At 41.4% G+C, this 57,671-nt stretch carries 44 protein-coding genes (2 of these 44 cut by a window edge); 25 read left to right on the top strand and 19 right to left on the bottom strand.

The genetic code is table 11. From position 1 onward, the window contains the following. The 8 genes from AAG747_RS04660 to AAG747_RS04625 form a co-directional block, all read left to right on the top strand. A protein-coding gene (locus tag AAG747_RS04660; protein ID WP_346819971.1) for a SusC/RagA family TonB-linked outer membrane protein crosses the window boundary here: on the top strand, positions 1–2,684 show its 3' portion. Its footprint begins 796 nt before the window's first position; only the last 2,684 of its 3,480 coding nucleotides appear in the window; the start codon falls outside the window, past its left edge; the stop codon is at positions 2,682–2,684. 13 nt (positions 2,685–2,697) lie between these two features. Next, complete coding sequence (locus AAG747_RS04655; protein ID WP_346819970.1) at positions 2,698–4,170, top strand: RagB/SusD family nutrient uptake outer membrane protein; 1,473 nt, start codon at positions 2,698–2,700, stop codon at positions 4,168–4,170. Between the two features lie 107 nt (positions 4,171–4,277). Beyond that, entirely contained in the window at positions 4,278–6,656 is a 2,379-nt protein-coding gene (locus AAG747_RS04650) for a hypothetical protein (RefSeq protein WP_346819969.1), read from the top strand. Positions 6,657–6,842: 186 nt separating this feature from the next. After that, a complete protein-coding gene (locus tag AAG747_RS04645) occupies positions 6,843–9,056 on the top strand; it encodes an alpha-N-acetylglucosaminidase (RefSeq protein ID WP_346819968.1) in 2,214 nt (737 codons plus the stop codon). Between the two features lie 115 nt (positions 9,057–9,171). Then, a complete protein-coding gene (locus AAG747_RS04640; protein ID WP_346819967.1) occupies positions 9,172–9,882 on the top strand; it encodes a 3-keto-disaccharide hydrolase in 711 nt (236 codons plus the stop codon). 187 nt (positions 9,883–10,069) lie between these two features. Continuing rightward, positions 10,070–11,509: an arylsulfatase gene (locus AAG747_RS04635; RefSeq protein WP_346819966.1), complete on the top strand. Its 1,440-nt coding sequence runs from the start codon at positions 10,070–10,072 to the stop codon at positions 11,507–11,509. Positions 11,510–11,851: 342 nt separating this feature from the next. Continuing rightward, positions 11,852–12,550 carry a DUF4377 domain-containing protein gene (locus AAG747_RS04630; protein ID WP_346819965.1) on the top strand — a complete coding sequence of 233 codons (699 nt, stop codon included), beginning with the start codon at positions 11,852–11,854 and terminating at the stop codon, positions 12,548–12,550. 58 nt (positions 12,551–12,608) lie between these two features. Beyond that, positions 12,609–13,046, top strand: coding sequence for an META domain-containing protein (locus AAG747_RS04625; protein WP_346819964.1), 438 nt, complete (start codon positions 12,609–12,611; stop codon positions 13,044–13,046). A gap of 47 nt (positions 13,047–13,093) precedes the next feature. Here the strand turns inward: AAG747_RS04625 and AAG747_RS04620 are convergent, their stop codons facing one another. The 8 genes from AAG747_RS04620 to tamL all read right to left on the bottom strand — a co-directional run bounded on the left by AAG747_RS04620 (position 13,094) and on the right by tamL (position 23,422). Next, on the bottom strand, positions 13,094–14,230 hold the full coding sequence (locus AAG747_RS04620; RefSeq protein ID WP_346819963.1) for a vWA domain-containing protein: 1,137 nt from the start codon (positions 14,228–14,230) through the stop codon (positions 13,094–13,096). 2 nt (positions 14,231–14,232) lie between these two features. Next, positions 14,233–15,144 carry an AAA family ATPase gene (locus AAG747_RS04615; protein ID WP_346819962.1) on the bottom strand — a complete coding sequence of 304 codons (912 nt, stop codon included), beginning with the start codon at positions 15,142–15,144 and terminating at the stop codon, positions 14,233–14,235. Positions 15,145–15,259: 115 nt separating this feature from the next. Further along, positions 15,260–16,120: an FAD binding domain-containing protein gene (locus AAG747_RS04610; RefSeq protein ID WP_346819961.1), complete on the bottom strand. Its 861-nt coding sequence runs from the start codon at positions 16,118–16,120 to the stop codon at positions 15,260–15,262. Positions 16,121–16,134: 14 nt separating this feature from the next. Next, positions 16,135–18,513 carry a xanthine dehydrogenase family protein molybdopterin-binding subunit gene (locus tag AAG747_RS04605; protein ID WP_346819960.1) on the bottom strand — a complete coding sequence of 793 codons (2,379 nt, stop codon included), beginning with the start codon at positions 18,511–18,513 and terminating at the stop codon, positions 16,135–16,137. A gap of 5 nt (positions 18,514–18,518) precedes the next feature. After that, positions 18,519–18,989 carry a (2Fe-2S)-binding protein gene (locus AAG747_RS04600; protein ID WP_430300548.1) on the bottom strand — a complete coding sequence of 157 codons (471 nt, stop codon included), beginning with the start codon at positions 18,987–18,989 and terminating at the stop codon, positions 18,519–18,521. Between the two features lie 189 nt (positions 18,990–19,178). Beyond that, a complete protein-coding gene (locus AAG747_RS04595) occupies positions 19,179–19,631 on the bottom strand; it encodes an SRPBCC family protein (RefSeq protein WP_346819959.1) in 453 nt (150 codons plus the stop codon). A gap of 338 nt (positions 19,632–19,969) precedes the next feature. Then, positions 19,970–20,647 carry a haloacid dehalogenase type II gene (locus tag AAG747_RS04590; RefSeq protein ID WP_346819958.1) on the bottom strand — a complete coding sequence of 226 codons (678 nt, stop codon included), beginning with the start codon at positions 20,645–20,647 and terminating at the stop codon, positions 19,970–19,972. A gap of 276 nt (positions 20,648–20,923) precedes the next feature. Next, positions 20,924–23,422 carry a translocation and assembly module lipoprotein TamL gene (gene tamL / locus AAG747_RS04585; protein WP_488168880.1) on the bottom strand — a complete coding sequence of 833 codons (2,499 nt, stop codon included), beginning with the start codon at positions 23,420–23,422 and terminating at the stop codon, positions 20,924–20,926. Between the two features lie 71 nt (positions 23,423–23,493). On the opposite strand from tamL, the gene AAG747_RS04580 reads away from it, so the two are divergent. Continuing rightward, positions 23,494–24,240, top strand: a complete 747-nt coding sequence (locus AAG747_RS04580; RefSeq protein WP_346819956.1) for a TrmH family RNA methyltransferase — start codon at positions 23,494–23,496, stop codon at positions 24,238–24,240. Positions 24,241–24,255: 15 nt separating this feature from the next. Beyond that, complete coding sequence (locus AAG747_RS04575) at positions 24,256–24,915, top strand: SprT-like domain-containing protein (RefSeq protein ID WP_346819955.1); 660 nt, start codon at positions 24,256–24,258, stop codon at positions 24,913–24,915. Here AAG747_RS04575 and AAG747_RS04570 read toward each other — a convergent pair. Next, positions 24,912–26,216: a tetratricopeptide repeat protein gene (locus AAG747_RS04570; protein WP_346819954.1), complete on the bottom strand. Its 1,305-nt coding sequence runs from the start codon at positions 26,214–26,216 to the stop codon at positions 24,912–24,914. The genes AAG747_RS04575 and AAG747_RS04570 overlap by 4 nt on opposite strands. A 346-nt stretch (positions 26,217–26,562) precedes the next feature. Between AAG747_RS04570 and AAG747_RS04565 the strand changes: the two genes are divergently transcribed. Further along, on the top strand, positions 26,563–27,321 hold the full coding sequence (locus tag AAG747_RS04565; protein WP_346819953.1) for a hypothetical protein: 759 nt from the start codon (positions 26,563–26,565) through the stop codon (positions 27,319–27,321). Here AAG747_RS04565 and AAG747_RS04560 read toward each other — a convergent pair. Both AAG747_RS04560 and AAG747_RS04555 read right to left on the bottom strand, forming a co-directional pair. Continuing rightward, positions 27,318–27,989: a rhomboid family intramembrane serine protease gene (locus AAG747_RS04560; protein ID WP_346819952.1), complete on the bottom strand. Its 672-nt coding sequence runs from the start codon at positions 27,987–27,989 to the stop codon at positions 27,318–27,320. The genes AAG747_RS04565 and AAG747_RS04560 overlap by 4 nt on opposite strands. A gap of 34 nt (positions 27,990–28,023) precedes the next feature. Beyond that, the gene (locus tag AAG747_RS04555; protein WP_346819951.1) at positions 28,024–28,368 is read right to left on the bottom strand and encodes a P-II family nitrogen regulator; all 345 of its coding nucleotides are present in this window, start codon (positions 28,366–28,368) and stop codon (positions 28,024–28,026) included. 205 nt (positions 28,369–28,573) lie between these two features. On the opposite strand from AAG747_RS04555, the gene AAG747_RS04550 reads away from it, so the two are divergent. Both AAG747_RS04550 and AAG747_RS04545 read left to right on the top strand, forming a co-directional pair. Beyond that, entirely contained in the window at positions 28,574–29,188 is a 615-nt protein-coding gene (locus AAG747_RS04550) for a TIGR04282 family arsenosugar biosynthesis glycosyltransferase (protein ID WP_346819950.1), read from the top strand. 463 nt (positions 29,189–29,651) lie between these two features. Then, a complete protein-coding gene (locus AAG747_RS04545) occupies positions 29,652–31,019 on the top strand; it encodes a tetratricopeptide repeat protein (RefSeq protein ID WP_346819949.1) in 1,368 nt (455 codons plus the stop codon). 79 nt (positions 31,020–31,098) lie between these two features. Here AAG747_RS04545 and AAG747_RS04540 read toward each other — a convergent pair whose 3' ends face one another. Next, on the bottom strand, positions 31,099–32,088 hold the full coding sequence (locus AAG747_RS04540) for a helix-turn-helix transcriptional regulator (protein ID WP_346819948.1): 990 nt from the start codon (positions 32,086–32,088) through the stop codon (positions 31,099–31,101). 116 nt (positions 32,089–32,204) lie between these two features. On the opposite strand from AAG747_RS04540, the gene AAG747_RS04535 reads away from it, so the two are divergent. From AAG747_RS04535 to AAG747_RS04510, 6 genes are all read left to right on the top strand, one after another. Further along, positions 32,205–32,660, top strand: a complete 456-nt coding sequence (locus tag AAG747_RS04535) for a hypothetical protein (RefSeq protein WP_346819947.1) — start codon at positions 32,205–32,207, stop codon at positions 32,658–32,660. Then, positions 32,650–34,416, top strand: a complete 1,767-nt coding sequence (locus AAG747_RS04530) for an ABC transporter ATP-binding protein (RefSeq protein WP_346819946.1) — start codon at positions 32,650–32,652, stop codon at positions 34,414–34,416. The genes AAG747_RS04535 and AAG747_RS04530 overlap by 11 nt, the downstream gene beginning before the upstream one ends. A 77-nt stretch (positions 34,417–34,493) precedes the next feature. Next, positions 34,494–36,242 (top strand): ABC transporter ATP-binding protein, encoded by a 1,749-nt coding sequence (locus AAG747_RS04525; RefSeq protein ID WP_346819945.1) that lies wholly within the window; start codon positions 34,494–34,496, stop codon positions 36,240–36,242. Between the two features lie 108 nt (positions 36,243–36,350). Continuing rightward, the gene (locus tag AAG747_RS04520) at positions 36,351–37,040 is read left to right on the top strand and encodes a class I SAM-dependent methyltransferase (RefSeq protein ID WP_346819944.1); all 690 of its coding nucleotides are present in this window, start codon (positions 36,351–36,353) and stop codon (positions 37,038–37,040) included. Positions 37,041–37,122: 82 nt separating this feature from the next. Beyond that, the gene (locus AAG747_RS04515) at positions 37,123–38,058 is read left to right on the top strand and encodes a cation diffusion facilitator family transporter (protein WP_346819943.1); all 936 of its coding nucleotides are present in this window, start codon (positions 37,123–37,125) and stop codon (positions 38,056–38,058) included. A 341-nt stretch (positions 38,059–38,399) separates the two neighbouring features. Further along, a complete protein-coding gene (locus tag AAG747_RS04510) occupies positions 38,400–39,557 on the top strand; it encodes a C1 family peptidase (protein ID WP_346819942.1) in 1,158 nt (385 codons plus the stop codon). A 63-nt stretch (positions 39,558–39,620) separates the two neighbouring features. On the opposite strand, the gene AAG747_RS04505 is transcribed toward AAG747_RS04510, so the two are convergent. Continuing rightward, positions 39,621–40,394 (bottom strand): Mut7-C RNAse domain-containing protein, encoded by a 774-nt coding sequence (locus AAG747_RS04505; protein ID WP_346819941.1) that lies wholly within the window; start codon positions 40,392–40,394, stop codon positions 39,621–39,623. A 196-nt stretch (positions 40,395–40,590) separates the two neighbouring features. Between AAG747_RS04505 and AAG747_RS04500 the strand changes: the two genes are divergently transcribed. The 6 genes from AAG747_RS04500 to AAG747_RS04475 all read left to right on the top strand — a co-directional run bounded on the left by AAG747_RS04500 (position 40,591) and on the right by AAG747_RS04475 (position 48,966). After that, entirely contained in the window at positions 40,591–40,896 is a 306-nt protein-coding gene (locus AAG747_RS04500; protein ID WP_346819940.1) for a DUF3817 domain-containing protein, read from the top strand. 214 nt (positions 40,897–41,110) lie between these two features. Next, positions 41,111–42,241 carry a redoxin domain-containing protein gene (locus AAG747_RS04495; protein ID WP_346819939.1) on the top strand — a complete coding sequence of 377 codons (1,131 nt, stop codon included), beginning with the start codon at positions 41,111–41,113 and terminating at the stop codon, positions 42,239–42,241. Positions 42,242–42,487: 246 nt separating this feature from the next. Continuing rightward, a complete protein-coding gene (gene glgP, locus AAG747_RS04490) occupies positions 42,488–44,149 on the top strand; it encodes an alpha-glucan family phosphorylase (RefSeq protein ID WP_346819938.1) in 1,662 nt (553 codons plus the stop codon). A 225-nt stretch (positions 44,150–44,374) separates the two neighbouring features. Further along, a complete protein-coding gene (locus AAG747_RS04485) occupies positions 44,375–46,642 on the top strand; it encodes an FUSC family protein (protein WP_346819937.1) in 2,268 nt (755 codons plus the stop codon). A 674-nt stretch (positions 46,643–47,316) separates the two neighbouring features. Continuing rightward, a complete protein-coding gene (locus tag AAG747_RS04480; RefSeq protein WP_346819936.1) occupies positions 47,317–47,823 on the top strand; it encodes a GbsR/MarR family transcriptional regulator in 507 nt (168 codons plus the stop codon). A gap of 234 nt (positions 47,824–48,057) precedes the next feature. Beyond that, positions 48,058–48,966 (top strand): TIGR01777 family oxidoreductase, encoded by a 909-nt coding sequence (locus tag AAG747_RS04475; RefSeq protein WP_346819935.1) that lies wholly within the window; start codon positions 48,058–48,060, stop codon positions 48,964–48,966. Between the two features lie 233 nt (positions 48,967–49,199). Here AAG747_RS04475 and AAG747_RS04470 read toward each other — a convergent pair whose 3' ends face one another. From AAG747_RS04470 to AAG747_RS04445, 6 genes are all read right to left on the bottom strand, one after another. Further along, entirely contained in the window at positions 49,200–50,864 is a 1,665-nt protein-coding gene (locus tag AAG747_RS04470; protein ID WP_346819934.1) for a sulfatase-like hydrolase/transferase, read from the bottom strand. A gap of 276 nt (positions 50,865–51,140) precedes the next feature. Beyond that, positions 51,141–52,154, bottom strand: a complete 1,014-nt coding sequence (locus tag AAG747_RS04465) for an alpha/beta fold hydrolase (protein WP_346819933.1) — start codon at positions 52,152–52,154, stop codon at positions 51,141–51,143. A gap of 75 nt (positions 52,155–52,229) precedes the next feature. Next, complete coding sequence (locus AAG747_RS04460) at positions 52,230–53,000, bottom strand: helix-turn-helix domain-containing protein (RefSeq protein WP_346819932.1); 771 nt, start codon at positions 52,998–53,000, stop codon at positions 52,230–52,232. Between the two features lie 105 nt (positions 53,001–53,105). Next, on the bottom strand, positions 53,106–55,586 hold the full coding sequence (locus AAG747_RS04455; protein ID WP_346819931.1) for a TonB-dependent receptor: 2,481 nt from the start codon (positions 55,584–55,586) through the stop codon (positions 53,106–53,108). Positions 55,587–55,808: 222 nt separating this feature from the next. After that, on the bottom strand, positions 55,809–57,245 hold the full coding sequence (locus tag AAG747_RS04450; protein WP_346819930.1) for a tetratricopeptide repeat protein: 1,437 nt from the start codon (positions 57,243–57,245) through the stop codon (positions 55,809–55,811). Positions 57,246–57,329: 84 nt separating this feature from the next. Continuing rightward, positions 57,330–57,671 carry the 3' portion of an alpha/beta fold hydrolase gene (locus AAG747_RS04445; RefSeq protein ID WP_346819929.1) on the bottom strand. The gene runs 606 nt beyond the window's last position, so the window shows 342 of its 948 coding nt (coding positions 607–948); its start codon lies beyond the right edge, outside the window; its stop codon occupies positions 57,330–57,332.

Raw genomic sequence — 57,671 nt, 5'->3', positions numbered from 1 at the left:
GGCTGCAAATCGTACAAAACAGTGCCCAACCTGGTGGAGGATTGGATATTTTGATCCGGGGTGCGGGCTCTGTCAATGCCAGCAATGCTCCGCTTGTCGTTGTAGATGGGTTTCCCGTATCCAATTTTGAAGAGCCTGGCAGTGGCAACCGATACAGTGGAGGGACAAAAAGCTTTTTGAGCATGATCAACCCCCAAGATATTGAGTCGATTGAAGTCTTGAAAGACGCCAGTTCAACGGCAATTTACGGAGCCAGAGCGGCAAACGGTGTGATATTGATTACCACCAAAAGAGGGAAAGAAGGGAAAGTGTCCGTTCAGTACAACGGATCTTATTCCGTGCAGAAATTCAGCGAACGTTGGGACATGCTCTCTGCCGGAGAGTATATGGAAGAAACTAACCGTTATCTGAAAGAAGATTGGCTTAAGCAAAATACCATTGCTCCTTATGGGAGCACTGATCCGGGGACAGCGCCTGCTTTTGTGCCCCGGTTTTCCGAGCAAGAAATAACAGAAGCCGGTAAAGGAACCGATTGGATCGGGGAAATCTTACGCCCGGGAAGTATTCAACAGCATAACTTGACGGTTTCAGGAGGAAATAAAAATACGAAATATCTGATTTCCGGAAACTATTTCGACCAAAAGGGTATCGTAGAGAATAATAATTTCAAACGCTTTACCGGAAGGATTAACCTCGATCAAAACATTGGAAAGTACTTAACGGTCGGGGTCTCGGCTACAGGAAGTAAAATTACCAATGATAATGTACCCTTAGGTACCGGGCAGTTTGAGAATTCCTCCATTATTCGTTCGGCTTTACAGTTTAACCCGACCATTGCCATCAAGGACGAAGAGGGCCATTACCTCTTGGACCCCAACCAATCGTATTTGCCTAACCCCGTTTCATTGTTGGATATTACAGACGTGAGCGAAATGGAAAAGTGGTTTGTGAATTCTTATGTGGAGGTAAAACCTTTTGAAGGTTTGAGGGTGAAAATGAACCTGGGAATGGATCGCAACCTGGCAATACGCAATACCTATTTGCCTAAGTCGACCTTGTATGGTGAGCGGGAAGGAGGAAGAGCGTCTATTTCCCAAAAAAGTAAAACAGACTATTTGTTTGACCTGGTAGCCACCTATTCCAAAACGTTGAACGAAAACCACGATCTTACCGTAATGGCGGGGTATTCGTATCAAGAGTTTAATTTTAGTGGTTTTTCTGCCAACAACCGAAAATTCTTATTGGATGCTTTTCTATGGCATGATCTGGGTGGCGGGCAAGCCGAAAAGCCGGGAGTGGGTTCTGAAGGTGGTAAAGATATGATTGCCTCGTATTTCGGAAGAGTAAACTATACGTTTAAAGACCGGTATTTATTAACGGCTACTTTACGGACTGACGGAGCTTCAATTTTTTCCAAAAATAACAAATGGGGCTTATTTCCTTCCGTTGCCCTTGGTTGGCGAGTGATCAATGAACCGTTTATGGCTTCTACCAAAAATTGGCTTTCGAATTTGAAATTGCGCTTAAGTTATGGGCAGACTGGTAATTCCAATTTTGTATACAATGCCAACTCTGCCTTTGCTACCGGAGCTAACTTTCCGTTCGGAAATACAGAGTCTACAGGAGTGTATACAAGTCGCTTGGAAAACCCGGATTTGAAATGGGAAACCACTTCGGAAGTTAACCTGGGGCTGGATTTTGGTTTCTATGACGACCGGATCACGGGTTCGATTGATGTGTTTAATAAAGTTATTTCTGATTTGCTAGTCAAAAAACCTTTGTTATCCTACCACGAAGTAAATTGGATTCCGTCCAATGCCGGATCAACGCAAAGTAAGGGGGTGGAAGTGACATTGAATTCCCGTAACATTGATAACGGTACCTTCAAATGGTCGACTACGGTGAATTTTGCGGCTTACAAGGACAAATGGAAAGATAGAGATGCCCATTGGAAACCTTCTATTTACGAAGGTAAAAATGACCCGATCCGTCCGATTTATAAATACGTCTCTGATGGCTTGGTGAAAGAGGGAGAAGACGTGCCGCATATGCCGGGAGCTATTCCGGGAACAATCAAACTAAAAGACCTGAATGGCTTTTTGAGAGATGAAGAAGGAAACCCGGTGGTGGATGAAAACGGTCGCTTTTTGTATTCGGGTCAGCCTGATGGGCGTCTTGATCAAGCGGATGTCGTACTTTTAAGTTCAGAAGATCCAGGCTTTTACGTAGGATTCGATAATCACTTTACATTCAAAAATTTTGACCTGGGTTTGAGTTTCTACGGAATGTTTGACCGCTACAAAATTAATGATACCCGAAGTTTTTATGCTACGGAGTCATTTCGCCTAAAGGACGGATCAAACATGATGGATTTGGTAAAAGACCGTTGGACTCATGACAATACTCAAACGGATATACCTTCCAGTTTTCAGGCAAATTCCAGTTACAGTGCCGGAGATTACTTTTATGAAAAAGCCTGGTTTATCCGCCTTCGAAATATCACATTAGGTTACACTTTACCCAATACCTTATTTAAAGGCGCGGTATCCAATGCCCGGATTTATGTAGATGCCCAAAATGTATGGCTTAACTCGCCTTATTCCGGTTTGGACCCGGAAACCGATAGCATGGCGGGTTACCCCAACCAGCGGACTTTAACCTTTGGAGTAAACTTAACCTTCTAAACCAGAAAATGAGATGAAAAAAATTCAAAAAATAATCATATATCTTGTCATTAGTTTTTTTGCTTTTAGCTGCCACAACGGCTTGGAACCGGAAGTCTATAATGAAATTTCTCCCTCAACCTTTTATAAGGCTGAAGAGGATGTAACGGCCGCTGTCACTGCTATGTACTCACCGTTTAGTGCCACTGGCTGGGGAGCCATTTTTTCCACTACTCAGGGAGGATATCCGGTATTTACGGAAATGGCCACCGATGTGATGGATTGCCAATGGGGAGATGGAGGCTCCTGGTCAACCATTGATGAATTCCGTTGGTTACCTACTACTAATTCCGTTACCAGTTTTTACAATCGCTATAATCATATCAGTGCCATTACGCTTACCCTCAATCGTATGGAGCCGGTAGAGATGAATGAAGAATTGAAAAAACGCTATGTGGCTGAGTTGAAAGCCGCTAGAGGATGGTTGGCTTTTATGATATATGATTTGTACGGACCTTTTACCGTAGCCCCGCTGGAAGTATTGCAAAACCCACAAGAGGAAGTCATCATAGAGCGGCCCACTAAAGAGTGGATGGTGAGTTATATCGAAACAGATTTGAAAGATGCAGTGAGTGAACTTCCATTATCTTATGAAGAACAAGATTGGGGACGCTTTACCAAAGGTACTGTGTTAATGGTGATGTTAAAATTGTATATGCATGAGAAAAAATGGAGCGAAGCAGTGGGAGTAGCCGAACAACTGACTGCTATGGGATATGAGTTAATGGACGACTATGCATCCGTATTTACCCTGGAAAATGTTCGAAATAAGGAAATCATCTATGCAGTGCCTTGTAATGAAAACTGGGGGCAAATGTGGCATGCACATGTATTGCCTTATAATTTCCCTACCAACAATACCAATATTCAAAAATGGTCGGGGTACCGGATGCCTTGGAGCTTTTATGATACCTTCGAAGACGAGGATGCTCGCCTGGAGGTAATCATCAGCGAATATGAGGGAACAGACGGAGGCCATTTTGACCGGGATAATCCGGGTGCGCATTTTGTAAAAGGGGCCATCCCGATGAAATATGGTGAAGACCCTGCACAAGTTGGTGCAAACAGTGCGATTGATTGGATTGTATTCAGGTATGCAGATGTTTTGTTGTCGTTAGCCGAAGCAAAAGCCCATGTAGCAGGAGCGCCTGATCAGGAATGTATTGACCTGGTAAACCAGGTGAGAGTGCGAGCCCAATTGGATCCGGTAGCATTAGCTGATTATGCATCTTTGGAAGCGTTCAATGATTTGGTGTTGTTGGAACGGGGACATGAATTATTTAATGAAGGCTATCGCAGACAAGACCTGATTCGTCACGGAAAATTTCTTGAAAAAGCCCAGGGAGTTCCCGGAGCGTTGCCGGAAAGCTATAAAGTATTGTTTCCTGTACCTCAAGGCATCATCAATGAAGGACAAGGAAAAGTGATTCAGAACGAAGGCTATTAGTGAAAAGAGATATAGCCACTTTAATGAATTGAAATATAACAGTTTCCCCTATGGGATATTTGCCCCTAAAAGGCAAGTATCCCTTTTTTAAAAAAAAGACAATTGTAATGATGAGATACCTATTTTTATTCCTGTTTTTGTGTTTGATCACGAGTGATTTAAGAGCGCAAGGTAAAACCTATTGGTTAAAAGGCGAAGAGTATCAGCTTACTATAAATGCAAAAGGCCAGATTGTATCCTTTGATACAAAAGGTGAAACCGGTAAAAAGACAATTCCATTCCAATCTGGTGAGTTTGCAGGGCCTTCCTGGTTTGCCAGTTTGGAAAAGGAGGATACAAGTTTTGTACAAGTACGTCACACTTCAGGATTAAAATTTCAAGGAAGTGAAGGAGGTTTGTTATTCTCCATTGAGTTTCAAGACCTTCATCATACCCCGGCAGTGGTCGCTACCGTAAAAAATACCGGATATACACCCGTCCAACCGCAAACTTTGGGCTTGAGAATGGGCTTGAATACGTATATGGAAAAATATCCGGATTGGAACCATAAGTTTTTTCCTAATACATTACGTTGCGAAAAAACGCATTTTTGGGGCTATGCCATGGCACCTGATGGCCGGGTATTAAACATTGCTTCTCCCGATCCCATCGCTGCCTGGAGCAATGAATTCACTATGTCATGGGGAGAGCCGGGGTATCAATGGCATGGACACAGGATTACTTCTTTAAACCTAAACTTAATCAATGCGTTGCCATTGCCCGACAGGCATCCGCAAAACTTGTATCAATTGAAGCCGGGTGAAGAAAAAAGCTGGGTCATTTATTTAAAGCCGGTTCGGGAATTGGAACAAGTTCCTGAAACCTTGGCAACGTTGACTTCAGCCCCCTTTTTACAAATAGACAGGACCACCATTGCCCAAGGCGAGCAGGCGAAAGTAAAGGTTATTTCCGGTGCCGCTTGTAAGTTAAGAGTTGTAAGCCCTTCGGGTAAGTCAACAGAAGCCGCTTTGTCTGCAAACGATAGCTGGACATTTGAAGGGAAGGATGAACCGGGGGTGTACCGGTTGACGGCAATTTCCGAAAACGGTAAGCAATCCGAAGCGATGATTTCTGTTAGGAATCCTTGGCATTGGTATTTGAACCAGGCCCGTAAAGCTGCTATTAAATATCCGGCCAGGGCGACTACCCATTGCGAAACCTGGTATGGATTATATACCTTGTATTTGGCTCAAAAATACGATCCCGATCAAGCGTTCTTGACAAAGACCGAAGTGCGCTTTCAAAATATCTTTCCGCAATTGTACGATGAGCAGAAATTGGAGCCTATCAAAATTGCCCACAGAATTCAGAATACGACTACGATGATCGGTGTATTGGTGGACCGTTACCAAGCCACGGGAGATTTTGAAAGTCTTCGAAAGGCATCCGGGTTAGCTGATTGGGTGTTGAACCATGCACAGGCGGAAGACGGCTCTTACCGCGCGGGGAACACGCATTACACCAGTGTGATTTATCCCGCCAAAAGCATTATGGAGCTATTTGAAGTAGAAAAAGAACTTGGTAAAAAAGACCGGAAATGGAAAAAAGCCTATCAAAGGCACTATACATCGGTAAAAGCGGCCATGGATGAGTTGGTGGCTAGTGGGGATAATATCGATACGGAAGGCCAGCTTACCTATGAAGATGGGATGATTTCATGCTCGGCCTTACAACTGGCAAAGTTTGCGCTTTTACAACAAAAAGAAGCGGAAAAGCAACGCTATGCTCAAGCGGCTCTGAAACTCTTGAAAGGGCATCGAAGTTTGACACAATTGCTGATTCCCGACAGTCGTCAGCGCAATGCTACTTTGCGATTCTGGGAATCACAATACGATGTATATATTCAACCCAATATGTTTAATTCTCCTCACGGCTGGACTTCCTGGAGGACGTATGCCACATATTACGCGTATTTGTTGACAGGAGATGAAGATTGGCTGATTCAGACATTTAATGCCTTGGGAAGTTCTGTGCAGGTCATTGATTTTCAAAGCGGAGATTTGCGATGGGCCTTTGTTCCTAACCCTTATGTTCCTGTGATTCAAACAGCCGAACCTATTCATGAAGCCAATCTCGATGTCTATAACCCAGGACATTATCACCCTCTCAAAAGAAAGCACCATAGTTACGTTTTGGGTGAGCAGTATGTAGACATGATTTCGGATTGGATTAAAGGAAACAGTCAGGACAACGATGTTCATGAGCACTTTAAATGTATGGAAGAGACCGTATTGACAAATGCCTTTGTCGTTGAACGGGCCAATGGCGAATTGGTCGGGTACAATTGTAAAGTCCGAGAGGTAGAAGGTAAGCTTCAAATCCATTTCACAGAGGGTTTAGTCCGACAAATCCATTTTAATCTGGCATCTGAAAAAAACGTGGAAATCCTTCATCAAAAGGAAAAGAAAACGATCAAAGTGAATGGAGCAAAATGGGTGAGTTTATAAAAAAAATAAACACTGACTCTCGGAATTTCTTATCAAATAAATTTCAATTTTCTAGTAAAAAAACAGTTAAAGTTTGAAATTCCTTTAAATGCTTTAAACTATTAATAATGAGTATTTTATGTTTGACTTGTTTAAGTGAGTACTTCAAAGTATTTATTGGCTGATTTTTTAATGAATTACGAACCAATGAAATTAAAAATTGAGATATTCTTTTTCGCTTTCTGTTTTTTAGTGTTTGGATGTAAAACCACTACCACTACAGAAGTGAAACATAATCATTCTTCAGGGTTGGCAGTGTCCCGGCTTGCCGAGCGCTTACTCCCGGAGCATGTAAGCCAATTGGTCTTTGAAGAAATAGTCCTCTTGGAAAGTGGCCAGGATGTTTTTGAGTTGGAAACTATTAATGGCAAGCTTCATATCCGTGGGAATAATCCGGTGAGCAGGGCCACAGGCTTGAATTGGTATTTGAAGTATTATACCCATTCTCATATAGCCTGGGGAGCGTCTCAATTGGATTTACCGGAAAAGTTGCCGGAAGTAAAGACCAAAGTCCGGAAGGTTACCCGGCAGGTGAAACGCTATTACCTGAACTACTGTACGTATTCGTATTCCATGGCTTGGTGGGACTGGGAACGTTGGGAAAAAGAGATCGATTGGATGGCTTTACATGGGATCAATATGCCCCTGTTAGTACTGGGGGAAGAAGCTGTTTGGCAAAACACCTTGCAGCGTTTAGGCTATGCAGACTCTGAAATTAAAGAGTTTATTTCCGGGCCTGCCTTTTTTGCCTGGTGGCATATGAATAACCTGGAAGCTTGGGGAGGACCTTTGCCGGATAATTGGATCAAAAAGCAGGTAGTACTGCGCAACAAGATTCAGCAGCGAATGGAAGATTACGGAATGACTCCGGTATTTCAGGGTTTTTACGGAATGGTACCTAACTCCCTGAAAGCAAAACGACCCGAAGCTAATATTCACGATCCGGGTTTATGGTGTGGTTTCCGCAGGCCTGCTTTCTTAATGCCTTCTGATTCTTTATTTGATGAGATGGCCAGTATCTATTATGAAGAACAAAATAAACTCTTTGGTAAAGCAGCTTATTACGGTGGAGACCCTTTTCACGAAGGAGGAAATACCGAAGGGGTAGACTTGGCAGCGGCCGGAAAAACAGTGATGGCTGCCATGAAAAAGGCCAATCCGGAAGCTGCTTGGGTATTACAAGCCTGGCATGCCAATCCGCGTCAACAAATGATCGAAGGGCTACCCCAAGGGGATGTGACGGTGTTGGATTTGAATACGGAAGACCGTCCGTTATGGGGAGAGCCGAATTTCAAACAATACAGGGAAAACGGCTTTGGAAAGCACGAATGGATTTGGTGCATGTTACACAACTTTGGCGGAAATGTAGGCATGTATGGAAGAATGGAACGGGTAGTGGAGGGCTTTTTTACCGCTAAAAACCATCCGAACGGACAGCAATTGGTGGGAATAGGGGCAACGCCCGAAGGGATAGAAAATAACCCGGTGATGTATGAATTGCTGTTTGAACTGCCCTGGCACGATAAAAAACTTGTATTAGAAGACTGGATAACAGAGTATGCGATGTATCGCTATGGCAAAAAAAGTGAATCTTTGGAAAATGCCTGGATGGTCTTAAAAAACACCGTTTATAACAATGCTCAACCTCAACAAGGAACTTCCGAGTCGGTATTATGTGCGCGTCCGGCACTCCAGATCGACCATGTATCCGGTTGGGGTAGCACCCGATTGTATTACCAACCGGATACATTGATTCAGGCTTGGACAGAATTTCTGACAGTAACGGATGAATTTAAAGAAGTAGATACCTACCGGTATGACTTGGTAGACCTTACCCGCCAGGTATTGGCCAACCGGGCTAATGTACTACACAAACAAATTGTGGCTGCCTATAAAGAGAAAAACAAGAAAAAATTTCAAAAATTAAAGAATGCTTTCTTAACCCTCTTATTGGATCAGGACCGCTTACTTTCTACACGGGAAGAGTTTATGTTAGGTCCTTGGATTGCCGCAGCCCGGGCAAAAGGAGATAAACCCGTAGAAAAAGATTTGTATGAATGGAATGCCCGTGTCCAAATTACTACCTGGGGCCCAAGGGAAGCTGCCGATGGCGGGAGTCTGCATGAGTACTCTCACCGCGAATGGTCAGGACTGTTAAAAGACTTTTACTACCCGAGATGGAAAATGTTTTTTGATAACCTGGAAAATCATTTGAATGGAAAGCCTTTGAAAAATCTCGATTTTTATGCTTGGGAAGAAGCATGGACGAAACAGAAGAACCCTTTCTCTCTTCAGACCCAAGGTGATGAGATTGAGGTAGTGAAGGCATTGTATAAGAAGTATGGAGGATTGAAGAATTGATGGAATGAAGGAAGAATGAAAGGTTTTGTGTTTTTTTATTGCTGTAAATTACTTTATATTAGATAGTTAATTAATTCTTATCAAGTAATACTATCCAAAAGAATCGCTAAAGAAAATGAAAAAAGTAACCTACTTTATTATCGCTGTTTTTGCTTTGATTTCCTGTTCTTCCCCTTCTCAAACACAAAGTTTATTCAATGGTAAGGATCTCAACGGATGGCATACAGATGTGCCTGAAATGGATAAAAATCCCAAACAGAAAAGCCCTTTTATCGTGCGCGATAGTATGTTGGTGAGTCTGGGCACACCCGCGGGGCATCTGATTACCGATGCGGCATACAAAAACTACAGGCTTCAGGTAGAATACCGGTTTGCCGGAGAGCCCGGTAATTGTGGGGTATTGGTACATGCTTCTATTCCAAGGTCGCTGTATGAGATGTTTCCACAATCCCTGGAGGTACAAATGATGCATGAAAATGCCGGGGATTTTTGGTGTATTGTAGAAGATATCAAGGTGCCAAACATGGAAGAAAGGCGCGGCCCAAAAGAAGAGTGGGGGATTACAGAAGGAAAAAAAAGAAGAATTCTTAATTTGACAGACGGTTCGGAGAAACCCGTAGGAGAATGGAATACGATGGTGATCGAATGCTTTGACGATAAGGTAAAAGTGTGGGTGAATGGCGATTTTGTGAATGAAGGCACAGATTGCACTGCGAATAAAGGACAAATTGCTATTCAAGCGGAAGGTTCTGAAGTAGAATTTCGCAAAATTGAACTCTTACCGATTTCTATGTTATCCAGCGGTAGTACCTTGACATTGGATTGATTTCTCTTTTTGATAAAAAACCAAACATAAGCCCTCTAAGTGAATGGATACCTTGGGGGGCTTTTGCTATGCAAAGTGCTTATTTTCTCAATTGTGTAGTAAGTTTGTCAAGCTGCTCTTAAAGCAACTTATCGCAATGCTAAAATTATTTTGGAGCAGTATATTATTAACTTTAAAACTGAAAAGTATGAAGAAAAACCTAAGTATTCATGTATTAACCCTATTATTTGTTTGGAGTTGGCTGGCATTCGCTTGTACGAAACCGGAAAAGCAAAAGGAGGTCGCCAAAGAACAATCGCCTAATATTATCTTCATTTTAGCCGATGACATGGGAGTTGGTGATTTGGGGTGCTATGGACAAAAGCACATCCAAACCCCACATATAGATCAAATGGCTAAAGAAGGAATGCGGTTTACACAGTTTTATGCCGGTAGTACGGTTTGTGCCCCTTCCCGCTCAAGTTTGATGACCGGCTTGCATACCGGACATGCTCATGTGAGAGGAAATGGTGAATATCCTTTGCCTGAAAAGGAAACGACTTTCCCGCAGTTATTGCAACAACAAGGCTACGAAACGGCCATGTATGGAAAATGGGGACTCGGGCTGCCGGGGACTACGGGAGTACCACAGAAAAAAGGATGGAACCATTTTATGGGGCATTTGCATCATGTGGATGCTCATTTTCAACGACCGGATTCTATGTGGAAGTTGAATGGAGAGCAATTGGAAAAATTTGCCACACCTGAAGACAGTTACGGCAATGAGTTATTTACTCAGGAAGGATTGAACTTTATTAAGCGCCAAAGTAAAGACAAGCCCTTCTTCCTTTATCTTTCGTACACCGTTCCGCATGCGGAATTGGTGGTGCCGGAAAAATACATGAAAATGTATTTGAATGAAAATAATGAGAGTAAGTTTGAACAGGAAAAAGCCTGGCCGGAAGGACGCCATTACGGCCCACAGCCTTATCCGAAAGCGGCTTATGCCGCGATGGTGAGCAGCCTGGATGATTATGTAGGGCAAGTAATCGCTCAACTAAAGGCTCAGGGCCTGGACGAAAATACCATGGTGATTTTTTCCAGTGACAACGGCACTCACGTAGAAGGTGGCCGTACTCGTGAGGATGTAGCCTTTTTTGAAAGCAGTGCCGCTTATAAGGGTGTGAAACGCGATATGTACGAAGGAGGAATCCACGAACCTTTTGTGGTGCGTTGGCCGGGAAAAATCAAAGCAGGGGTGGAAAGTAATCATATTGCTGCTTTTTGGGATATCATGCCGACATTCGTTGAATTGGCAGGCGGTGCCACACCGGACAGCATCGATGGAATATCCTTTGTGCCAACCTTGTTGAATGAAGGAGCCCAGGAAGAACATGAATATTTGTACTGGGAGTTTCACGAGCAAGGTGGAAAACAAGCCGTTCGAAAAGGTAATTGGAAAGCCATACGTTTGAGTGTTCATAAAAATCCTGATAATCCGTTGGAGCTTTACGATTTATCGAAAGATGAGGCTGAGCAGAACAATGTGGCCGAAGCTCATCCTGAAATTGTAAAGGAAATGGAAGCGATCATGAAAGACGCACGTACTGAAAACGAGATTTTCAATTTCACAAAAAAGAAAAGCTAAATGAGGGGATGTTCAATGTAGAGGATTGAAACGCTTTAGCCTCCACAAACACAGGGTTTGTGGAGGCTTTTTATTGATGATAGACTCATATTCTTTTAAAAAAAGTACCGTTTTTATGTCTTTGATCTACAAAGGATTAAGGGTTTTTTAGTAAATTCCGGAGAATTAATTTGCCGGGTATTCAAACCATCTTCCAGGACCGGTTGTCTAGGTAGGTGTTGCAAATTCATCCTTGAAATCAAAAGTAAAAGGCCAGGTAGCGAATTTAATTCAACTATCCGGCTATGTCTTTTTACAAAGAAGTAATTCAGTAAACCAATTAACTTAAACTAAATTTCATTTATGCGAAAAGTATTATGGATGGCTCTTTTTTTAATGGGAGTCATGGCTTGTCAAAGTGAACAAGCAAATGAGGAAAACAATCCCTCATCTGAGGGAGAAACCATTACGTTTTGGGTTTTTCCTTTTCAAACCCAGTGTATAGGGGTAGGGCCGCAAACCTGTTATGAAGTAGGTTATGGGGAGGAACGGCCTGAAAACTGGGAGCTTTTTTACGATTCGATTGAAGGGTTTGAATTTAAAGAAGGGGTGATGTACAAACTGAAAGTCATGAAAACCCCTGTGGAAAACCCACCGGCAGACGCTTCTTCTTTCCGCTATAAGTTGGTGAAAGTCGTAAAAGAATGGGATGGAATCATTGATCCTAAAGCCAACCGGGCGTTTGAAGCTGCCCGTTTGAAAGGGGTTCATTTGAGAGCTGTGGGAAATGAGCCTTTCTGGAATTTGGAAGTTGTGAAAGATAAGCATCTCCGTTTTGACAAATTAGGTGAAGAAGCCATGGTGTCAGTTCCTTATGCGGAACCTGTAAAGGAAGAAAACACCGAAACATATACCATTGAAACCGAAAAGACAAAGTTGACTGCAGTGATAGAGCATACTCCTTGTGAGGATAATATGTCAGGTGAAACGTTTGAACTCTCCGTCACCCTGACGATCAATGGTGAGACTTATAAAGGCTGTGGTAGCATCTTGAACAAATAAGAACAGGATTTTTTGAACGATAACCAGAGTAATTCGGGTTGTGTAAAACCAATTTAACATGAAAAATTTAATGATTGTTTTTGCTATCGCCATGCTTTCGGCGTGTAGTGCACAGAAAAAGAATATGAGTAGCCAACAAAATTCGGAGCCTCCTTACCAATTGCACGATATCTGGGCATTAAAAGAGCTGCAGGGAAAGGCGGTCAGTCCGGATGATTATAAAATGAAAGGCGTTCCTGTATTGGAAATTTATGTAAAGGAAAAGCGCTATTCAGGGCATACAGGCTGTAACCAACTGAACGGGCAGTTGGAAGAATTAACCGCTGAAAAAATAAAGTTTGGAGCAGGAGCCATGACGCGTATGGCTTGCCAGGGAGTGGATGAAGGAACCTATGTGAAAACGCTGGAGTCAGTGGATAGCTTTCAACGCAAAGGCTTGGACTTGGAATTTTTGAGCGAAGGCAAAGTGGTCATGATTTTTAAGAAAATAGATTAAGCAATTCAAACCTTGACAGGTTACAGCCTTAGGGGAGTGAGTCCGTGCTATTTTAAGTATTGACTTAAGCCTCTAAGGCTGTTTATATTATGACAGGGTGCAAAGACATCTATATAAGGCAAAGCTGTTTGCATTCCTTTCACTGACGGTTGATAGTTAGGGTTGCCTGCCAGAGGGTTGAGCCAGATGACTTTATGCGCTTTTTTATGAATGAATTGCATACTCTTTTGCAATAAGGCTGTTTCTCCGGTATCCCAACCATCGCTTAAAATAATGACCACGGTTTTATAGCCTGTTAAAGATTGGGGGTGTTGGGAAATAAAAGTATGAAGAGAACTTCCGATTTGAGTACCACCGTTCCAATCCAACTTCTTCTTTTGTAAAGCATTGAGTACTTCGGCAAATACTTCCTTTTGTAAAATAGAGCTAATCGGGTGTAGTTGTGTGCCGAATACAAATGCTTCCAAGGGCCGGTAAAGGAGCTGAAAAGTGTACATGAACTGTAAAAAAAGCCGGGCATACAATTCCATTGATTTGCTGACGTCACAGAGTAACACAAGCTTTCGAGGTACTTTGATTCTCTCTTTATATACCAGTTCCCAGTATTCTCCACCTTTGCTTAAACTCCTCCGGATGGTTTTGGAATAATCGAGGGTTTTATTGCCACGGCTAGTTTTACTATGCAATAATTTACGGGCCAGTGAGCGGGCAGCACTTTGGAGAATTGGGTACAATTCGATTAAATCCTCCTCCGTAAAGCTGCTAAAGTCCCTTTGCCCGATGGCCGGGTTGGCACTGTATGTAGCAGTTTGAATTTCCTCTTCGGCTGGCGAACTTTTGAGCCATTCTTTTATGGAAAGAATCTTATTTTGCGCTTGGTTTACCGGGGTGGGGTGGGCTTGCTCTTTTATTTTAGCATTGGCAGATGCTTCTACTTCTTTCCAATACTTTGCATAAAGTTCATCAAAAACACCAAGATGAGCTTTGGATTTAATTAGGATGCTCTTTACACATAGTTTGAACATTTCCGGGTGTTGGATAGGAGAGATGCTCAAAGCTTGTAATACCTCGGCAATTTCGGCAGGTCCGGTTTTTATTTGTGCATGCTTGCGCAAATAGCGGCTCAAGCCTACCATATGAGCGCTCAATTCTGTTTTCCGGTCAATAAGTGGCAGGTTGGACATATTTATCCGTTTGATGATTCCAGTTTGCTTTTCACTCCCACTGCTTCAAACAGTTCCGATAAGGAAGTTTGCGTTTGCCGGATGTCTTTCCAATCTTTTAATAATATTCCCAGTGTATTCTCAATCAGTGTTTTATCCAGGTGTTGAATATGCAGGGAAGCCAGGGCCTTTGCCCAGTCCAAGGTTTCGGCAATGCCAGGCGTTTTATCCAGTTTCTCTTTCCGGAGTGCTTGCATAAAATGACATATTTGCCAGGCCAATAAGCGGTCGATACCAGGAACTTTGTTTTTGACAATCGAGAGTTCTTTGTCAAAATCCGGGTAATCAATCCACATATACAAACAGCGCCTTCTCAGGGCTTCGGACAACTCCCGGACCCGGTTACTAGTGATGACAACCTGGGGAATTCGGGTTGCCTGTATGGTGCCGATTTCCGGTATGGAAATTTGCCAGTCAGACAAGACCTCCAGCAAAAAGCTTTCAAATTCTTCTTCGGCTCTGTCGATTTCATCAATCAACAATACCGGAACAGTTTCTTGGCTAATTGCTTGAAGCAAAGGTCTTTTTAAGAGAAACTTATCACTAAAAATCGTTTTTTCTTTTTCTTCAATGGTTTTGCCGCTGTGTTCTTCCAGTTTCAGATGAATCAATTGCCGTTGATAATTCCATTCGTACAAAGCATGATGTGCGTCCAAGCCTTCATAACATTGTAACCGGATGAGTTCGGTATTAAGAGCCTTGGCCATTACCTTGGCGATTTCGGTTTTGCCTACACCCGCCGGTCCTTCGATCAGTATGGGTTTGTCCAAGCGGATGGCCAAAAATACGGACATCACAATAGGATCATCCGCAATATATCCTTGGGCTTCCAGCATTTCTTTGATTTGTTTGAACCCTTCTTGTTTATCTATCATGTGAATGGGTAGTTATGACGAATGCTTTAAAAGGTGGTAATCTTACGTTTTCCCTTCTTATAAAAATACAAAAAGCGGGTGAAACCACCCGCTTTGTTGCATATTTAACGTTGATTTAGAATTTAGTGAGTACATCGTTGATGGCCCGTTTGGCAAAGAGCCTTGCCAAATGTTTACGGTAAGGAGCTTTGGCAAAATGATCTTCCAATATATCCTGTCCTTCTGCTGCTTTTTCGGCTGCTTGGGAAACGGCGTCTTCCGTAGGTTTTTTGCCTTTTAACATATTTTCCACTTGACTGTCGCGGAAGGCATAGTCGGCTACGGAAGTAAAGGCTACGCGTACATCATCGCAGTTGTCATTGGGTTTTGTAATCATCACGGCACAGCCTACAATGGCATAGCGGGAAGCAGGTTGGGCAAATTTCAAATAAGTAGCGTGCGAATGAGGTGCTTGAAAAGGAATACGAATTTCCCGAAGAATTTCATCGTCTTGTATATCCGTCATAAAGATTCCTGTGAAAAAATTAGTTGCAGGGATACTTCTTGTGCCCGATGGGCCTTGTACGACTATTTCCGCTTCGGATATTAAAATTGTGGCCGGGTAATCTGCGGCCGGGTCAGCATGAGCCAGGCTTCCGCCAATGGTTCCTTTATTTCTCACCTGAAGGTCTCCGATCAAAGCGGCAGTCTGGGCCAACACGGGGACCTTTTGTTGAACAAGTTGTGACGAAGCTATTTGATGGTGTGTAGTACAAGCACCGATGACAAGGGAATTGCCTTCGGCACGGATGAAGTTAAGGTCCGAAATTTTGCTGATATCTATGATTTTTTCAGGAGAAGAAAGTCGTAACTTCATAGAAGGGATCAAGCTATGGCCACCGGCCAACAGTTTGGCATCAAAGCCATATTCTTGTAATAGCTTAATGGCTTCATCTAATGTGGAAGGTTTATAATATTCAAAAGTTTCCGGAATCATGGTTGTAAAAGTTTTTAGTGTTCGGATTGGGCCTGTTGGATGGCCGTCCATACATTTTCAGGAGTTAGAGGCATTTGTAAGTCTTTGACACCCAGTGAAGATAGGGCATCCACAACGGCATTTACTACTGCGGGGGTAGAACCAATGGTACCGGCTTCGCCTGCGCCCTTAACGCCTAAGGGGTTATGAGGGCATGGTGTTACTTTACGATCCACTTCAAAACTTGGCAAGTCATCCGCCCGGGGCATGGTATAATCCATATAGGAACCGTTGGTCAATTGTCCGTTTTCATCATAACTTGCCACTTCAAATAAAGCTTGTCCTACGCCTTGGGCAATGCCCCCGTGAATTTGACCGTCAACAATCATGGGGTTGATAACGTTGCCCACATCGTCACAGGCAATAAACCGTTTTAATTGTACTTGTCCGGTGTCAGTATCTACTTCCACCACGGCAATATGGGCACCATATGGATAAGTGAAATTGGCCGGATCGTAGAAACTTGAAAAATCCATACCGGGCTCCAAGCCTGCCGGGTAGTCGTGGGGGACATAAGCCGTAAGGGCCATATCGGCAAAGCTCAGGGACTTGTCAGTGCCTTTTACTGTCCATTTACCATCTTCAAAGGCAATGTCTTCTTCAGAAGCTTCCAGTTTGTGTGCAGCGATCTTAGAACCTTTTTCAATGATTTTGTCAATACTTTTCATAATGGCTGATCCTCCTACAGCCAAACTTCTGGAACCATACGTCCCCATACCAAAAGCTACTGCTTCCGAATCACCATGAACTATTTCTACATCTTCCAGATTGATTCCGAGTTTATCAGCCACCACTTGGGCAAAGGTCGTTTCATGTCCTTGGCCGTGAGAATGAGAACCCACATAAACGCTCACTTTTCCTGTGGGCTGTACTCTCACTTGGGCGGATTCGTATAGTCCGGCTCTGGCACCTAATGCCCCGACTACGGCCGAAGGTGCGATACCGCAAGCTTCGATATAAGTAGAAAAGCCGATTCCTACATAGCGTCCTTGAGAAAGGGCGTGTTGTTGTTCTTTGCGAAGCGATGGGTAATCGATCATTTCCAAAGCTCTTTCCAATACTGCGTGGTAATTTCCACTGTCGTATTGTAAAGCTACTTGAGTTTGATAGCCGGGTTGTTGTAGGCCGTCAAAAGGAGGGATAAAATTTTTCAACCTCAGTTCGGTTGGGTCCATGTTTAATTCCCGGGCAGCGGTATCCATTAGCCTTTCCAGTAAATAAGTAGCCTCCGGTCTGCCCGCTCCACGGTAAGCATCTACCGGAGTGGTGTTGGTAAATACTCCTGTGACATCTACATAAATTGCCGGAGTAGTATACAAGCCTTGTAACAAAGTACCGTGTAGGTAAGTGGGCACACAAGGGGCAAATGTTGAAAGGTAGGCACCTAGATTTGCATAAGTATATACTCTCAGTCCGACTACGTTTCCTTCTTTGTCAAAACCCATTTCGGCTTTGGTAATATGATCCCGGCCTTGGCCATCCGTCAGAAAGCTCTCACTTCTTTCAGCAGTCCATTTTACAGGTCGTTTGACTTGTTTGGCACACCAAGTGACCAATGCCTCTTCCGTATAATGAAAGATTTTGCTGCCAAATCCTCCGCCTACATCCGGTGAAATGACATGCACTTTGTGCTCCGGAATACCCAAAACAAATGCTGACATCAGTAAGCGAATAAGATGGGGGTTTTGCGAGCTGGTATAGAGAGTATATTTGTCGTAGGCCTCTTCGTATTGTCCGATAGCACTACGAGGTTCGATGGCATTCGGGATGACTCGCTGGTTGATGATGTTTAAAGTGGTAATATGCTGCGCTTGAGCCATGGCCTTGTCCGTTTTATCCTTGTCGCCTAATCCCCAATCAAAAGCCATGTTTTTGGGGGCCTCTTCATGTACTTGAGGGGCATTCTCTTTTACGGCTAGGGAAGCGTCTACGACTGCCTCCAATACATCATAGTCTACCTCAACCAATTCTGCCGCATCTTTCGCAATCACATAACTTTCGGCAATGACTACTGCCACGGCATCGCCCATGTACCGTACCTTATCCGCCACCAAAAGTGGGTGAGGTGGCTCTTTCATGGTATCCCCGTTTTTGAAGTCGACTTGCCAACCACAAGGGACTCCGTTAATGCCGGCTGCTTGAATATCTTTTCCGGTAAATACTGTTACCACTCCATTTATGGCTTCGGCCTCTTTCGTATTTACTTTTTTTATCCGGGCATGAGCATAAGGGCTTCGGACAATATACGCATATGTCATTTCCGGCAACACGATATCATCAGTGTAGCGTCCTTTCCCGGTAATAAACCGTTTGTCTTCGACTCGTTTAACAGACTTTCCTATAAGTTTTGACATGGGCTTTAAGATTTTTGTTTGTTGGCAGCGTATTGAATGGATTTAACGATATTGTGGTATCCGGTGCATCGGCAATAATTCCCTTCCAGGCCATGCCGGATTTCGTCTTCGGAGGGATGAGGGTTTTGATGAAGGAGTTCAACCGCAGTCATAATCATACCGGGTGTACAAAAGCCGCATTGCAACCCATGCTCTTCTTGAAAGCCTTCTTGTAAAGGATGTAACTCCCCGTTTTTTGCCAAGCCTTCAATGGTCGTGACTTCACAACCATCCGCCTGAACGGCTAAAAGTGTACAGGACTTGACTGCTTTGCCATCTACCAGGATGGTACAAGCCCCACAGCTGGAGGTATCACATCCGATATGGGTACCTGTCAGCCTCAATACCTCTCTGAGGTAATGTACCAGAAGCATACGGGGTTCTACTTCATGGCTATAGGTTTTCCCATTTACGGTTAATTTGATTGGAATTACCATGTGAGTTTGTGTTTAAGTATATCGATGAATAAAAATATTCAAAGGGAGTATTGTGTAGTGGTTGGAGTTAGTCAGCGAGGATTATTGGTGAATCAACTAAATTGCTCATGTTCTTTGAACCGGATAAGCATCTAAAGTATAGTTGGTTGTACAGATGGGGATAATGAATTGATTCAGAAGAAAAATTGCTTATGAAGCCGGGTTATTCTCAAGTTCTTTTTCCAAGGATTTAAAAAATTGATTGACCAGAGTCTTGGCAACACCGCTCATCACCCGTTGTCCCACACGTGCCATTGTGCCACTAAGTTGTGCGTCTCCGGTAAAGTTTACTTCGGTTTCGGTTTCGGTAAGGCTTTGTAATGCAATGGTCCCTTCTGCATGCACATTTCCTATTTTACTATTTTGCTGAATAACCAATGTAAACTGTTGCGGAGCCTGTTTGTCTTTTACCTGCATGGTGCCTTTAAACGATCCTTTGACTGGGCCGATGCCGATTTGCAACAAGGCATCGTATTGGTCGGGAGAAGTAGCCTCCAATGACTTTACACCGGGCGTTACTTTTGCCAAAATAGCGGGGTCTTGCAGCAAGTCCCAGATAAGTTGTAAAGGAGCTGAGAGAGTATGTGTGCCGTCGAGATGCATATGGAACGTTATTTATAGGATTAGGATCTGATTTCTTAATGAAGTGAATTAACCTTTTTCTTTTTGCTAAAAAATGTTTCAAAACCGCCTCCTCTGTGTTGCTTTTTTCAACAATAGCTTTGGCTATTCTCTTCAAAAAATGCCTTGATGAGCCGGTTTTGATTCCATTTTCGGTCAAAAACTATAAGTTCAAACCACTTCAATAAATTATACATTTTAAGGCAAGAAGTCAACTTTATAAAGAACTGGTTTTCACCAAATAATTTAACAATAATTTTAGTATTTGTAAAATTATTTATACGAGTTTCTGCTAAAAATAGAAGTTATAAAAAAGCTTATCAGTGTTTTTGCAGGAGTTCGTTTAATGATTTGATACAAGAGTCCGCATCATAGTCCAATACCTCTTTATAAGTGTTGGAAGAGCGTTGCAACCAAATGGTTTTCAAACCATAAGAAGCCGCTCCACTGATGTCCCAGGTGTTGGCTGAAATGAAAGCAACATGTTCCGGTTCGAATCCTGACTGGGTTCGGATGAGTTCATAGACCTCAGGGGTAGGCTTGTATTTTTGTACGGCATCTACGCTGAGAGCGTATTCAATATGATCTTGTAATTTGTTGCGGGTAACCGCCTTGTCCAACATTTCTTGATTGGCATTGGATAAAATTCCTAACTCAAAGTTTTCGGATAATTTTTGAAGTGTTTTTTTTACATCAGGATAGACATTCAGAATAAAATAATGTTCCATCAAATCATCCAGTAAATTCAAGGAGAGGGGTACTTTTTGTTGGTTACATGCATACAAAAGAGCCTCTTCCGTAATTTCATAAAAAGGTTTGTACCGGTTCATTAAAGTTCTTAACCAAGTGTATTCCAGTTGTTTGTGTCTCCATATTTGATGAATAGCTTCAGCTTTGTCTCCAAAGTGAAATTCCAAACGTTGGCTGATGGAGTTGATATTAAACAAGGTGCCATAAGCATCAAAAAAGACGGCACTGATCCCTGGTAGATGTTTCATGGTTGTTTTGCAGAGTTGATAAAAGAGTAGAAGGTAAGCTTGAAAGGGGAAGACGCAATGGTTTGATCGTTTCAACGAAGGTACCCCTTACATTGAAGATAAAAATTTTTACAATGAATTGAAAGAGAAATCTTGTTCGGAGCCCTTGAATACCAAAGCTTATCCAGAATAAAAGAGCGTCAAGATCCCAATGTTTTTTTGAACATTGGGCAAGATATTTACTTTTCTGAGTTTTGTTGGCTTTAGAGTTTCAAACTTGTGTGGGAAATTAAGGTGTTAGAACGGGTAGCCGATACCAATGTTAAAAATCGCCTGGCCACTACCCAAAGGTTTTTCAAATAAGTTACCTAAAACAAAGCGTTTGTGTAAGGGCTGTGCCGGATCGTAGGCTTTGATACCGAGGTCAAACCTTACTAACACAAAGCTAAAGTTCAAACGCACACCAGCCCCTACACCAATGGCTAACTCTCGCCAAAAGTCCTTGTATTCAAATTCTGCTCCGGGCCTGGAAGGGTCTTCTTGAGAGGTCCATACATTGGTTGCATCGACAAATAAGGCCCCTTCCACCACACTGAACAAGTGTTTGCGTAACTCTGCATTTAATTCCAGGATGATTTCTCCGGGTTGTTCGAACCGGTCGTCTATCAGGCCATCATTGGTACGAGGAGCATAGGTGCCCGGCCCGACTCTTCGAGGGCGCCAGGCCCTGTTACTGTTACTTCCGCCTGAGAAAAAGTATTTTTCATAGGGGAGAGAGGTGGTAAATTTGCCATAGGGTTTGGCAAACCCGATGTTAATCCGGGTTGCCAGCTGGCTTTTCAGCCCTGTGCGTACATTCTTCCGGAAATCAATATTGGTTTTGTAAAAGCGGTATACCCGGAGTCCGAATAAACGCCCTTCTGTTTTAACTTCATTCCCATAAAGGTTGACTAATGTACCACCGCTTTCCGCATAAAATCGTATAAATGTAGAACTCTCAAAAGAATTTTTACCAAAGTCATCCGAGGCCTTGATCACCGTTAAATTAATACTGGAGACAAAGGAAGAGTCGAAGCTGTTTTTGAGGTTATTACCCTGAGCAAATAAGGTGTCCAAAGTCTGCCGGAAGTCATTGCTTAAGCGTTGGGTGTTTATAATACTGAGATCGAGGGGTTTGATATTGAATAATAAGTTGTTTTTGTTTTGCCATTGATAACTACCCTGAAGCTGAGAGTTGACCCGGGCATACTCTGGCCGGTCAATGAAGGAATATCCGACCGAAACTCGGGTGCGGGTATTGAACATGGAAAGCTTTCGCTGAATGATTTTACTATAAGGAAGTAGAAGCCTTGGGAAAGAAAGTCCTAAGTTAAAGCCATACTCTTTACTGGTATAATTGATCTTTTCGTTGGTCAGAGCGGTTTGGGCTTCGATAGCCATACGGGCATTAAAGTCCAGGATTTCCGCTCCTTTAAATATATTCCGGTCTTTGAACGATAAACTCACAAATGGGCCGGGTAAGGATTGGCTTACATTCAGCCCGGCTTCGATAGAATATTCGAATTTTTTCTGATCGTTTGTAAAGATATGTGCTTTGAGTGATCCCTTACTTTGTTTTTCATAATTGATATTGACAAATTTAAAAACATCTAACCCGGCCAGACTGCGTTGGGTTTCTTCCGCATCCGAAAGCTTATATAATGATTTGGGCCGGATATAGATATTGTTGTCGAGGACTTTTTGGGAATATTTATTTTTGAAAACCTTGTATGTGATACCATGATACTCTTTAGCGGAAGTAGAGCGTGATTTTCTAACATCTACACCACTTTCGAAGATCACCGTATCCACCGTGTACTGCAGGTGTTTTGAAGCTTCCGAGGGGTTTTTAATCATTACGTTGATATGAGCGGCCGCTGTCCGGTTAGTCGTATCTACCTGATAAAAAATATAAGACTTGGTTAAGTCGAAATATCCGTGGTTTTTCAAATACCGGCTGATCCGTTCCCTTTCTTTTCCAAGGTTTTCTTCGTTGTAAATATCCCCTACATTCAACAATTTGCTTCTGGAAGACTTTTGTTTCATCAAATGATATAGTGTGGAATCGTTGATGGAATAAGAAATGGAGTCGATACGGTACGGTTCTCTTTCCTTGATAAGATAGGTATGGGAGATCAACTTCTTCAAGGTATCGGCTTTTACGGCTACAGTTCCTCTGAAAAAGCCCCGCTTCTTCAAGTATTTCTCCATCTGGCTAACGCTTTGCCGGGTCGAAAAGTCATTTGCGATGCTGGGAGGCTCTCCAACGGTACGCATCAGCCAGTTTCCTTCTCGTTTGTAGGCAGCGAGTTTTTCCGTATATTGGTTGAGCTTTGATTTTTGCTTACGGATTTTCTTTAAGACTTTGAGGGAGTCTTTTCTGTGTAACTTCCGATGAACATTGTATTGTGCTTCTTGCTGGAGCACCTGTAGGTTTTGATATAATTTATCGACTTTTTCTTCTTCTTTCCGAATTCTTTTTTCAAATTTAGCAACTCGCTGATCAAAAGTTTTTTCATACTTTTTCTTCCCCAAAAAGTAGAAGTACAGATAAGGCGTAAAAGGAATTAAGGGGAACTTTCGATTGGGTTTTTGCCGGTAGAACTGTTCTAATTCATCGCTGGCGATATGTTTATTTCCTTTGATCTTTTGATTATACAAAAGATACTCCTCTTCATGGAGCTGCTTGAGGGGGATGCATGAAGAGGCCAGGCATGAAAGTAAGAAGGTGAAAATGATTAGACGGCAAATGCTCAAATTGGTATATATTTATAATTTTGTTAATCTGTACAATTGAATCATCTACAAAACTAATACAAAATACAGAAGTGAATAAGAGGTGGCAAAAATTAATCCGGTCATTACATAATAAGAAATTCCGAAAAAAAGAAAATCTTTTCTTAGTAGAAGGGGCTAAAAATATTTTAGAACTGATAAAATCAGACCTGGAAATTGAAGGCTTGTTTTATACCGAAGAGTTTCAAGAGGAACAGCATACAGTGCTAGAACAGCTCTCTTGTGAACAAGAGGTGGCTAGTGATGATGTATTGAAAAAAGTAGGGACATTTCAAAGTAATAATAGTGGTATTGCGGTGGTTAAAACACCTGAAAACGCACCTTTAAACTTAGACAACCAGGTGGTGATTGCCTTGGATGATGTACGGGATCCCGGTAATTTGGGGACCATTATCCGTATTGCCGATTGGTATGGCGTCAAGCAAGTGCTTTGCTCATTGAATTGTGCCGATTGGTATAACCCCAAAGTAATCAATGCTTCTATGGGTTCTTTTACCCGGGTCAAACCGTATTATATTGATTTAAAGGAGTATTTGGTTGGCTTGTCCGATGAGGTGATGGTGTATGGTACATTTATGAATGGTATCAATGTACAACAAGCAAAAGTAACGAAACCGGCTATTTTAATATTCGGGAACGAATCAAACGGGATTTCTACTGAAGTAGCGGACTTGGTACATGTAAAATTAACGATCCCGAGACGCGGTATGGCCGAATCGTTAAACGTATCCATCGCTGCGGCCGTAGTTTGTGATAACGTGTTCAGAAGTCTCACCTAATACCTCAGCATTTCCATGACGAAACAGCAATTGACTTCAGCACTTTCCAAGTATCTACCGGAAGAGGCTGTAGCTCCGGTTTTGGAGTTAATACTTCAACATAAAGTTCAACTCACCGTTACCCCTCAGCGAAAGTCAATGAACGGGACATATCGGCCGCCGGTGGATCATAAAGGGCACCGGATCAGTATTAACGGAAACCTGAATGTTTATGCTTTTTTGATTACCTTATTGCATGAACTGGCGCATTTGTTAGTTTGGGACCGATATAAAAATAAGGTACTCCCTCATGGGGTAGAGTGGAAACAGCTTTTTAAACATCTATTGGAAGAGTATATTCGATACGGTTGTTTCCCGGAGGACGTTCAACAGGCTCTACGAGGCTATATGGATACCATGTATGCTTCCAGTTGTACGGATAAAACGTTAATGAAAACGTTGGCTCAATACGATGTCAACCGGCAGACAAGTAGTGGAAAGGAAGAGAAAACGTATTTTTTGGAGGAAGTGCCCGAAGGGGCTGTGTTTTCCTTGGTAGAAGACCGGGGAAGGGTATTTGTAAAAGGAGAGAAGCTCAGGAAGTACTTCCGGTGTCAAGAGTTGAAATCAACGCGGTTGTACAGGGTGAGTCCTATTGCGAAAGTAGTGTTAGCTACAAGGCAAAACCTCAATTAAATGTTGCCGGTGGCTTCAATTTTTTCAATTTCCTTTGCTGCGACTAATCTGAACGGACCAAAAGCGGATCTTTTAAAAGCATCTTTAGCTTCTTTTAACCTTCCAAGGTCATTGAAAACCTGTCCTAGTAAAAAATACGTTTTTGTCTGGGTTCCCTGGTCAATGGCCTTGTTGCTCAGAATGCTTTTTAATAGTTTTTCACTTTCTGAAAATTTGCCCATGCGATACGAGGCAACAGCCTTGACAAACTTAATGTTATAATCATTGGGTTTGCTGGCAAGGTAACTAGTTGCTGAAATAGCGGCATCTTTATAATACCACGATTCCAGTTGTGCCAAACAAAGCTTTCGGTAAATTTCTGTCTTTACATTGTCATCCGTAACGGCTTGCAAGGATTTTTCCAATTCTTGAATCACAGCACTTTTACCGGTCTTTTTATCTGTTAACTTAGCGGAAAGTGTGTGGATAGACGTTAAATTTTCTTCCATTCTACGGGCAATCGTTAAGAGTTTTTCACTGGTATCATAATCATATAACTCCATAAAACAGATAGCGGCATCGATATAATATTGGGGGCTTACCCGGGCAACTTTGAGTTTGAGTTTTCCATATTTTGCCTTTCGCAAATTGCTCCAGGCTTTTTCATATTCGCCTAATTCGTGATAGGCAAAGCCCATTTCATAATGGCACTGTGCCAAAAGTTGTGGCGCATTTTGGCCTTCTAGTTTGCGAATGGCCACAATCATACTTTTTAGTGCTTGCAAATGCTCTTCCCTTTTATTATTGATAGAGGCTTCTATCAACAGTAAGTCAATATCATCCAATACCAGGCTTTTGGCTTCCTGGATATGCTTCATTGCTTGGTTATAAGCTTTGTTTAGATAGTAAATCTGGATGACTTTTTTTTTGTATTTTAACTTAATGTCCTTTGCTTTTTCATGTATGTAGGCTTCATTGTAGCTTTCGGCCTCTTTGAAGGGCTTTCCGGCTAAATTATAACAGCGGGCAGCATAAATATAGGCTTGCAAAAAATTTGTTCGCAGCCCTACACATTTTTGAAATGAAAAGATCGCATTGTCAAAATCTTTGATTTTTGCATAACATAAGCCTTTGGCATAAAAAAAACTGGCTTTGGAGGAGTCAATGCGAATGGCATAGTCGTACAGGTCAATGGCTTTTTTGTAATCCCCTGACTTCCTAAATGTCTCAGCTTCTGCAAATACCTTTAACGGATCGTGCTGTGCGAATAAGTGGATGTTGCTCAACAACAAAAAAAGTAAGGTACTTAATTGTATCTTCATCCTATGACAAATTTCAACGTTGATCTTGTATTGAGTAGGCCCTTGCTCTCTTAAAAAATGCTTTTACAAAAAAATCTATAACCCGGCCGTTACATTACTTCAATCTTGGAAACGAATTTATTGATTTGATATTTTCTTTTTTTTCTCCATGAAGTTCCGTAAAGGTATATTTTTGGTAATGTATTTAACTATAATGCAGTATTGAAGAGAGGCATACCAGCCTGTATTTATCTGTGTAAGTATACAAAAATATCAGATTTTATGCTGTAAATCAATGGGATAATCATGGAGATACCTGGTGTTAATGTAAGCCGGGGTCGATAAATGTAAACGGAATAAGCTCCAAATGATAAATAATCGATTAAAAATGAATGATGATGCCTGGATTACTCTATTAAAAGAGGTAAGTAATAAAGTGAAAATGGAAGTGTATGTGTTTGACCGGGCCAGAGCGAAAGCTTGGCCTTCCGAAAATCAAGACTTAAAGAGGCCCCATTTTGAAGATATTCATGTATGTTTGGATGGGTTTAAATCTTCATTTCCTAAGAAAATAAAAAATGTGCCGGGTGTGGAGACTATTGAACGTTGTTTTCGCTTTCCTGAAAAAAGAAGGGAAAAAGCCACTAAGGACTGTTTGGCGATGTATGCCGGATATAGTAGTTGGGAGGCCTACCGGAGAAAATACCTGGAAATAAAGCCGGTGAAAATACATTTGAGCTTGGCACAAAGTACTGTGCATATGGAGTTTCAAGGGCGAATCAGGGAGTTGCAAAAGCAGATTCCTCATACCATCAGCAATAAGGAGTTTGAAACCGATGATGAAATCGTATTGCGTTACATCACACTTTATTTCTTTTTGGTCTTTGATGAGTTTCATGTCTGTCAGGTAATTAGCCCTGAGGAGTTAGGAGTCCTGTGGACAGAGTTTTATGCAAAGGGGGTTTTAAATGCTTTGGAGCGGCCGGCTTTTCGAAAACGCATTTTGGAGATGTTTGAAGAAGAAGATAATTACGCGTTTTTTGGGCTTAAAGACGAATTCAAAAACGAAATTTGCCGCTTGTACCGGGAGGAATACGGCCGGGATTTATGTTCCGAAGAAACTTAATGACTTTTTTCCGAAGTGTTTTGTTTCTCTTTATAGACATATTTATACATGGAGTTTTCCATATTGAGATATCCTTCGTCAGTATCTATTTCCGGATAGTCATAGTCTTCAATTTGCTCATCCATTTGTAAATGGTCTTTATAAAAGTAAGCCAAAAAAGCACCTACAAGTCCTCCGATAAAGTGCGACTCCCATGAGACACCCGGTTGATTGGGGAAAATGCCATATACCATTCCTCCGTAAAGCAAGGCTACTACCACCGAAATGGTTAGTGACTTTAAATCTTTCCGAAAGATTCCACTGAAAAACAGAAAACTGGCAAAACCGTATATCAGTCCGCTGGCTCCGATATGGTAGGCTTCCCGAGCGAAAAGCCATACACCGATCCCGGTCATTAAGTAGGTATATAGGATGATTTTTTTGTAAATAGCTGGGTAGAAAAAGAGAATGCTGCCCCCTAAGACAATAAAAGTAGGGGTATTGGACAGCAGATGGTTAAAATTTCCATGTAAAAACGGGGACAATAAAATTCCTGGTAGCCCCACAAAACTCCGGGGGAGAATACCCCAATGGCCTAAGTCTAATTGTAAATTGTATTCTACCACTTCAATGAGCCAGTAAACACACACGACACTGAGTGGTAACCGTATACTTTTTGATAAAGTCATGTTGCACGAATGATAATAAGATGGTCTACGCTTTTTATAAAGCCTCGGGGCCGCTCGATTTATCCCTTATACGAAAGGCTTGCTCAATATCCAACACAAATACTTTTCCGTCACCAATTTGCCCTGTATGAGCATGCTGGATAATCGTGTTGATTACCTCTTCAGCTTTCGAGTCTTCTACTACAATTTCAATTTTTGTTCTTCGAATATAGTCTAAATCATACGCTTTCCCTCGGTATGTACCTGAAAGTTCTTTGCGCTTTCCATATCCGGTAACTTCAAAGAAAGTAAAGAAGGAAGTGCCTAGCTCATCCAGAGCACTAGCTACATCATTAAATTTAGAGGAGCGGATAATGGCATCGATTCGTTTCATTTTCATCTATGTGCTTAAGGTTAAACCAATAATTTCCGGGAGCAGACGAATAGGTGAGCTTCTTCTTTCTTTAATTTAACAAAATTTTCGGAACTCAGTCAATTTTGAACAGGAGATGTCCATCATTTTATGAAAATCTTCCGGAACCCTCTTTTATCTTGTTGATCCTCATTACCTTTGCAAGGCGCACTTAAAGTCAGTGAATGTTTGTATGTGTAACTCGTACTTGATTGTTTTTGTAAAAAACCTTGAAAAAGGAAAGGTGAAAACCCGCTTGGGAAAGGTAGTTGGGGATGAAAATGCCTTGTTAGTGTATCAAAAATTACTGAAACACACCGCTGACCAAACCCAACAACTCATGTGTAAAAAGGTTGTGTTTTATTCGGAAAGCATAGAGAAGAAAGACCTATGGCTTGAAGGGGTGTATACCAAAGCATTACAAGTAGGAAAAACTTTGGGTGAGCGAATGAAAAATGCCTTTGCATTTTGTTTTGAACAAGGTGCAGATAGGGTAATGGTTATTGGCAGTGACTGTCCGGAATTGTCCCAGTCTATCATTGAGGAGGCTTTTGATCGCTTGGAAAGCTATGATACCGTAATCGGACCGGCTGCAGATGGAGGGTATTATTTGTTAGGTTTGAACAAACCGGTACCGGAGCTCTTTGAAAATATCCAATGGAGTACATCCTCTGTACTCAAGGATTCGCTTAACATCCTTCACAAAAAGAATTTATCAAACTATCAACTTCCGGTGCTGTCAGATTTAGATACGGTTGAAGATCTGAAACGTTATGCTGACTATTATCAACTTGTCAAGAAAAAATAATCAGTATTTTTGCCCTAAATACTTGTAATAAGTTAAGAAAAAATAAAATGCATGCGTACTTTCTGCGTTGTTTTCCCATACTAGTTATATATAATTATTAGGATTTAGTGATAAATAGCTAGAAGTCAACTATAAAATCTTGTATTTTATTGAATAAATGAGATGAAAAAGATTTTGTAAGAAAACAACAGCAGAGGCAGAAAGAAGAATATTTCAATGGTTATTTATCTTTATTTTTTGATAATCACCCTCATTTAGCATTTCTTACACATTAACTATTATTTGAATTTTTAAATTTTAATAATGTATTTCTTACATGAAATGAAAACAGAGGCTATTTTTTTAAGTCATTCAATTGCAATAGTGGAGGCTAGCAAATACAAATAATCGGTATTAGCTAGGCAAATCAGGCATATATAATCTATTCTCAAATACAAATTAGCAAAATCAAATTATCCTTGTTATGAGCCAAGTGAAACGGTTGATCATAGCTTTTCTTTTCAATGTATTTTTTGTTGCCACGGCCTTTTCTCAAGGAAGTGATGCCTTGGATATTTATGTACAAGCGGAAAAATACCGCCAGGCAAAAAATTACAAAGCAGCCATTGAAGAGTATAATAAGGCAATCCAGAAAGATCCTAAAAATCACAAATTTGTGTTTCAAAAAGCAAAATGTTATCTGGCTATCGGAGATAAGGATAATGCTTTGAATTGTTTTGCAAAAACAGCGGAACTCAATGAAAAATACGTAGATGCCTATACTTGGCAAGCTAACTTGTATCAAGAAAGAAAGGACATCCCCAACACCATCCTTAATCTGGACAAGGCGTTTCAGTTTGAAACAGATCAAAAGAAAAAGGTGGAATACAAAGTGGATATCATCAAATTACTCTATAAATCCGGAAAGTTTGATGCTACCTGGGAACATATCCAAGATGCAAAATCGCAAGATGAAAACGATTTGAGAGTCTTGTATTTTGAAGCGCATTTTGCAAACCGCAATGAAAAGTATCATCTGGCACAAGTGGATATGGAAAAAGCGATCACCTTACTCGACAGTAAAGACCCTAAGGAAATATCCAAGTATTATTACGAATTGGGATATGCTTACCATCACTTAGAGGAGTATCAGAAGGCAAAAGAAACCTTTGCCAAAGCTAATTACGGTCCTTTTAAAGGGTTAATTCTGGAGCTGGGCCCTCAGTTTAACTACTCGGTGGCCTATGCGTTTTATCAGATTTATGACTTGAAAAGAAGCCTTGAACTGGTGGATTATACCTTGAAAATTGATCCGCATTATTCTGCTGCACACGATTTGAAAGTGAGAATTGCAGAGGCTTTTATCGATAAAAGTGCGATCATCGATCAGACTAAATCCGCTCTGAGTTCGCAACAAGGAAATGAGAAGTGGATTGCTGCTAAATATTTTGAAATGGCAGAGATTGAGTTGCAAGCCGGGAAGTATGGCGATGCCATTGCCTCCATTGAAGAATGTTTGAAACTGGAACCTCATAATTACAATGCTACGTTTATTCTGGCTGTATCAAAGTACAAAAGTAGCTTGAAAGATGAAGCAAAAGACTTATTGGCCAATGCCGTCACATCTCATGGTGTGGATCACGAAACCAAAGCCAAATTCCATTTTACCCTGGGTCAAATTTATAAAGACTTGGATGATAAAAAAATGGCGGAAGAGGCGTTTAAAGCCGCTCACTTCGGTTTGTTTAAATATGCGGCAATGAAAGAAATCAAATCTTTGAAAAATGAAGTCAACGTGGTTTCTGATGACAGCGGGGAAATTACAAAAGTAGAAGAGGAAACGGAGTTTTAATTCGATCATATTCTAGTAGCTATATAACAGAAAAAGGAGCCTGATACCCAAGCTCCTTTTTCTGTTATTGAAATGTAATTTATATCAATTGGCTAGGTAATAGCCCAAAATATTTTTTAAAGGCTGCCGTAAAATGCTGAGGGTTCTTATACCCGATCAATAATGAGGTCTCACTAACGGACTTTTCCCCTTCTCTCAGAAGTACTTGGGCTTCTTGCATTTTCAGTTGGTGGATATAGCCGAATACGGTTGTTCCAAATACCCCTTTAAACCCTTTCTTCAATTTGAACTCATTCAAACCTACAAGTTTTGCTAAGCCGGTAAGAGTAGGTGGTGTCCGGAATTGTTTATTTAAAAACAAACGGGCCTCCTGTATTTTATCATAGTCTTCCTTTTTAAAACCCTTCACAGTAACTTTGCTGTTTTCTTGTTCGATCTGCTCTAGTTGCAGCATTAATAATTCTATAACTTTTGACTCCAGGTACATCTTTTTTAAATGCCCTGTACGTTGACAGTTTTTTATACTTTGAATAATCCACAAAATTTCCGGTGTAATCTTAAGGTTGTTAGGATGGATAAACCCACTATTTCCCTGCTCTATTTGCCTTAAGAATTTGCCTTGTAGCGAACAATTATCTCTAAGTAAGTTAAAGAAGTAGTCCTTGCTGAAGTGGATTTCAAAATATTCCAATGGAGCATCGTCTTGAGCAAGGAAAAACTCCCCGTCAAAGCCGGAAGAGTAATAAAGGTTATGTTGATTGGAATGAAAGTGATGTTTCTTCCTTTGTCCCCGTTGTCGCATTTCACTCTTGCCATTTAAGGTAAAATGCATTTCAATAAACTCCCGGTCATATTCGGAAACCATTTGTAAACTATGAGGGAGTTGGTAAGTAGATTGATATATGGCTACCTCTTTCATCGCTGTTACCTGGCAATGAAACCGGCCTAAGTCGGGATGGTCATAGTTTAAGGTTTTTTCCGTGAAACATTCCACAGGTTGAAGAATATCATGCAACTCTTGTCCGAAAATGAGTTCTTGTAATTCATGTTGGTTAATACTTAATCTCATAAGATTATCCGTTTGGCGTAGCTTTTAATCCGTTTCTCGTTAACCGGTATTACGCATTTTAGTACAACTTTGTGGAAAGTTATAAATTATTTAGAATAATTCTAAACTATTTTTTTATGCAAAAGCTTTCAATGACACAAATTATAGAAGAGTACTGGCCACTGGTATTGGTAGTGAACATGGGGGAAGTTACCATGGAAGGGTATCAAACGGTATTGGACGCCTACGGCAAATGGTTAGACAAAGAGAAACCTTTTGCTATTTTAAACCTTCGAGACCCAGCCGGCTTTACCAGTGAAAAAGGTGTAGCCCAGGCAGGAAAACTATGGATGAAGGAGAATAAAAGTAAAATGCGTGCTTATGTGCAGGGAGTGGCTTTGTTAGTTTCAGAGGAGGCTTCGTTTTCCAAAATGCAAAATTTAGATACTCAAAAAGCCTTCGGTTATCCCAGCAAAGTATTCAAAGATGCTTTATCGGCCTTAAACTGGCTCAACGAGGAAATATTACCTTCCCAATTAACACAAGAATCGAAATCATCTCTCCTTCAATTGCTCGAAACGTATGAAAAATAACACGCCTAAAAAGAAATCGGGGGTTGGGCGTTTATTAGAGTTGGCCGGTCAAAAGCGTTGGCTATTGGCCGGGTCAGGTTTTTTGGCGGTATTGCACGTGCTTTTAGGCATGATCCCGTATGCTCTGATGTATTGGATCATACAATCCCTTCTAATGCCACAACCGGAATTAGCGCTTGTCCATCAATATTTGTTCTGGGCAGCCGTGTCAGTGCTGATCAGTTATGTACTCCTGTTTGCTTCGGGAATGGCTTCCCATATAGCGGCTTTTAATATTCTCTATACCTTGAGAATGCAGATGGCCGAAAAAGTAGGAAAGCTACCTTTGGGATATTTGAATAACCGGAACTCCGGTGAACTCAAGAAGATCCTTTCGGATGATATTGAACGAATAGAAAATTTTATTGCACATGGCATTCCCGATTTTATCAAAGGCTTGACGCTACCGGTGTTTGTATTGCTTTATTTATTTTTTATTGATTGGAGGATGGCCTTGATCAGTTGTTTGCCTTTAGCCATTATTGCCATTTGGGTTCCCTTGGTTTTTTCATCCCCAAAGAATAAAAAAGTCATGGGCGAGTACCATCGTGCCTTGGAGGCTATGAATGCCGGGATAGTGGAGTTTGTGAGGGCAATGCCGGTGATGAAGATCTTTGGCCAGTCGGCCGATAGTTTTGACAAATACAGCGGAACGGTCAAGCGGTTTGACCGAATGGTACTCACCTGGATGAAAAGAACCGCTACCCCTTGGGCCGTATTTATGAGTTTCATCAGCAATGCCATGCTTCCTGTTTTGTTACTAGGAACTTACCTCTATTTTAGCAATGGGGTGAGCTTACCGGTATTCTTGTTATTTCTGATATTGGGAGTTGGTTATATCAAACCTTTGTTTGCCCTCTCTAACCTGGGTTCTCAAGTTTCCATGATCAACCATGGAGTGCAACGCTTGGACGAAGTGCTGTTTAACCAAGACCAAGAAATCGTTCTGAATGCTAAAGAAGTGAAAAATCATTCCATTGAATTTGAGGAGGTTTCCTTTCATTATGAAAATCAATTCAAAGCCTTAGAACACGTCAGTTTCCAAATTCCTCAGGGGACAGTCACCGCTTTAGTAGGGCCATCAGGTTCAGGAAAGTCTACCATCGGGCAATTAATCGCAGGTTTTTGGGCTTGTCAAAAAGGCCGGATTTTAATGGGGGGAGTTGATTTGAAAAATATACCACCGGAGGATTTGATGAAGAAGGTTTCCTTTGTCTTTCAAGATAATTTCCTTTTTCAGGAAACGATTTACGAAAATATCAGAATGGGTATGGACAAGGGGGAGGCGGAAGTGATTGCAGCCGCCCAAGCCGCCCAATGTCATGGATTTATAGGCAGTTTGCCAAAGGGATACCAAACCCGTATCGGAGAAGGCGGTGTACATTTAAGCGGAGGCGAACAACAGCGAATTCAACTCGCTCGCGCTATTTTGAAAAATGCTCCGGTATTGGTGTTGGACGAAGCAACTGCCTTTAGTGATCCCGACAATGAGTCCAAGATTTTGGATGCTTTTAATCAATTGATTCAAAACAAAACGGTGATTGTGATTGCGCATCGTTTGAGCACGATTAAGGAAGCAAATCAAATCATTGTATTGGAAGAGGGACAAATATCCGGTAAGGGTTCACACGAATCGTTAATTAAACATTGTGGGCTCTATCAAAAGATGTGGGAGGCACACCAGCGGGCCAATGAGTTTGAAATTATTCTTCAATAAACAGGCTTCATTCGAAACAGAAGAATTAAGGAAGCTGATTGCTTCCTCATCTCACAATTGTATTAATTTATTCTAATATGCTTTCAAACCTTTTGTATATATTCCGTATTGCTCCGGGAGCGGTACGAAAGAGCCTCTTTTGGGAACTGTTACATGGGATTTTTGTCGCCAGCCCTACAGGGATGTTATTGTTGATTATTTGGGAGTTGTTTGAACCGGAACCCGATCAACGGAAAATTTGGTGGATTGCAGGTATTATGGGGGGGATGTTACTGTTGCAATTTTATATTGCCTCCAAAACGTTGTTGGCATCCAATCAAATGACCTTTCAATTATCGAATACCTTGCGCTTGAAATTAGGGAATCACCTGCAGCGACTCTCTATGGGATATTTTAAGAAAAGAGATCCGGGAGATCTCGCCTCTGTGGTATTACAAGACGTGGCCAATTTTGAAACCATCTTCGGGCATACCGTTGGCAATATTGCCGGGGCTGTATTTGCTACGCTTACCCTTTCGGTTTTTCTGTTTGCCGTTGATTGGCGCCTGGCTTTATTACTGATAGCGGCTCTGCCTTTAGGGTATTTGTTTGTGAAAATTGCGAATTGGGTCATTACCAAACAGGGAGCGAAATTGGTTCTTGCCAGAAATGCTACCGGGGCGCGCTTTCTGGAATATGTTCAGGGAATCCGCTTTATCAAATCCTATGGAATGACCGGTGCTCATTTCAAAAGCTTGGAAAGAGCTATGAGGGATTTTAAAAAAGCCAGTATCCGGACAGAAGCTCTCCCGGGCCCCTTTGTATTATTGGCTGCGATCATATTTGAACTGTTTTTTCTGGGAATGGTTGGCTTGGGGGTCGGATATTTTGAAACGGGAACTTTGAGCATACCGGTTTTGATTGCTTTTTTAATCATGGGATACCGTCTGTACGAGCCGTTGAAAGTGGTTTTGGTGGATTACGTCACGTTACGGTATATGAATATTAGTTTGACCAGAATCATTGACTTACTCAAAGCCGAAGAACAGGAATGGGAGGAAGACTGTCCACCGGAACATTTCGATATTGCGTTTGATCATGTGAATTTTTCCTATACCGGAGATGAAAACGTATTGAAGGGAATTAGTTTTTATATTCCTGAAAAATCCATGGTGGCTTTGGTGGGGCCTTCCGGTTCGGGAAAAACCACCATTGCCAATTTGATTGCCCGGTTTTGGGATGCACAACAGGGAAGTGTTATGATTGGCGGAATTGACATACAGCTACTTGCCCCCCATACGGTTTATCAAATGATCAGTGAAGTATTTCAAGAGGTCTATTTGTTTGATGACACCGTCTATAATAATATATTGATCGGTAACCCTAAGGCAAGTAAAGAACAAGTCTGGCAAGCAGCTAAGGCTGCTCAATGTCAGGAGTTTATCCGGTCCCTCCCCCAAGGGATGGAAACAAGAGTAGGTGAGGGAGGGTCCCGTTTGTCGGGAGGACAAAAACAAAGGGTTTCTATTGCCCGGGCAATGTTGAAAGATGCACCGATTGTCCTTTTGGATGAAGCGACTGCTTCTTTAGATCCGGAAAATGAGGTATATATCCAGCGGGCAATTCAACAACTGGTAAAAGATAAAACGGTGGTGGTTATTGCGCATAAATTACAAACCATCAAAAATGCAAATCAAATTATCGTATTGGACCAAGGACGTATCAAAGAAACCGGGGATCATACGTATCTGATGGAAGTGGGCGGTTTGTATACACAACTATGGAATCAACAACAAAAAGCCCAAAGCTGGAAAATTAAGACAATGATGCCTGCAAATGAAATCTGACAAAGGTGTTGAAAGCGTATAGGAGTCCTTAGGAAAGAGGCGCGAGTTTCCGAGGAATTTAGTTTAACTTTACTTATCCAATTAATAATTGAAAACAGATTAAAAAGTATGAACGAGCATAAAAATACCTCTTCGCAAGAAGAAAAAACTTTTACCGAAGAAGAAGTGAAATACATGGCGGCACAGTTGCGCTGTCCGTCAGGTCAGGAAGCGGTAGAAGTAGCGCAAAAATTAAATGTGAATAACGGTAAGATGACCCAAAGGGTGATCGAGCAATTGTCATTGGTAGCAGGGCAAAAAGTATTGGAAATCGGAATGGGCAACGGAGCGTTTATCCCTGAGGTGTTGGCAAAAGCCCCTGACTTGCATTATTACGGGTTGGAATTGTCCGAAGAAATGGTAAAAGAAGCCCAAAAGGCCGTAGCAGACTTGCCCAACGCACAAATTTTGCATGGAAGTTCTGAAAAGTTACCTTTTGAAGACCATCAGTTGGATGCTGTGTTTACGGTCAATACGCTGTATTTCTGGGAAGAGCCTATAGTCCACCTTCGGGAAATTAAACGCGTATTGCGAACCGGTGGCACATTGTATTTATCTTTTAGAAGTGAGAAGTTTATGAAAGATTTACCGATGGTCAAATATGGCTTTCAGCTCTATGAGGGGGATTCGGTGAAAAAACTATTGGAAAGCTTGAGCTTTACTGTAAAGTCCATTATTTATGAACAGGATGAAAGTATGAGCTTTTTGGGGAAAGAGATGCTGAAAGATCTCTATATTGTAGAGGCGAGTAAGTCATAACTATGTAGATGTTAATAGCACCGGCCAGTAATATTTCTTGCTTTAAGCCGGTGATTTGAAGAATTATGAACGAGTTGATAGTATGAGTCATACAAAGGAACATCAGCACCATCATGGGTGTAATCATTCGCATGAGCATGCCGGAGCACATATTCACCCGGTGACGAAAAACCTCAAAGTCGCGTTTTGGCTGAATGCATCCTTCACCGTGATTGAGTTGATTGGTGGGCTGTTCACCAATTCGATCGCAATCCTTTCCGATGCCATTCACGATATGGGGGACACCGCAGCTATCGGAAGTTCTTTGTGGCTGGAGAAATACGCGCAAAAAGGCCGGGACCATACTTATAGTTACGGGTACAAACGCTTTTCCATTCTAGGGGCATTGATTACCAGTTTGATTCTGGCAGTGGGAAGTGCCGTTATTTTGATGGAAACCGTACCGCGTATTTGGAATCCCGAACCGGTAAGTGCCGCCGGGATGTTTGGCTTGGCCATCTTGGGTTTGTTGTTTAACGGCTTGGCAGTTTTGCGCCTACGCAATTCCGGAAAGTCTCTGAACAACCGGGCAGTGATGCTGCACTTAATGGAAGATGCTTTGGGCTGGTTGGCAGTACTGGTAGGCAGTTCGGTGATTTACTTTACACACTGGTATTGGATCGACCCGGTACTCTCTTTGGGAATCGCGGTATTTATTTTGTTTAATGTCTTTAAAAACCTCAAACAAATTTTCCGGATTTTCCTGCAATCTGTCCCTTCGGAAGTCAATGTAAAAACATTGGATTCACAATTGCGCTTATTGCAAGGAGTGAAGGACGTTCATGATATGCATACCTGGTCATTGGATGGGGAATACCATGTGCTGAGCCTGCATCTGGTAATTGATGATAATTTGACAGTTCAGGAGTTAAAACGAATTAAAAAAGAAGCTACCCGGCTTTGTAAATCTTTGAATATCAATCATCCCACCTTATCGTTGGAGTTTGAAAGCGAAAAGTGCGAACTGGAGCATTGTTGATCATTAGCGCCTGTATCCTTGTCTTGACAAGGATACAGGCTGTCTAAAAAGCCGATATATAGCTACAAAGACACGAAGCTTTACTCCATAATTTGTGACTCTTTGTAGTGCTTTATGTTCTATTGAGTTTTTTAGACAGCTCTCTTTGTTTTAGCCTAATTTGGGAATTATTCCTGTAACGATTCCCATTCCTCCCAAATGTTTTATAGAATTGTATTTACGAAGTAAAAGACCAGTAACTGATTTAACGATGCTACTTACAGATTACAACAAGAGAGCAACATTAAAAAAGTGACTACTGGTTTGTATCCTAATACTACGAATGAATAACCCTTATGAAAATGACCAATCAACTGCGCAAAACCGTAGCAGGCTTGATTTGTATAACTGCGGCTTCCATGCCTCAGTTATTCGCTCAAGCTGTCAAACAAGAAAAACCCAATTTTAAAATCCAACACAAAGTGGATGTGACAGGCATCAAGAACCAAGCCCGTACCGGGACTTGTTGGAGCTTTGCCACTTCTTCTTTTTTGGAGTCTGAAGCTATACGGATGGGTAAAGGGCAACACGATATTTCCGAAATGTATTTTGTCCGGCATAATTACCCCCGGAAAGCGGATCATTATGTACGCATGCAAGGCAAGGCTAACTTTGGACAAGGTAGTTTGTCGCACGATGTCATTACCGCAGCCGCTTTACATGGCATTGTTCCGGAAGAAATATACAACGGCTTGAACTATGGTAAAGACTTTCACGATCACGGTCAGTTATTTTCTTTGTTAAAAGGAATGCTGGATGGGGTATTGGAAAGTAAAGGAAAAGCCCTGGATCCTAAGTGGAAAGAAGCTTACGAAGCCGTATTGGATACGTATTTGGGGAAAATACCGGAATCCTTTGAATATCAGGGTAAAACTTATTCCCCGCAGTCATATGCCAAAGAGGTGATCGGCTTTGATGCCGGCAATTACATCGAGTTGACCTCTTTTGCTAATTATCCTCTCTATCAACCCTGTGTATTGGAAGTGCCGGACAACTGGGCCAATGGCATTTTTTATAATGTCACTGTTGATGAATTGGAAGAGGTGATGGACAATGCCTTGAAAAACGGCTTTTCGATCGCTTGGGATGGAGATGTGAGTGAAAAGGCCTTCTCTCATGGAAAAGGAATGGCCATTGTACCTGAAAAAGAAGTAAAAGGGGAAGATGGTAAAATTGATCTGGTTGCTTCTATTCCGGAAAAGGTAATCGACCAGGAAATGCGTCAGGAAACTTTTGATAACTTTACCACTACAGATGACCACTTGATGCATGTGGTGGGTTCAATGGTGGACGATAATGGGGTGAAATTCTATTTGACGAAAAACTCTTGGGGGGATAGCAATGAGCTCGGAGGGTATTTATATATGTCCAAGTCGTATGTGCGTTTGAAAACGGTGGGGATTTTGGTGCATAAAGACGCAATTCCCAAAAGAATCAAAGATAAATTGAACATAAAATAAGACTTTGGTCAATATTGTTTATTGAAGAAGATTGGCCTCCCATGGAAAACTTGGGAGGCTTTTTTATGTCAACGACTGTTGTTCTTTGAACTCTTCGATCAATTGTTTTACTAATTGAAAATGCGGTCCGTCCCAATACGCTTTTTGACATGCCGGGCAGTAGTAAAACTGTCGATACATTTTATAGATAAAAGCAGGAATGAGCGAGAGGATACGCTCTTTGGCAATGGGGACAAGTGTAGTGTTACATTGGACACAACGGTGAACTAATTGTACCGATGACCATAAATTGTACCGGTGCATAACTTCCCAAAATTGTTCTTTCGGATCTGTAGAGCGGATCCAATAGCCACGGCTCAAAATTTTTCGGCGCAAAAGGCCTTTGTCCCGGGTAAGGGCGATGCGACCGTGGATTTCTGCCAATTGAACAATCTCAGGATCGTCATAATCCTTATTGTAATAAGAATCAATGCCGGCCAGCCGTAAAAATACATTCAATTTACTGAGGTGTACATCCAGAATAAACTTTACTTCGTGTGCCTTTAACGGAGCTTGTAAGTGCCCTTCTTGAGGAATAGTAGAGAAACTCCCAATGGGAAATACCTGAACCCGGTCCTTGTCCTGAAGTGGATAGTCGAACTTTACCGGACACTGATTGACCAGGATCCCATCCACTTCAATATGAGGCACTCCCATTGCCTCAATGGCGTGTTTGACAGCAGGGTGTTTTTTGAAATGATAAGGAATATTGACATTCTTACTTTCTTCCGGCAGAAAATCATTCAGATTTCCCGAAAAACTAAACGTAGCGCTATGCTTGGCCTCTTCAATGCTCATAAAAGAAGGTAGCAATTTGCCTATAGAAAAGCAAGGAAAGAAGCTTGATTTTGAGTGAATTACCTATAGGTATTTGCAGTAGAACTACAGAGGAAAGTTCTCATGGATTTCTGATGCAAATTCATTTTTTTTATCAATACCTGAGAACTATCTTAGTGGCATCAATCATTCAATTGCTAATTAAATAATCCATAGTATGTTATCCACTTTATTAAACAAACTTCGCTTAGTCGGAATATTGGAAGGGCTTTCCCTCTTGTTGTTATTGGGAGTTGCGATGCCCTTGAAATACATGTTTGATATGCCTGAGGCAGTAAGGCATGTAGGTATGGCTCACGGGCTATTGTTCTTGTTATATATTGGAATGATCATTTGGGCCGGTTTTGAATACCGGTGGTCGATTAAAATTCAGGCTTTATTAGCAATAGCCAGTGTTATTCCTTTTGGGGCTTTTGTCGCCGAAGCTAAATTTTTCAAACCGGAAGCCAAAAAACTATCTTAAGAGATCGTAAAACTTTCACAGGCTCTTGCTGTTAGTGAAAGTCGACTGTTCAATTCAATTGTAAGAACAGTTGTATATACTATCGGTTACTCAAAGCCCTGAATCTGATAATATTGATCCTTTTTAAGGGGCAATCCCTTATTTCTGATGCTCTTCACCGTGATGAACCCCTTCGTTTATTTCATCTCTTCTGTCCTCATTAAATATAGAAACCATGCGTATACCCTCTTTCATTACACTGTTTGTATTATTACAAAGTCATTTTCTTTCTGCTCAGGAAGATGCTCTTTTACCCTTTACACTCAACGGAAATATCAATGCTGATTCGGGAGTCATCCAACTGAACGTGTCGTTTGACTCGGACTACTATCCCAAAGAGGTAGCAAAAACCATAAAGGCACGAGTAGAAAACCGGAAATTTACCATCAAAGGGTTTATTCCCTATCCTCAAGGAGTTACCTTGAGTTATGGCGAGCGGTATTATTCTTACTTTTTTGTGATTGAGCCCGGAACCCAGTCGGTGACGTGCAACCTGATTGCAGGAAGGGAGACTCCCAAAGTAGACAATGCAACGATGAAGGAGTACGAAATGGAATATCTCAAAGCTTATGCCCCCGTAAACCAGAAACGCATACAGTTCAACATCAAAAGAGACAGCCTGAATCATCACTATCAAAACAAGGTTCCCAAGTCAATAAAACTAGCGTTGGAGCAGGAACTCAAAGGATATTACCGGGAAGGGGACCGGGTATTGCTGGAGTATATAAACACTCACCCGGATTCCTATTTCGCCTTTTGGAAGGTTATCGGACTTTTTAGGTTTAGTTATGAAAATACCTTTGATGAGATGGTAGATGGTTTTTCCGGTTCATTGAAAAATACGCATGCAGGGAAGGTGCTTCAGGAAAAATTGGCCATAGCCGCTCAGCTCGATTATGGAAAAAAATTCCCCTCATTACCTGCTTATGATCCACAAGACAAGCCGTTGAATTACGCCTCCTTTTCCAACAACCAATTCACCTTTATAGATTTTTGGTACAGTGGCTGTCATCCTTGCATATCGCAATTTCCCCATTTAAAAAGCACCTATGAAACCTATAAAGAGAAGGGGTTTGAAATTATAGGCATTTCCACGGATAAAGTAAGGCATAGAGACAATTGGCAGAATATGATCCGGAAATACCAACTAGCATGGCCTCAGTATTGGGACAAAGAGGGGGTAGAGTCTGCAAAATTCTCTATCCATAAATTTCCGACTAACTTTTTGCTGGACAGTGAAGGGAATATCGTGAAAAAAGATTTACGGCCTGTGGAGTTAGAGCAGTTCTTACAAGAAAACCTGTAGCAATAAAAGGAGGATAGCTCAATAAAGTGTCCCGTAAAATGCTAATTTTCAGAGAGCCTTCATTATTGATTTCTATTTAAAAGCCGGGTGTTTTTTCTGAATTGTTTTTCTTATCCAAGAAGAAATAGGAATAAGTCTTGAAGATGAAAGATTGTTAAACAATTTTTTACATAGAGTCTTTATATATTTTTAGACAATCTTTTATTTTAGAATATCAATTTACCCATTTAACAGATCCATATACCAATGCCTAGTTTCGAAGATTTTGCCCATCCCTATGAATACGATCCCAAATACAAAAAAAGCGTTGCCTATTTCAGCATGGAATACGCTATTCACCAACCGCTAAAAATATATTCGGGCGGCTTGGGCTTTTTGGCGGGGTCTCATATGCGCAGTGCCTATGAACTCAACCAGAATGTGATAGGTATTGGCATTTTGTGGAAATACGGATATTACGACCAAACCCGGAAAGGAGATCAGTCCATGGATGTGTTGTTTCAGGAGAAAGTCTATTCCTTTTTAGAGGAAACAAAGATCAAGTTTCAAATTCAGGTGAACAATCATCCCTGTTATGTCACCGCCTATTACTTAAATCCCAAAGTATTTGGAACGGTGCCGATGTTTTTTCTTTCTACCGACTTACCTGAGAATGATTATTTGGCCCAGTCCATCAGTCATAAGCTTTATGATTCGGATCTGGCCGCCAAAGTGGCCGCCAGTATTTTACTGGGAGTCGGAGGGGCCAAGTTGTTGGATATCTTAGATCACCAAACCGATATTTACCATTTGAATGAAGCACATGCCTTGCCTGCGGCCTTTTATCTGTATGAGAAATACCGGGACATTGAGGAAGTAAAATCGCGAATGGTCTTTACGACCCATACTCCGGAAGAAGCCGGCAATGAAAAGAACGATATCCGTTTGCTGAATAAGATGGGCTTCTTCTGTGGAATACCCTTGGAAGAAGTAAGAGAAGTGACCGGACTGGGGGGAGATATATTGGATTACAGTTTGGTGACTATGCGTTTTTCCAAAAGGGCCAACGGTGTTTCCAAATTACATGCGGAGGTTTCCAAAGAAATGTGGGCGCATCACAAAGGTGTTCCCAATATCATTTCCATTACCAATGCTCAAAACAAAAAATATTGGGCAGAAGAAGAGCTATATGAAGCTGCTGAAAAAGGAGACCAAACCCTTTTATTTAAACGAAAGAAACTCTTAAAAAGCCGCCTCTTTGAACTGATAGCAGACCAAACCGGGAAATTATTTGACCCTAATGCCTTGACGATCGTCTGGGCCCGGAGGTTTGCTGAGTACAAACGGGCCGACCTGATTACCCGGGATCACGAACGCTTTGAACGCTTATTGAATAATTCAAAACGCCCTATTCAGATCGTATGGGCAGGAAAACCCTATCCGATGGATTTTAATGCCATGAGTCAGTTTAACAGTTTGGTGCACCTGTCAAAAAAATACCGGAACTGCGCAACCTTGGTAGGATACGAATTAGCCTTGTCCAGAATGTTGAAACAAGGGGCTGATGTATGGCTGAATAATCCCCGGGTACCGCGTGAAGCCTCCGGTACCAGCGGTATGACTGCCTGTATGAATGGGGCGGTGAACCTATCGACCAATGACGGTTGGATCCCGGAGTTTGCCCGGCATGGAGTCAATAGTTTTATCGTGCCTCCGGTGGATGCTTCTTTGCCTGTCCATGACCAGGACCAATATGACTTGACAAATTTGCTGGATTTATTGGAAAATGAAATCCTGCCGGTATACTACGAACAGCCGGAACATTGGTTTAAAATTATGGTAAATAGTATGGAGGATGTTTTACCATATTTTGACTCGGACCGTATGGCCTATCAATACTATGAAAAGCTTTATACTTACGATGATTGATTAATGCATATTTTCTTATGATTGGGTCTTAGATTTTTCTAAGACCTTTTTATTTTGGTTAAAATTTAATAGTCGAATCTTTATAGGGGAAAGGGTTTATTTATACATGAAATTCTCATAGTGTGGAGGCGCTGTATTTATCTTTGTCCAAAACCGTGAGTAAATGGCAACGATGCGTCTATTTTAAATCATTTTTTCTGTTCTGAAACCGAATAAAAACTACCCATGAAAAACACCCTGCAGTATCTTACACAAGCGCGTGACTTCTTACGGACGGAAGATTTCGCTACTGCGTTCCGTTATGCATTAGGCATGTTTTTGCCTTTTGTCATCATGCGGAGCCTGGGGCAGGATAGCCTGGCCATTGAATTGATGCTGGGAGCTTCGTTTGTCTCTGGGGTAGATTTGCCCGGAAGTTGGAAACATAAAACCCGCTTAATGTTGACTTCCAACATGTTGGCTACTGTGTTGACCATCGTGATTTTGCTGATCATTCCCTATTTTCCCCTATTGATTGGTTTTTTGTTTATTGCTATTTTTTGTCTGGCGTATTTTGCTTCCTATGGCCATGAGCAAGCTATTTTGGCTTTCATGGGTTATTTGGCTATTATGATTGCGCTAAGCTCTAATGCCTCTTTTCAAACTCCTGAAGCAATACTGGGACATAGTTTCCGGATTTTTTGCGGAGGAATCTGGTACCTGGCATATGCACTCATCTTGTTTAAAATCAGTGGAAAGCGGGTCATAACCCGCAGAGTGGCTCAATGTCTCTTGCTCACGGCCCAATATTTTGAGCAACGGATTGCTTTGTACGAAGGACGTGACGATACCAAAGATGTCATGTTTAAACTGGCTACCTTACAAAGTGAGTTGCAAGAAATGCATGATGTATTGCGGCATTTGTTATTGAAAGAGCCGGGGCGCTTGGTTAAGGCGGACTCCTTGCAAAGGAAAATGCTTCTGGTATTTATTGAATTGGTAGAGATGTTGGAAACGGCTATTGCAGCGCCTATCGATTATGACTTTTTGAATAAATATTTGTCCCGCTACCGGGAGTTGGTTGTTGTGCAACAAGTCGTACAGGTTTTGGTGTCAGACATGTACCAATTGGGCAATGCCCTTTTTAAAGGAAGGCGCTATCTTGAGAATACTGAGATTACTCAAGTGCTTGATTTATTGGAAGAAAACCTAAGCCTGTTGCATGAAAAATCGAAGTCAGACCCTGATGCCGAAAAGGTTTACCAATGGCTGAAACAAGTACAACACTACCTGTTGCACCAATGTGAGAAATTAGGGATTATTCAAGGGATTCTTTCCGGAAAATTGGAAAAACCCGGTACCTATGTGGATGAAAGTTCCCATCATCAGTTTGTAAACCCAAATCCGGTCAACTGGATTTCATTGTCAAGTAATTTCAATTTTGAATCAAGCTTTTTTCGCTATGCCATGCGCACGGCAGTGGTAGCAGTAGTGGGGTATAGTTTAGCGTATCTACTCCAATTGACAAATCCTTATTGGGTACTATTGACGGTATTGGTAGTAATGAAACCGGGGTATAGCGTCACCCGTCAACGGTTTTTTCACCGGGTGTTGGGCACTGTGATAGGCGCTTTGGTTGCCTACCTTATCCATTTGGCAGAGCCCGGAGCCATGGTCTCTTTGTTTATTTTCGGGGTCGCCATTATGTTGGGATTTGCTTTCCTCTCCAGCAACTATGTAATTGCCTCTGCCTTTTTTACCATTTATGTCATCAACCTCTATAGCTTTTTGCACCGTGCAGTAGAACCCATGTTAATCTACCGGGTGGTGGACACCTTGATTGGAGCGGTTCTTTGTCTTTTGGCCGTGCGGTATTTATGGCCTTTCTGGGAAAAACAAAATTTACCGTATTTTTTAGAACAGTCGGTCAGTGCAAACCGGGCGTATTTATTGCTATTGCAAAAACAATTTATAGGTCAAAAAAGAGGAAAAGTTACCGAATACCGTTTGGCCCGTAAACAAGTATTTACGCATATGGCTAACTTGATCAACTCGCTCCAGCGCATGCTTACGGATCCCGAAAAGAAGAAGAAACAAGTAGCGGATTACTATGAGTCAGTGATCCTGAATTATGCAATGATGTCTACGGCTTCTACCATTGGTATTTTCTTGAAAAGAAATGAAGAAGAGCGTTTTGACTTGGAGGTATTGCAGACCTTATTGTATGCGGTGCTCAATAACCTTAATCAAACAATGGCATTGCTGAAAAACGAATCAGGCCCGGCCGAATTACAAATAGAAGAAGTCACGGAAGCACAATTGGGCAATGCCTTGACAGAGCTAAGATGTAAAGCCAATGCAGAATTGCGGCTGGGTATTAAAGGACAAGAGTATTACCACTATACGCATGTAGAATTTTTGACTGAGCAATTGATAAGGTTAAATGCACTAAGCGCTGAAATGTTAAAACAATTAGCCAAGCTTTCCCAAAAAGAATTTCAAATTGCTGCTTGAAAAATGAATAGTCAATCATTTGATTTTTAGTTGAATACCTCAGGAAAAGCTGGGGTTCTTTATAAGTATTAACTTATTTTGAAGTTTCAGTAAAATTTGAAAAAAAAGAATTCGTGAAATTAATAACTCTCACTAAAGAATAAAGCATAGGGCAGGGGGGATTCGTCTTTTACCACTCCCATTACGTTGTTTTTTTAAGGCCCGGGAGGGAGGGTTTGAACTTTTGTATTACCATAATTTATGGATAAATAATCTTTGCTTCACTTGCAATTCATATTCACAGAATACCTTTGAAGTGTTATAGAAGCAAGCTTTATTGCTGCTTTCTTTTTGTGTATCAGTTTGTGGTTTTTACCTGGTAAGCCAAAGGACAGTTCTCTGAACTGTTTTTTGTTTTAGGGACTTTATGATGAAAAAATAGTGAGTGCTTGCTAAGTACAGAGTTGTATAGGAGAGAGGTTTACTATTTTCCAGCAACTTGAAACATTTATAGTGTCAGTTATTTTATCTCCCCATCTTATATAGTCGTTGCCAACGCGAGGCTTTTTTGACGATTTCACAACTTAAATTTACTGTAAAATATACCCATAAAAAGGTTTTGAAATGTCAAGCAAAAGTCTTAATTTTATGTTTGAAGTTTCAGTATTTTTCGAAAACAAGAAATAATTAAACATATGAATTATTCAGAAGCAAAAGCCAAGTTCATACAAACGTGGGGGAGTTTGGGTTCCCATTGGGGGATTAACCGCACTATGGCCCAAATTCACGCTTTGTTGTTGGTTTCCCGGCAGGCATTGTCTACCGAGGACATTATGCATGAGCTAACTATCTCCAGAGGAAATACCAATATGAATGTCCGGGCGCTGATCGACTGGGGCTTGGTGGATAAAGAACTCCGGGCCGGTGAAAGGCGGGAATATTTTTATGCCTTTAAAGATGTAAATGTCATTGCAAGGCAAATTGCCCAAGAGCGGAAGAAACGCGAATTAGACCCTTTGAGAAAGGTGCTGAAGCAAATTAACGAAGAGGTTCAAGGGGATAGTCCCGGAGTAAAGGAATTGAAAAAAGTAACGTCAAACGTTGCCGATTTTTCCGATGTAACGAATCAGATGTTGGAAGTATTTGTCAAAAGTGGTGGCGGAAATTGGTTAAGCAACCTCTTGCTGAAAATCATGAAATAAGGCATTTCTTGGAAAAACCTTCCAGGTTTTCAAAATCTGGAAGGTTGGAAATTATTCCGGCATCCACACAGCAAGCTCATCAAAGAGATTGGTTTTTACGATGATAGGTTCTAGATAGAAAAAACAAGTTGTTTTAATGCTACACTTATTAAAAAGCAATCTACAGTAGATTGTAAATTATGTACTTTCAGATATTTTTGAAATAAATGAACTTGAAAAATAAATAAAATAACCATGAAAAAAATAGTTGTGGCAGGGGGGAGTGGTTTTTTGGGGGAAGTACTTAAGAAGTATTTTAAGTCGAAATATCAAGAGATCGTCATTCTCAGCCGAAGTACCCAGGCTCCGGAAAACAATATCCGGTATGTACAATGGGATGGAAAAAGTCTGGGTAGCTGGGCGGAAACGTTGGATGGTTGTGAGGTTTTGATCAATCTGGCTGGGAAATCAGTTGATTGCCGATATACTCCTCGCAATAAACAGTTAATTTATGATTCCCGGTTGGATTCTACTCGTGTATTGGGCGAAGCGGTACAGGCCTGCCAATGTCCGCCTCAGGTATGGATTAATTCTTCAAGCGCTACCATTTACCGTCATGCCCAGGATCGCGCAATGGACGAGACTCAGGGAGAGATCGGTTCGGGATTTTCGGTGGATGTTGTTAAGAAATGGGAAAAAGCCTTTTGGAGTGTTGAGACACCCCAAACCCGGAAACTCGCCCTCCGGACGGCCATTGTATTAGGTAAAAAACTAGGAGCCTTACAACCGTTAAAGCGTTTAACGCAAGCTGGAATGGGTGGCAAGCAAGGTGATGGAAATCAATATTTTAGCTGGATTCACGAAAGAGATTTTGCCCGGGTGGTTGAGTATCTCATTCAAGAGCAAAATTTACAGGGAGTAGTGAATGTATCCGCTCCGAATCCTATCCCCAATAAAGAACTCATGCAAACAATGAGGAAGATCATAGGGGCACCATTTGGGATTCCTTTGGGAAAAAACCTTTTGGAATTGGGGGCAAAAGTTATCCAAACAGAAACGGAATTGATTCTAAAAAGCCGTTGGGTAATTCCCCGGAAATTACAGGAAAATGGCTTTCGGTTTCATTTTAGCGATATCCATGCCGCTTTGGAGGATTTGCTTTAGGTACTTTTAAGGAAGTATTATCTGATGATGTTGATTTCCTTCTCTTTATTTAACATAATATTAGTTATTACTAACAAAGTAAATGTTATCTTATGCTTGAAAAATATGAAGTTTCAGATATTTTTGAAATAAACGAAAATACTTAAATAAGGTAAATAAGAAGAAAAATTGTGCGAGGGGGGAGTGGAAGGTGAAAGCAGAGAGGAGTTCATGTCGAAATGTCAGTTGCATGACTAATTTTGGTCAAGTTTCCGGACAGTAATTGTACTTTCTTTGAAACCGATTCTTTCCGCAATGGCATAGATATATTTGCTGTTTTGAATTGCAATAGGTCCAGTGTACAGTTGCCAGGGACTGTTAAAATCCAAGGTCATATCAGGATGATCCGAAAGAAGATAAGCCATTGAGGCTCCTTGGGTTTTTGCCGTAAGGGTAAGCTTGTTTCCTTGAATTGCAATTTGTGGAGGTAAGGTTGTCGGTTGTGTTTGATCCGGCCACATCATATCTATCAATTGTGCTTCGGGAAGCAAGCCCAAATCGGAATGACTTTGGAAATGTTGAAAGAGAGCCATTCTAAGTTTTTGTAATTCAGTACGGTACTTTGCTTTATTGGAAAGATCATGCATATTATGCGGGTCCGAATTACAATCGTACAATTCTTCGTCCGGCTTGGTTCCAAACCATTGACACACGGTTGCATCCAACTCATTACCGGCCTCGAGACGTAGCATTTCCTGCATCATGGAGATATTCTTCCGGTAATTGACATCTTTGTATTTTGGAAGGTCAGGATAGTAATTACGGACATACAAAAAGCGTTCATTCCGGACGATTCTAATTCTATCCGTATGTTCGTCAAAGCGATCGGAACTTCCGAAAATATATTTCCTGGGAGCTGCTTCGTATTTCCCCATAAAGGCTTTTCCTTCCATATACGCCGGAGGCTTTATACCGGCCAAACTCAATATCGTAGGAGCGAAATCCACAAAGGAAACAAGACGGTCGGTATACTTGCTTGATTTTCCTTTTATATTTTTGATCAGCAATGGCACTTTAAGACCCGAATCATAGATTTCCCTTTTTTGTCGAGGCAATGGCCCTCCATGATCGCTATAGAAAAAAATAACCGTATTATCGTACAAACCGTCTTCTTTCAATTGCTCTATGATATCCCCTACAAACCGGTCCATTAACTCTACATTGCTGTAATGACGGGCCACATCTTGCCGGGTGATTGCATTATCCGGCAAATAAGGCGGTATACTCACCGAATCCACGCTTACAGTCAGCGGTTTGTCTTTGTTTACCCACAAGCGACTCTCATGCGTGGAATGAATATTAAATACAGAGAAGAAGGGCCTTCCCTCGGGACGGTTTCGCCAATGGGACGCATCGTTATTTTGATCCCAGGCGGTGATGGGAGGCGCAAATTGATAATCGGTTTTTTGCTTATTGGTACAATAGTATCCTTCGGCTCTCAAAAATTCCGTAAAACACTTTACATATTCGGGAATGACGGCCGAATATTCCCTGATACTATCCCCGCTGATATCCACAATTGGAATATTCTCTTTATACGTTCTTTTGCCCCAAGAGCTGATATCCCGGGCTGTACGCATATGCATAGTCCCAAGGCTGGTAGGGTACATTCCTGTGATAATACAAGACCTGCTGGGAGCACATACCCCAACCGTAGTAAATGCATTTTTATAGATTGTGCTCTTTGTAGCCAATTGATCCAAATGAGGTGTACGGGCTGTACTATCGCCATACATCGAAAGAGTGGGACTGATATCTTCACAAACGATCCATACTATGTTTGGCCTTGCGTCTTGTGATTTGGCAGAATATACTCCAAACAATATCAAAACAACAAAAAATACTTTAGAAGGAAACATAATAACGGGTCAGTTTAAAATGAACAATGTGGATCTTTCAGGTTTCCGAAAACGGGTATATCCGAAGCAGAGGACTGTTTTTCAGGAGTGAGTAATCAATACAACAGCCTTTAAATTCACTTTTTTAAATATTTTAAAGGTACTTCTTATTAAGACCTTTGTAAAGGTTTATCAGTAAAAAAGTGTATTATAATCAACAGTTTTTATTGAAATAAAAAGGTAAGGCACACTACTGGGTGAGCCTTACCGTAAGGGAATTATCGATGGCGGGAAAGTTTATTTCGCTAAAAAAGCCTTGAGTTGTTGGTCAATGAAAATATTCTCTTGTTCATGAAATCCGATACCAAACTCATGACCTGCCTTCGAATCAACCACGACCATTTTCGCACCGGAAATGTATTGCGCTTCTTCTTCATTTACTTCTTTAGGAAAAAGTAAGTCCATGCTTCCGGACATTATCAATGTTTGAGCTTTAATACTTTTCAAAGCTTTTAAGTGATCCCCCTTAAAAGGTGCCAAGTTTCCAACATTTCCCTTTTGTCCGGTTTCCAACATAGCAAGCAAATCGTTGGCATCGAGCTGTAGAAAGGCCTTTTCCCAGTTTTTCTCTACAAAGTCCTCCACAGAAGATATTTCCGGATCTTTCAGGTAAAGTTTTTCATGGAAGAATGCGAAAGAATACCCCCAAGGGCAATACGTTTGAGCCATAGCCCGCAACCCTTTTTCAGGGTTTTGTTTATATTCTCCTTCGTTCCATTCGCAGTCTGTTTTTAATGCATTCTTGACGGCATTATAGATTATTTTAAATTGAGCCGGACCATGAGAAGCCCCGCCAAAAGGCGCAATTTTTTCTATCATCGCAGGAAATGCGACCGCCCAATGGAAGGTTTGCATGGCTGCCAATGACCAACCTGTAATGAGCTTTATTTTTGAAATACCAAATTGCTCGGTAACGAGCCGGTACTGTGCAATGACGTTGTCATAGATGGTAATTTCCGGAAAACGGGCACCACGCAAATCACCTCTCATATTGCTGGGAGAAGAGGACAAACCATTGCCAAACATATTGGGGATAATGATAAAATACTTTTCCGGGTCCAATGCTTTTCCTTTGCCAATCAGCCACTCATTGTCCGGGTGTTGACCGGCAAACCAGGTCGGGTATACAATTACATTGTCTTTTGCGGCATTCAATCTGCCATAGGTCTGATATACTAAGTTAAGCTCAGGTACTACTTGTCCGTTTTGAAGTTTAAAATTGGGCAGTCGAAAGTTTTTAGCTGTTTTCATCTCTAATCATTTTGTTTGTTCAGGCAAAAGTCATAGAAACTGAAAACAGAAAATTGTAAAAAATCACCACCCGGTTCAAATATTAGCTTTCTTAAACTGCAAAGGACTCATTCCTGTATATTGAGTGAAAATTTTAATAAAATGCGCCTGGTCGTAAAAGCTGTTTTGGTAGGTAATTTCGGTCAGAGACTTTTCCGGGTGGGACCGTATATCCTCAATGCTTTTATTAATACCATCAATGATCAAGTACTGCTTCGGACTGATCCCCATCACTTTTTTAAAGCGTGTAGAAAAGGCATTATGAGATTTCTTTTTCTCCGTCAGGTATTTTTTGATAGAACCGGCTTCCGTCATATCTTCTTTAAAATGAAATAAATCTTCCGGAAGAGGTTTAAAACAAGCATATTGTAATAAGAATGCCTCTATGATGGAAAATTTATCTTCGGGACGATTACCGGGCAATGGTAACTCTTGGGTAAAAGTAAGGTCTTTGAAGAAATTCGTCATAAGGTTAATATCGCTGTAAAAGGCCATAGCATTCCAACCAAACAATTGATGTAAGCCCCAAGGCTTAAACCGGATGCCTAAGGAGCGGTGTTGATGCTTCCATATTTTAAAGGTGGGGCAAGAGTTGATGCCATTGATATTACCCTCTGGCAGGTAGTTAAATTTCTTTCCTCCGGTACTCATTAATTTATAGCTACTTCCTAGGTTAAAAATGATTTCGGAATGAAGAGAAGGAAGGATTAACGCTTGACAAGCTTCTTCCTTTTCTTGATACCAAATGTATTCTATGGCATTTTGTAATTCAGTACAAGGAGTATGATATAACTTAATCCCTTTCATAAACAGAAGGTTGATGCAGGTCAAAATTACTCCCAATTAAAGGAAATAAAAAAAGACGCCAAGGTATTCCTGGCGTCTCAGCATCTCTTTTAAGTAATGTTCTGTCTATTTCTTACTTCCAATAGCCGGAACTTTAAGTTTTAATTCCATAGAATATAAGCGGCCTATAAACGGCGAAGCAGTAAATTCCCGCATTTCGGAGTCGAAAAGGTTAGACACTTGACCGGAAACCGTTAATAGAGAATTAATCCGGTAACCGGCTCCGATATCTACATTGACAAAACCTCCCAATGGTCCATAATTGAAAGCATCTTTGCTACGGGCATTTTCTACTACAGGCACCCCCCGGTAGACAAGGTCTTGTGTTTTCGCAGCAATCTGGAAACTGGAAAAATAATCATACGCTTGTACCCAGCGGGTAAATACATTTCCAAAAAACTTCTTGCCCCGGTAATTTAACCCTAAGCTTGCTTTATGTGTTGGGGAGTTGACTAATACATCCAGCTTGTTTACCACCCCGTCTTTGTTAAAATCATTTTCTTCCAAATTGTCTTCGTCTACCGCATAATCAAAATAAGAGTAATTCAACGTAGCACTGATTTCATCATTGAAGTAATAATTTACGCCCAAATCCAAACCATAGGTATTGACTTTCCCAAAGTTGACATACGTTGCCACTAAGCCTCCCAAGGCAGCATACCCGCTTTGCACCTCTTCTATAGGGGTATTCCCACGTTTTACAGCTTTTCCGATTACGGTTACAGGGCTTAGGAAATCCGTAGAGATATTGTAATACACGTTGGCATCAATATAAAGCTTGTTGGTGACAGGCTGACCTTTGTAGCCCAATTCAAAGGTTTGAATTTTTTCTACTTTTTGTTTTTCAATCACGGTCCCGTCTTCCAAGGTAAAGCCCTCACTGTTCCCCAAAATTAAGCCGGAAAATAAATCACCGAACATGTTCATAATGGTAGGCGAAGCAATCCCTTGTCCGTATGTAAGGCGCCAGGTTCCTTGTTTTCCTATTTTTAAGAGTCCTACTTTAGGAACAAAGTTAAAGTCGTATATTTCATGATTATCGGCCCGGAAAGCGGCTATAGCTTTAAACCCTGAATTACCGAATTTCTTCTGCACCTGTCCGTATGCACCGAACTGGTCTATTTCGATATCCTCTTTCCCTTCCCCATCCAATAAGTAGGATCCTTTACTGTTGGCTAAGTCCTTTTGCCACTGAGCACCTACTACCACATCAAATCCACCAAAGGTATTATTATACTGGGCTTCGGCATTCCATCTTCGGCTGTCGTCTACAAACTTGGCTTTACTGGCATACGATTGTTCTCCTCTAGCCACCTCATCGGACAGGCCGGCATCCAAGCCCCGGTAATATTGTTTGGTTCGTTCGTCAATGGAATAGGTATCGTCTGTTTTACTCCAGGTTCTGTATACTTGGGCAAAAAACCTGGGGGAAGTGTATTTCAAATGCAAGTGATTAACTTTCCAGTCAATAATTTGGTTACGACCTACATTGGTAGGCGCCAGGTAAGTACTATTACTTCCCCCGTAGGACAAAACCAGGTCCGACTCATCGTTGACACTGTAATACAATGCAGCTTCCCCTCTGAGGAATTCAAAGTCCCGGTCCAGTTCCAATTCTTCGTAAGCCTCTACCACCCCATCACTTCCCAGGTTCCCATTCTCATCCAAACGGTCAATATACACCGAATCCACATATTCAAACTCTTCCCCCCGGGTATACTCCCCCGAAACTTTAAAGGCAAATTTATCACTCAACACTTGCGCATGTCGTAGCCTGGCTGTTAGCATACTTTGATTACCGGCCCCCAATGCCAAGGTCGTTCCTTCCGATGTACGGGGATCTTTCGTAAGGGTATAAACCAGACCGTTATGCGCATTAGGACCGTACAGAGCTGAGTTTGGTCCCAAGACTACCTCAACCCGCTCTATATCCTCTTTGATTTGAGTGGTCAAAGGACCAAAGGGCAAACCTGTGGCAATCAACGTTGCCAATCGTCCATCGTTAATCTGAAGGTTTTTGGAGTTAAAGTTGCTGTTGAATCCCCGGATATTGACACCTGTTCCTACCACACCGGAACGGATAAAATCCACTCCTTTTACCCGGCTGAGTAATTCCCCGGGGTTAAACGTGGCGATTTCTTCAATATCATCATGGGTTATGACCTGAATGGTAGCGGGCGATTGGGTGATTTTTTCACTTTTTAAAGAGCCTGATATAACCACCTGGTCCAAACGGGTTTCTCCACTCAGGGTAATATTTCCTACAGAGGTTTCCCCGCCTGTCACTTTTGCTGATATGGTTTGAGTGGAATACCCTACATAGCTGACCAAAAGTGTATAGGTTCCATTTTCCAGGTTTTTCAATATAAAATTTCCGTCCGCATCGCTGGCAGCACCTTTGGATGTTCCTTGGATAATAACCGTAGCCCCGATCAATGCTTCTCCAGCCTCATCTACAATTTTGCCTTGTATACTTCCGCTTTGTTGTGCCCACGCCAAGCTGCAACTCAGCCACAAAAACCAAAAGAAGGTAATTATTTTTTTCATAGTTCATATTTTAATTAGTGATCATAAATCATTGTAGTGAAACAGAAAAATACAGAGAGGTCAAGAGTAAAGACCCTTGAAAAGGAGAGGTGATTATCCCTGTACTAATTCCGCTTAATTAAACTTAGTCAGAATTCTTTTCGAAGAAATAAAGGCTTGTAAAATTACCTGGGTTGACTTATGAAGGGATTCATGTGTATAGCAAGTATATACTTCTGTATTTCAAGTAATTAACTCTTTTTGTATAAGGTTTGACTTAACCGTACGACTAATGGTGGGGACATAAGCCGAAAGCTCATCAATAAGTTTTTTCAACAAGCTGGCTTTATGTGGGTTCGTAATGTACTGGCTGCTGTTTTCAGTAAGGGTTTGCACAAGGGTTTCCGCATTGATTTTTCCCTCCATGTATTGGGCCAAAGCTTCATACCAGACAATTGTGGGTAGATAAATCACGCTGGATTGAAATATTTGGTCTTTTTCAAGGATATTGTATTTCCGTATAGTTTTCAGCACCTCGGCAAACTTTTCCTGTTTAATCATTGCTTGCAGGTACGATACAAAGAACACATGCCAGCGTTGTTCCAAGACTTCTTGTTTGTAAATACGCAAAAAACTAGTACCAAACCGCTCTGCATCAGCTGCTTGTTCATTCAGGCATAAACATTTCATATAAAATGCGGCAAAACCAATCTTGTTATGAAAATTGTTCGTATTGCGCATTTCAGGCATGGCTTGCCTCATCAAATGGAGAGCTTTGTCTATTTTGCCTTGTCGTAATAAGATCGCACTATAATTATTCAAGTACTTGAGATGGTCTTCGTTTTTCTGTTTGATCGAAAGATAACCGTACTCCTCGGCTTGTTGCAGAATGTCAAGCTTGGAATGCAGTAACAGGCAATTGGCATAGTGATTCAAAAGAATTCTGCGGGTATAAAAGACCCCTTGACTCAATAGTTGGTCTAAGGTAGTGTTTAACTGATTGATTTTGTCGTACTCGCGGTAATTGAAGTACACAAAAGTAAGCCTTACGGCAGCGAAGTAACGGTTTAGGCCATCGAGACCTTCGTTATAAAAGACCTCCAATAGCCACTTTTCCCAATGTTTTGATTCCGTATTGTTTAAAGAGTATTTATTAATGATATCAATAGAGGCCTTGTGCATCTTCTCATTGATTTCCTTTGATTTCAAATAGGCTTCCCGGTGATTTTCCACAAACTGATGCACTGCTTCGTGTTCTTTATACCTTAGCCGTATCAACAAAAACTGACGAAGGTTGACTGCCAGTTCATAAAATTTCATAAAGTAAAACTGAGAGCGGGGATAGCTTTTAAGCATCCTAAAAAGTTGACGTTCGTCTTCCGGCCTCAATGTATCCGTCATCACCCTGCGGTCCATTTCATTGATCCATTCAAAATGCCGGTCTACATTGATTTCATCCAGTTTTTTATGGATCCAATTTTTCAAGTTGGAGTACTTCCGTTTATCTATTGTAGTGTTAAAGGGGCACGGTTGGTTGATGTGATTGCAATTGTATTGGATGGTATGCAGGATTTCCAGTTTCTCATCGTCTTCAAATTGTTGAATACTGCACAAATACCTGGCTTCATGAGGAAGTATATCCGTAGCAAATTCTTTGAATTTTTTTAACTTTTCTTTCATTTTCTGTTTTTCTGATCAAATCCTACGGCAAAAACCTTCCAGGTTTCGGAAACCTGGAAGGTTTTGAGGCGCTTTGCGAATATTTTATTGTTTCAAAAAGTCCTGTATCAGCCGGAGGACTTCTTTGGGTTTTTCCAATTGCATAAAGTGACCACATTCCCGGATAAATTCCAAATGGCAATCTTGAATTTCTCCGGCTCCGGTTTTCCCAACCGAAGTAGTACTTAAGCCGGGGTGTAGCAACTTATTGGGAATCAAGAAATCATTTGTTCCGTAAAGCACCAATGTTTTTTGTTCTACTTCTTTTAAACGGTGAAAAACGGGTTCGGAAAGCATGCCTTGCACTCCTTTCACTACTGATTGACAATACAAGGAAAAGTCATCTGCCCGGGCCATCTTTACCCGTTCTTGTATCAGTGCTTCTGT

This window comes from Rapidithrix thailandica, from assembly GCF_039710355.1.
GTDB lineage: Bacteria > Bacteroidota > Bacteroidia > Cytophagales > Flammeovirgaceae > Rapidithrix > Rapidithrix thailandica.
Note: the sequence above shows the minus strand (reverse complement) of the source record. Positions and strands in the feature narration are given on the sequence as shown.

Excerpts from the sequence above, each read along its gene's own strand:
- AAG747_RS04655 (WP_346819970.1), top strand. The coding sequence starts at position 2,698 with ATGAAAAAAATTCAAAAAATAATCATATATCTTGTCATTAGTTTTTTT.
- AAG747_RS04650 (WP_346819969.1), top strand. The coding sequence starts at position 4,278 with ATGATGAGATACCTATTTTTATTCCTGTTTTTGTGTTTGATCACGAGT.
- AAG747_RS04645 (WP_346819968.1), top strand. The coding sequence starts at position 6,843 with ATGAAATTAAAAATTGAGATATTCTTTTTCGCTTTCTGTTTTTTAGTG.
- AAG747_RS04640 (WP_346819967.1), top strand. The coding sequence starts at position 9,172 with ATGAAAAAAGTAACCTACTTTATTATCGCTGTTTTTGCTTTGATTTCC.
- AAG747_RS04635 (WP_346819966.1), top strand. The coding sequence starts at position 10,070 with ATGAAGAAAAACCTAAGTATTCATGTATTAACCCTATTATTTGTTTGG.
- AAG747_RS04630 (WP_346819965.1), top strand. The coding sequence starts at position 11,852 with ATGCGAAAAGTATTATGGATGGCTCTTTTTTTAATGGGAGTCATGGCT.
- AAG747_RS04625 (WP_346819964.1), top strand. The coding sequence starts at position 12,609 with ATGAAAAATTTAATGATTGTTTTTGCTATCGCCATGCTTTCGGCGTGT.
- AAG747_RS04620 (WP_346819963.1), bottom strand. The coding sequence starts at position 14,230 with ATGTCCAACCTGCCACTTATTGACCGGAAAACAGAATTGAGCGCTCAT.
- AAG747_RS04615 (WP_346819962.1), bottom strand. The coding sequence starts at position 15,144 with ATGATAGATAAACAAGAAGGGTTCAAACAAATCAAAGAAATGCTGGAA.
- AAG747_RS04610 (WP_346819961.1), bottom strand. The coding sequence starts at position 16,120 with ATGATTCCGGAAACTTTTGAATATTATAAACCTTCCACATTAGATGAA.
- AAG747_RS04605 (WP_346819960.1), bottom strand. The coding sequence starts at position 18,513 with ATGTCAAAACTTATAGGAAAGTCTGTTAAACGAGTCGAAGACAAACGG.
- AAG747_RS04600 (WP_430300548.1), bottom strand. The coding sequence starts at position 18,989 with ATGGTAATTCCAATCAAATTAACCGTAAATGGGAAAACCTATAGCCAT.
- AAG747_RS04595 (WP_346819959.1), bottom strand. The coding sequence starts at position 19,631 with ATGCATCTCGACGGCACACATACTCTCTCAGCTCCTTTACAACTTATC.
- AAG747_RS04590 (WP_346819958.1), bottom strand. The coding sequence starts at position 20,647 with ATGAAACATCTACCAGGGATCAGTGCCGTCTTTTTTGATGCTTATGGC.
- AAG747_RS04575 (WP_346819955.1), top strand. The coding sequence starts at position 24,256 with ATGACGAAACAGCAATTGACTTCAGCACTTTCCAAGTATCTACCGGAA.
- AAG747_RS04570 (WP_346819954.1), bottom strand. The coding sequence starts at position 26,216 with ATGAAGATACAATTAAGTACCTTACTTTTTTTGTTGTTGAGCAACATC.
- AAG747_RS04565 (WP_346819953.1), top strand. The coding sequence starts at position 26,563 with ATGATAAATAATCGATTAAAAATGAATGATGATGCCTGGATTACTCTA.
- AAG747_RS04560 (WP_346819952.1), bottom strand. The coding sequence starts at position 27,989 with ATGACTTTATCAAAAAGTATACGGTTACCACTCAGTGTCGTGTGTGTT.
- AAG747_RS04555 (WP_346819951.1), bottom strand. The coding sequence starts at position 28,368 with ATGAAAATGAAACGAATCGATGCCATTATCCGCTCCTCTAAATTTAAT.
- AAG747_RS04550 (WP_346819950.1), top strand. The coding sequence starts at position 28,574 with ATGTGTAACTCGTACTTGATTGTTTTTGTAAAAAACCTTGAAAAAGGA.
- AAG747_RS04545 (WP_346819949.1), top strand. The coding sequence starts at position 29,652 with ATGAGCCAAGTGAAACGGTTGATCATAGCTTTTCTTTTCAATGTATTT.
- AAG747_RS04540 (WP_346819948.1), bottom strand. The coding sequence starts at position 32,088 with ATGAGATTAAGTATTAACCAACATGAATTACAAGAACTCATTTTCGGA.
- AAG747_RS04535 (WP_346819947.1), top strand. The coding sequence starts at position 32,205 with ATGCAAAAGCTTTCAATGACACAAATTATAGAAGAGTACTGGCCACTG.
- AAG747_RS04530 (WP_346819946.1), top strand. The coding sequence starts at position 32,650 with ATGAAAAATAACACGCCTAAAAAGAAATCGGGGGTTGGGCGTTTATTA.
- AAG747_RS04525 (WP_346819945.1), top strand. The coding sequence starts at position 34,494 with ATGCTTTCAAACCTTTTGTATATATTCCGTATTGCTCCGGGAGCGGTA.
- AAG747_RS04520 (WP_346819944.1), top strand. The coding sequence starts at position 36,351 with ATGAACGAGCATAAAAATACCTCTTCGCAAGAAGAAAAAACTTTTACC.
- AAG747_RS04515 (WP_346819943.1), top strand. The coding sequence starts at position 37,123 with ATGAGTCATACAAAGGAACATCAGCACCATCATGGGTGTAATCATTCG.
- AAG747_RS04510 (WP_346819942.1), top strand. The coding sequence starts at position 38,400 with ATGACCAATCAACTGCGCAAAACCGTAGCAGGCTTGATTTGTATAACT.
- AAG747_RS04505 (WP_346819941.1), bottom strand. The coding sequence starts at position 40,394 with ATGAGCATTGAAGAGGCCAAGCATAGCGCTACGTTTAGTTTTTCGGGA.
- AAG747_RS04500 (WP_346819940.1), top strand. The coding sequence starts at position 40,591 with ATGTTATCCACTTTATTAAACAAACTTCGCTTAGTCGGAATATTGGAA.
- AAG747_RS04495 (WP_346819939.1), top strand. The coding sequence starts at position 41,111 with ATGCGTATACCCTCTTTCATTACACTGTTTGTATTATTACAAAGTCAT.
- glgP (WP_346819938.1), top strand. The coding sequence starts at position 42,488 with ATGCCTAGTTTCGAAGATTTTGCCCATCCCTATGAATACGATCCCAAA.
- AAG747_RS04485 (WP_346819937.1), top strand. The coding sequence starts at position 44,375 with ATGAAAAACACCCTGCAGTATCTTACACAAGCGCGTGACTTCTTACGG.
- AAG747_RS04480 (WP_346819936.1), top strand. The coding sequence starts at position 47,317 with ATGAATTATTCAGAAGCAAAAGCCAAGTTCATACAAACGTGGGGGAGT.
- AAG747_RS04475 (WP_346819935.1), top strand. The coding sequence starts at position 48,058 with ATGAAAAAAATAGTTGTGGCAGGGGGGAGTGGTTTTTTGGGGGAAGTA.
- AAG747_RS04470 (WP_346819934.1), bottom strand. The coding sequence starts at position 50,864 with ATGTTTCCTTCTAAAGTATTTTTTGTTGTTTTGATATTGTTTGGAGTA.
- AAG747_RS04465 (WP_346819933.1), bottom strand. The coding sequence starts at position 52,154 with ATGAAAACAGCTAAAAACTTTCGACTGCCCAATTTTAAACTTCAAAAC.
- AAG747_RS04460 (WP_346819932.1), bottom strand. The coding sequence starts at position 53,000 with ATGAAAGGGATTAAGTTATATCATACTCCTTGTACTGAATTACAAAAT.
- AAG747_RS04455 (WP_346819931.1), bottom strand. The coding sequence starts at position 55,586 with ATGAAAAAAATAATTACCTTCTTTTGGTTTTTGTGGCTGAGTTGCAGC.
- AAG747_RS04450 (WP_346819930.1), bottom strand. The coding sequence starts at position 57,245 with ATGAAAGAAAAGTTAAAAAAATTCAAAGAATTTGCTACGGATATACTT.